Origin of the sequence: Alteromonas sp. Cnat2-8 (assembly GCF_022348355.1) — a bacterium.
GTDB lineage: Bacteria > Pseudomonadota > Gammaproteobacteria > Enterobacterales > Alteromonadaceae > Alteromonas > Alteromonas macleodii.
In genome coordinates, this window is record NZ_JAKREX010000005.1 from 461,371 (window position 1) to 519,041 (window position 57,671).

A 57,671-nucleotide genomic window follows, 5' to 3' on the forward strand; every position below is an offset into this window, starting at 1 on the left:
GTGGCACCAAAAGCAACGTTGGCAATGCTACCTTCGCAAGAAGCCAAGCTGCCGTTAAACACTATGAAGTCATTGCTTCTAAGTCGTGGCTACAACGAAGCAATCACGTATTCGTTTGTAGACCCTAAAATTCAAAACGCATTATTCCCAGACGTAAAAGGTATGGTGTTACCACACCCAATTTCATCTGATATGTCGGTAATGCGTGTAAGTTTATGGCCGGGTTTGCTAGGTGCTACTGCTTATAATCAGAAGCGTCAGCAGCAACGTGTTCGCATGTTTGAAACCGGATTACGCTTTATTCCTCAACAAGATGCGCCAAATGGTGTATTGCAACAGCAAGTAATTGGTGGTGTAGTAGCAGGGCGTCGTAATGAAGAACATTGGGACTTGGGCGACAACCCGGTTGATTTCTTCGATGCAAAAGCCGACGTTGAGGCGTTATTGGCACTTACAGGCAGAACCGGTGAGTTCCAGTTCGTTACAGGGCAACACAGTGCGTTACACCCTGGCATGACGGCAAAAATTTTGCTTAATGATGAAGAAGTTGGCTATATTGGTGCTATACACCCGCAGTTCACTAAATTGCTTGGTGTTAACGGCCGTGTATTTGTGTTCGAACTAGTGGTAGATGCCATTACTGATCGCAAGTTACCGTCAGCCGTACCAGTATCGCGCTTCCCATCGAATCGCCGTGATATTGCTATTACGGTTAAAGATGAAGTGCGTGTAGGGAATGTTCTTTCTTACATAGAAAATATTGGCGTAAATCAACTAGTTGCTCTAAACTTGTTCGATGAGTACAAAGGCAAGGGAATTGAGCCTGGCTATAAGAGCCTTGCTTTGTCACTTCATTTACAAGATCCGGATAAAACCTTGGAAGAAGCTGAGATTCAGCAAGCTGTAGATACTGTGGTTAAAGGTCTGGAATCTGAGTTTGGGGCCGCGTTAAGAGAGTAAACTATGGCATTGACCAAAGCCGAGATGGCTGAACACCTATTCGAGAAACTAGGCATTAACAAGCGTGATGCGAAGGATCTGGTAGAGCTTTTTTTCGAAGAGATTAAAGGCGCTCTGGAATCTGGTGAGCAAGTGAAACTGTCAGGTTTTGGCAACTTTGACCTGCGTGATAAAAATGAACGTCCTGGCCGCAATCCAAAAACCGGTGAAGACATTCCAATTAAAGCACGTCGTGTGGTTACATTCCGCCCGGGTCAAAAATTGAAAAGCCGAGTTGAAAACTCTGCACCTGTCGACCAATAATCTTTAGGTCGTTACAATACTGAAAAAGAGCGGGGTCTCTCGCTCTTTTTGTATTGCTTCTTTTATACAGTGCCGTCGCACTGGTTTTCATATGCAATTTCTTTGGAGGAAAGTGTGAAGAAAGCACTTGTCGTTCTTGCTATTATTATTGCTGCTACGTTTTCATGGTTTGCTTATCTGTCGCTGGATGCAGACAAACGAGACCAAGACGCAGCGCAAGTTCCGCTAATCACAGTCATGGAAATTCTTCACGCTAGCGATTTGCAGGAAGGCGTTAAGCAGGCTGTGAAAGATGGGAATATCGAAGTAGTAGATTCTTGGATGATACAAGCCCGTGAAGTAGGGCAGGCTGCCAACCTGTCATCTGAAGATATGGATTATCTTAATTCAGAAACTGCGAAAGACTACGTCGTATTCAATGCTAAGCGCCAGCTGTACAACGAAGCGTTTGAAGCGCGTTATTATACGTTGGAAGAGGTAGAAACGCTTAAAGAGCAGTATCCGGAAGCTAAAGACTTGTTTGCTCGCACTGATGCGTTGATTGAAAAGCGTGACGCTATCATTCAACAAATTGCTGTAGCCATTGCAGGAAGCGAGCAGCCTGATGAAGCCGCGCTTAAAGAAGCACGCAAGCAGTGGTTAGCCCAGGCTAGCAAGTAGCCAAGTAACGCACTCTCTCAATCTTTGTTCAATCTACTGAAATATCTGCAAACTTAGCATTTGTTAGCGTAGCTAGATCAGATGGGGCGAGGGCCACTTCTAAACCTCGTTTTCCGGCGCTTACATGAATAGTTTGCAGATTTTCAGCGCTTTTATGAATAACGCTCGCTAAGCGCTTTTTCTGCCCTAATGGGCTTACACCACCAAGTACGTAGCCTGTTGCAACCATTACTGCATTTGCTTGCGCCATTTCTACCTTTTTAACACCTAACGCTTTAGCCATTTTCTTTTCGCTAAGTTTGGTGTTTACAGGGACCACGGCCACGGCAAGCTTGTTGTTATCTGTACTCACTACCAATGTTTTAAAAACGGTATCCGCATTAAGGTTTAGCTTTTCAACCGCCTCTAGCCCGTATGACGCCGCATTTGCGTCGTGTTCATATTTTAAAATGCTGTGAGCGATACGCTTTTTAGTAAGCAAAGTGATTGCAGGTGTCATTCAACCTCTTTTTTGTAAAATGTTCGGCTGTGTATCGGCTGGCTGGGCAGCAGAGGAGTAGCTGCGTGTGTTGCGTAGTCGTTAAAGCCAGTTGTAAAAAATTTTGACAGTGGGTGGCCGGATTGTCCGCCAGGTAGTGTTAGAATGGCATCCTCTAAATGGCCAGGGCTGACAAATAGTCGCTCAGAGGCACCAAAACTAGGTGCTTGTACAGCAGGCATGTATGTATCACCAAAACCTTCTACTTGTTGCATGTTTAACATATCACCAACTAGAGGAATTTGATCAGCAAATGGATGTTTAACAGAAAGTGCGTTCACCTTGCCCCAGGCTAATGTTTCCATATTAGCTTCTACTGGTGAATACTTGTCTAACAGCTTGTGTTTGGCGCGCCTGTAAGCGTCTACAAGTAGCTCGTCGAAGCTTTCAGTATCGTTAGGTAGCCAAGAGTCAGGCTGACTATGAATAAGTTGCCACACAGCAGGTTCAATGCCACGTAAGAGTGTACGGCTGTTTACACCTTGTTGGTCTAACGTTGAAAGTACGCCTCCAAAAAGGGTTTGTACCACTTCCTGCCTAAAGTGCTTAACTAACGTGTAGCCAACCGAATCTTCACATGCGCATTCGTCCCATGTGTTTAGGTAAGCGAGGTCGGGTTTAAATTCAATGTCTTGCATATTGAGCAGCCCATACAAAAGGTGCTGCCAAGGAATAAGAAAGCGGGCATGATTATCTAACTGAATGGCGTAAAAGTCAGTCTCAGTAAAGGTGTCTTTTTCAAATAAACGGTCTCTTATTTGTTGTCCGCGAGCACCTAGCGCGTAACCACCGTCGCCCCAGACTTTGAAGTCATCAGCCGAAATTACTCTAGCATTTGCAGTCCATATTCTTCCCATATCGGGGTTTAAAACCATGGGAAGCTTCGATGCGCGCTTTGGTGGTGTGTTTACTGCTTCTTGTTCTTTTATAGCAGTGAATGAAGCCTGCTGCCTTTCCATAACTGCGCCGCCAGGAAGCCAAGCCGCATTGCCGCTTTCATCAACAATCACGAGGTTTTGCGTGGGAATAGCAATGCGTTGGCCCATCTTTATCGCTGCTTGGACATTTTTTGCATTGCCGAAGTTTATTATTCCCAAGTTTGCAGCAAACGGATGATGCGCTACCCAATTAAGTGCATAGCGCTTGCCATTGAGTTCTTTCACTGGCCCATACGAGCTTACTTCAAACTCAAATGTGTGCTCACCATCAGGTAAAGGAATACGCTCTGTTACCGTACTTGTGGCCGTCGATTCGCCTAGTTCAATCCAATCTACATTGTCTAAATTTGCATTGGTAAAACCCCAAGCGATATGGCCGTTGGTGCCTACAACTATGCCAGGAATGCCCGGCAGGGAAACCCCGGTTACTTGCACATCGCTGCCTGATTCTTGATAGTTTAGCTGGGCGCGATACCAGATGATGGGAACCCGCAATCCTAAATGCATGTCGTTCGCTAAAAGGCCTGCGCTTGTCGTGGTGTGACTCCCGGTCACCGCCCAGTTATTGCTACCAATATCAGGAAGCTCAGTACCGTTATATTGTGCACGGGCAATAGCAGTATTATCGCTATCGTTTGAGTACTGAGTAGTCGCGTCTTCAGGCTCTTGCTTAATGCTCTCGCCATTACTATCTTCTGGTGAGTGAGTAATTGGGCGTAGCGATGCAGGGTACTCTGGAATAGGAGACTCAAGCAGTGGTATCTCGCTGGCATCAAGCGCTGCCTGATAATTACTCGGCTGAGTAATGAAGCTGTATAAATCATTCCCAAATGTTGAAAGCAGTGCCTCTCTTGCTAAATCAAGCTCTACTTGGCTACCTTGTAAATCCAAATACATACTGTAAATCACAAGAATACTGTCGGTGGGGCGCCATTGTTTTATATCAACGCCTGCAGCTAGGTATTCAAAAGGTGGCAACGTATACTCAGACAATGCGTCATTTACGCCATGGGCGTAACGTACGAGTAGTTCTTGTTGTTTCGAGGGCAGGTTATCGAATACGGCTTTTGCTCGTTTCTCAAATTGATGAAAGCGGGCTTTCTTATCGATATCTAGGGCAATGTCGCCCACCCATTGTGACAAACTACCCGATGCGGCGCGGCGCTGTAAATCCATTTGAAAAAAACGATCTTGAGCATGCGCAAAACCCAGTGCATAGGCTGCGTCGAAAATATCGTTGGCTTTAATAACAGCTTGGCCTAGTTCGTCACGGCTTAGCTCAGTAGGTGCGTTTACGTGATAGGTGGCGCTATTTCCGTCAAGTGCGGGCAAACTCATACGAAGCGAGATGTACAATCCCAGTACCGTTAAAAAAAGCAGTGCTAAAACACTTAAAACCAACCACTTGAACCAATTTATCACGTGTAAAACTCCCTATTTTTCTCTATCCTAACCACAGAACTTGCAAAATTGAAGTGATGTTTTATGACACATACTAAGGCGGTGCCGTGGGGCCATTAATGTTGGATTGTCAGGCCGAAGAACTTCTGCCTGAAGAAAAGGAAAAGTTAACACATCCAGTAGTGGGTGGCGTTATTTTATTTAGCCGCAACTATCACGACAAGCGTCAGCTCTCTGCGCTGGTTCAAGATATAAGACGCTTTGCAAAGCGTCCAGTACTGATCGCCGTCGATCATGAAGGAGGCCGCGTTCAGCGTTTTCGTGAAGGCTTTACTGCCATACCTGCAATGGGCGATATTTTAAGGCAGTCAGAGCATCAAGATGAAAGTGCTGCATACGCAAAAGCGTGTGGATTAGTATTGGCTTATGAACTTAAAACCTTAGATATCGATTTTAGCTTTGCACCGGTGCTTGATATAAATGGTGTATCGCAAGTTATTGGTGACAGAGCATTTTCAGACAGTGCAGACGACGTTATTCGTCTTGCCGCTCATCTAATCCAAGGTCTAAAAGCCGTAAATATGCCAGCTATTGGAAAGCACTTTCCTGGGCATGGCAGTGTAGCGCCAGACTCTCACGTAGCGTTACCCGTCGATGAACGCGAATTTGATGAGATACGCAGTACCGATATGGTGGTCTTTGAACGCTTAATTGAGCGTGCGTTGCTTGATGGCGTTATGCCTGCCCATGTTATTTATAGTCAGGTGTGCGATAAGCCTGCGGGTTTCTCAACTAAATGGCTGCAGGATATCCTTAAACAGGATCTAGGCTTTGGCGGCGCAGTATTTTCTGATGACTTGTCTATGCACGGCGCAAGTGTTGCGGGAAGTTACGTTGAGCGTGCTGAGGCAGCGCTGGAAGCAGGTTGCGACATGGTACTTGCGTGCAACAATCCGAAAGGGGCTGAGACTATCCTTGATGGATTGGAAATGCGCTTTGCTAATCCGTCTAACAACGATTTACAAAAGCGAGAGCGCGTTATGGCGCTTTATGACCGTGTCATGCCTGCGGGGCTCAATGATAAATACGACAGTGCGGTTGAGCTGGTGAAGCGTTTAAGCGAACGGTAGTTTTTATAACTACCGTTTTTCATTTTCTGTTTTTAATGCCGTTTGCTTATACTGGTACTTCTTCTACGCCAGCTTCTACATTCATAAATCGCGCAAAAGTGAAGAGAAAATCGCTTAAGCGATTTAAATAAGCATGTACCACTTCTGGCACGTCATAATGTTTAGATAGGCTAATGACAGCACGTTCAGCTCGGCGGCATACTGCGCGACAAACATGAGCCTGGGCAGCAGCCTTACATCCGCCAGGCAGCACGAACGACGTATTAGGCGGCATTTGACGGGTAATATTGTCTATAAGGCTTTCTAGGTTCTCAATATCAGTTTTTGTCAGCGTTGAGCTTGCTGAAATAGCAAAGCCAGCTTGAAACAGGTTGCGCTGAATGTCCTGGAGCATTGGCTTATGTTTGTCAGTAACATGCGCTGCGAGTAGCCCGATATGGCTATTGAGTTCGTCCATATCGCCGTAGCTTTGTACTACTAAATCATCCTTATCTACACGAACGGCTTTGTCAGCGTAAATTTGCGTGCTGCCCTTATCACCAGTGCGAGTGTAAATCTTCATAAAAACCTATATCTCTCTATCAATCGCAAATGTTGTCTTTTGTATTTAAAACCAAAGCACTTACACTAAGCGTTTACTTAAATCACTCACTAACGTCAGGGCGATTGTAGCGACGAATTTGTACTACAAAACCAAACAGCGGGTGGTCGAAATAATGCAGTTGCGTACTGATTACACGTCTTTGCTCAGCTAACGGAACCGAAACCAGTTTGTACGCTGTTGATGTCGCTTGACGGGGCTTAGCAGCATTACCAGAGCTGTCATCTTCACTGCTGAAGTAGCTCATTGGCACCGGCTGGCGATAAAACATCTCGCCATCTACATGAAGGTAAGGTACGCGGTTAATATACTTAAGAAATACTTTGATAGTGCCGTCAATTTCCCAAATGGGGGTTCTTAACGAAGCGTCGGTAGTGTCATCTTCACCTTGCTCTACAATAATCGGCGTATCAAGCGCTTTAAATGCGCCATACTCTATAGCCTGTGGGTTTGACAAACGGCGGTCCAAATCGGCAAAAATATCTGAAACAGCAAGAAATTGATCAGTGCCTTGCGCTGCAGTTTTATCAGCTTCAAAAGCAGTACTTACATCACTTAGGCTGTTTTCATCTGTGCTCGATGTATTTCTATAGTCACCATTATCAGTAAGAGCGGAGGTAGAGCCGTAACCAAACTCTGGAGCGGAATCGTCAGTTTCACTGTTTACATTATCAACGTGTTTTGAAGCTCGCATATCACCGTTCAAGTCAAACTGCTGCGCGTAGTTTTGCCCACCATAAAGACGCACGTTGAAAGCTTTGTTTTTACCAAACATAACTGGCTGACGCCAGGTTGCGTGAAACAAGCGTTCTAGCTCGCGATTAGAGCGTATTTGGCGAGAAATTGAAGACAGTGCTTGCTGATTACTGGTAAGCAGATGCGCTTTTGACGCAAGCGGCCAGTCGTGCCCTTCAATGATAATAGGTAAACTTGCTGGAGCGGGTAGCCTATTATCCGGCTGATTCACCTTCCATACGATTACAGGTTGAAGCGCGCTGCTTCTAGACTTGCTCTCGCTTGTCGAAACGCCTGAGATTAGTTCGTTGTCGCTTGGAACAATAACGTTAAGTGCATTGGTTACCTCAGCGCTAAGCCATGGCTTCGCTTCTTCACAGTATTTAAATACAGGCACCGTGACAGGTGAGGAATCTTTTACGCCGAAGAAAGACGTCCAATAGCTGGCGATGGTTGCAGCATCAGGAGCGGGTGTGACGTCGTCAGTGATGAACCCCTCATTTGAGTAGTCAAGGCTATCGCTATAGTCGGATTCTGTTGAAGAATAAGTAGCGCCATACTCATCGCCATTAATGGTTTCGCTTTGTGCCTGACTCGCTACGTCTGGTGTAGGAGATGGCTCATTGGCTGTTAAGCCGGATGTTTCATTATATCCATAGCCCGCGTCTTCAGAGTAAGAGTTAGGAGACATGTCACCGTACTGCGAACTGTTATCTTTAGACAGCGACAAGAAATCTACATCTTTTGCGGGCACGCTCAAAAGTCCGTTGCTAGGCCACTTAATTGATGTATCAGCGCCGCAAACGGCTAACCCTTGTTTTAGATAGCTTATATCAGGCGAAATGATATCGCTAATGATGTCTGCCTGAGCGCGAGGGGCTGACAAGTTGTCAGCCAAAGAAAACTGCTCTTCTAACTCAGTTAGTGCCACGTTGCGCTTAAACGCAATAACTTCCACATCGAACCACCAGTTGTCATTGGCGTTAGCTGTAGTTGAAATTGTCGTTAAGAAAACGGCGCTTATTGATGCAACTAACGGGCACCAGCGAGATAACTTCATGTTACCGCGACTCCTTTGCAAAATCGGCAATAATATCGCTAATAAACGCGATGCGCTCTTTAGCTGTTTCGGTCTTTTTCACCAAACGCAGTTTTTGGCTTCCTTCAAACTTAAAGGTGTTTGGTTTGGTTTGCACCAAACTAATAATATAGCCTGGGTTAACCTTAGTGGTTTCTTTAAACTCTATGGTACCGCCTTGGGCCGACAAGTCTACTTTTAGAATGCCTAACGCCTGGGCTTTTAGTTTAATTTCAGCCACTTCTATCAAGTTTTTAGCTGGCTCTGGCAATAGACCAAAGCGGTCAATACATTCTACCTGGAATTCATCAATGTCGTCTTGCGACGTACAGCTGGCCAGACGTTTATATAGCGATAGGCGAGTGTTAACGTCGGCAATATAGTCTTCAGGCAATAGGGCTGGAATACGCAATTCAACTTCGGTATGGCCCGAGGTCGCGTCGTCTAATGAAGGCTCTCGACCTTCTTTAAGGGCGTTAACGGCTTTATCGAGCATATCCATATACAAACTGAAACCGATACTCGCTATTTGCCCCGATTGGTCGTCGCCTAACAGCTCACCGGCACCACGAATTTCTAAATCGTGGGTAGCAAGCGCAAAACCTGCACCTAAATCTTCAAGCTGTGATATTGCTTCTAATCGTTTCACTGCATCTTTGGTCATGCGCTTTGGGTGAGGCGTTAATAAGTAGGCGTACGCTTGGTGATGCGAGCGACCCACACGACCACGAAGCTGGTGCAGCTGCGCTAAACCTAAATGGTCGGCTCTATCCATAATAATGGTATTCGCACTTGGTACGTCGATACCTGTTTCAATGATGGTAGTACACACAAGTACGTTGTAGCGCTGGTGGTAGAAGTCGCTCATTACGCCTTCAAGTTCACGCTCGCGCATTTGCCCGTGACCCACTGCAATACGGGCTTCAGGAACGATTTCAGCGATTTCTTCGGCCGTTCGCGCAATGCTATCCACTTCGTTGTGAAGGAAGTAAACCTGACCACCGCGCAGTATCTCACGCATAATGGCTTCGCGAATAACGGCTTTATTACGCTGCTGCACAAAGGTCTTAATTGATAAACGACGGGCCGGGGCTGTGGCAATAATCGATAAGTCGCGCATGCCTGATAACGCCATGTTAAGCGTACGAGGAATAGGCGTAGCGGTTAACGTTAAGATATCTACATCGGCACGTAAGGACTTAAGTTTCTCTTTTTGACGCACGCCAAAGCGATGTTCTTCGTCGATGATCACAAGGCCTAAGTCTTTATATTTAATATCTCTAGACAGCAGTTTATGTGTGCCAACTACGATATCTACTTTGCCTTCGCCGATCCGCTCAACCACAGATTTTTGCGCTTTACCGCTTACAAAACGGCTCATCACTTCAATTTCAAACGGCCATGCCGCGAAACGGTCTTTAAAGTTCTCGTAATGCTGCTGAGCCAGTAGGGTAGTGGGCACCAAAATAGCAACCTGTTTACCAGCATTAGCTGCAAGGAAGGCCGCGCGCATGGCAACTTCGGTTTTACCGAAACCTACGTCACCGCACACGAGGCGATCCATAGCCGATGGGCTGCCCATGTCGTGCATAACCGCAGCGATAGCTTGGGCTTGGTCGGGTGTTTCTTCAAAGGGGAAGCTGTCTGAGAAGGCTTGGTAGTCGTCCCAGTTAATTTTATACGCAAAACCTGGCTTAGCTGCGCGGCGGGCATACACATCTAATAGCTCGGCGGCCACGTCACGAACTTTTTCGGCGGCTTTTTGCTTGGCCTTTGTCCATGCGTCAGAACCTAGGGCGCTAACTGGCGCGCTGTCGGCATCGCCACCAGTGTAGCGTGAAATCAAGTGAAGCGACGCCACAGGCACGTAAAGCTTAGATTGCTTGGCATACTCGATGCACAAATATTCGGTTGCTACGCCGCCCGCGTCCAACGTTTGAAGGCCCAAATAACGGCCAACACCATGATCGAGGTGCACCACAGGCTGACCAATAGAAAGTTCGGCCAGGTTGCGGATAATGGCGCTCTCGTCGGTGGCAGTGCGTTTATCGCGAAGACGGCGCTGACTTACTTTCTGGCCTAATAGTTCGGTTTCCGTAATAAATAACAGTTCGCCTTCCTGGGTTTGCCAGCGGAAGCTGTTATCAACCATACCCACGGTAATGCCAAGGTTGTCGTGGCTTGCGATAAAATCGCTAAAGCTATCAACAATCTTTGGTTTGATGCCCGCTTTGGCAAGTACCGTAAGTAAACCCTCTCGGCGACCTTGGGTCTCAGCACAAAACAGTACCTTAGCCCCGTTGTCAGTGGCTTGATTTACCGTTTTAATGAGTCTTTCAGCAGGTACTTTTTTCTGCGAGTTAATCGCGATGTCGTCAAGCTTTTCACACTGTAGGTTGCTAGTACCTGATTTTTCTTCAAGTACCTTGCTGGAAAGAGATGCACGAGGCCACTGTTTTATGGCACCAAATAGCTCATTTATAGGTAAAAATAGCTCGTCTGGTGCAAGCAGTGGACGTGCTAAGTTATAACGATACTGCTCGTAACGTTCTTGTACGTCGGCCCAGAAAAATTCGCTGGCGTCTTGCACATCACCGTGAAGTAATAGCAGGCTTTTAGGGTGAAGATAGTCAAAAAGCGTAGCGGTTTTTTCAAAAAAGAGGGGAAGATAATATTCCACACCGCTCGGCATGGTGCCCTTGCTTACCTGAGAAAATACGCTTTCAGATGCATTGTTTGCGTCGAACTTTTCTAAAAACTGCTGGCGGAAAAGCGTGATTGCCTCTTTGTCTGTAGGAAATTCTCGTGCTGGTAGCAAGCGAATTTCGTTAACAGCCTCGCCAGAGCGTTGGGTTTCGGTATCGAAATAGCGGATGGAGTCGATTTCGTCATCAAACAAGTCTATTCGAAATGGCTGGTCGCTTCCCATCGGAAAAAGGTCGATGATGCTGCCGCGCACCGAGAATTCGCTGTGGCTCATTACCTGACTAACATGCAGGTAGCCGGCTTGCTCGAGATTGCGTCTGAACTGATCTCTATCTAAGGTGTCGCCCTTGTTTAGCATAAGCAAATACTTTGCTAAATAATCGGTAGGGGCTAAACGCTGCATTAACGTGTTAACAGGCACTATGAATATGCCTTCGCCTTGCTGTGTAAAGCGGAATAGGGTTTCTAATCGCTGAGAAACAATGTCTTGATGGGGCGAAAACGAATCGTAGGGCAGTGTTTCCCAATCTGGAAACAGAGTAATAGGTGTATGCTTTGTATTATCGCTTAAGAAGAAGGCTATTTCTTTTTCGAGCTTCATTGCCGACGGTGTATCGGCGGTAATCAGTACAATAGGGCCTTTGTATTGGCTGAGTGCTTGGCTGATACATAGTGCGGCACTGCTGCCTTGAAGTTGGCCCCAGTGTTTGTGATCTTGTGATGAGGCTTCTTTTTTAGGCGCAGGTAATGGAAGCGATAATAAAGTGGCTGTCATGACGTCCTGTTTTTTAAGTGCAAGATGAGTTTTACGGCTTATATACTTATGTTAGGGTCTATTCAGATCCCGCTTTTTTTTCTTTTGCCCGTTTTCTTAGCTGTTGCGTTTGAATATGCAAGCTAGCGCGAACTAAAAGCTCCTGGTCTTGCTCTCGAATGGTGTTAAAAATAAAGGCGATATGGTAACGGTCTTCTACTTGCTCGCAAGTAATTACTTCGCCAAAACAAAATATTGCTGCAGCTTCGGCATCCAAGAAAAGTTTAAGTTCCGCTTTGGCGCCCACATCCAATGCTTCTTTTGACTCAATAATGACACCGCCACCACCCAGTTTGACTGTTTTGAAGCGAAACTCTGGCTCGTCTTGCTGGTGCAAAACGAACGACATCATCAAGTCAATTTTTCGAGACTGATGGTTTAAGTAGTCAGCCAGCGACTCAGCATGATCACTTAGGTTGCGAAGCGGACGAATTGCCTGTGCTTCAATAGCGGCCATTTCGCTGGCAATGCGAAATGCATACGGCATCGACTCCTCTAAGTTTTCTTCATCAGGCACTACTTCGTCTTCACCTAACGGGCGCATATTGGCGTTTATGCGATGTGCGATAGAAAAATATTCATCGAATTGGGCTTTTTTTTGTTCTAGGCTAAGTTCGCTCACATCATTCCTCTGCCACTAATTCTTGTGCAGTTAGTAACTTATAAGTAGTATACCGATCACACGTAGTATACCCACTTTACTATTTTGGGGTTAACCCGTCATCTCGTCTTTGGGCTACTTATCTGAATTTCTCATTCATTAAGCATAGCTAAACATAAGGCAGATTACCGTATTACTGAAAAGCAAGGCGCTATGTTTTATCCTCTTTCTGCATTCATTGCTTATCGTTATGCCAAGTCTAACAAAGCAAGCCAAACCAGTTTTGTTTCATTCATTAATCGATTTTCAGTGGCGGGTATTGCACTGGGATTGATGGCGCTCATTATCGTTGTGTCTGTTATGAACGGCCTAGAAGGTCAACTAAAACAGCGCATCTTAGGCATTGTCCCCCATATTGAAATTACAAAGACACCCATCATAAGCGAGAACCCTAGCAGGACATCCAACGAAAACGCAATTACAGAGACACCCACGCAAACTGCAGAAAAAACGCAGGCAGTGACTTTAAAAGAAATTAGCGAGACACCCATCGAAGGCGTTGTTGCCACTATGGCTTACAGGGAAGCTGAAGCAGTAGTGCAGTCTCGCTCGGACTTGCGTGGTGTTCAGGTTCACGGTGTTCAACCTGAAGTAATGATTGAGCACACTTTGGTAGCAAGCCACATGGAACAGGGGCGATTTAGCGATTTAACTGAGGGGAGTTTTGCTGCCATTATTGGGCGCTCACTTGCCATTAAACTTGAAGCGCGGGTTGGAGACCGATTGCGGGTTATGGTGGCAGGCGCAAGTGTGTATACACCTTTTGGAAGAATGCCAAGTCAACGGCTTGTAACCGTGGTGGGTGTCTTCGATATGGGCTCGCAGATGGATGACAAAGTGATGTATATGAATCTTAAGGATGTGAACCGCTTAATGCGAGATCCTAAAGGCAGCGAACAATCCCTCCGGCTATTTTTAAATGACGCTTTTAACTATCAAGCAGTTGTTAGCGCGCTCACCGATAGGGTGGGTGTCTCTGTAAATAATATGAAGACTTGGCGTGAGCGTCAGGGGCCGCTATTTGATGCCGTCAAGATGGAGAAGAACATGATGACACTCATGTTGCTGCTTATTATCGCGGTAGCGGCATTTAATATCGTTTCGGCACTGGTAATGGTGGTAACGGAAAAACAAGGCGATATCGCAGTACTCCAAACTCAAGGTATGTTACCCAGTTCAGTAATGTGGATTTTTGTGTTAAACGGTTTGTTTAACGGCATTAAAGGCGCTGGCATTGGTCTAGTATTAGGCGTAGTGATTACGCTCCAATTAAATAACATTTTGGACCTTATCGGGTCGCCGTTAGCCTTAGCGGCAGACGGTAGAGGGCTGCCAATTGAAATGGACGTTGTACAAATTGCAGGCATTGCTTTGCTGTCTTTGCTACTGTGTGTTTTAGCCAGCGTTTATCCAGCGCGCAAAGCGATGAAAATTGCACCATCGCAAGCGCTCCAAAACGAATAAATCGCTGAATTTACCGTGCAAGTTAGTGCAAAATTCACTATACTCGCGGTCTTTTAAATTTTGCCCAGTGAGACGTCATGAACAAGAATTTTATCACCTCGCAATCGCTTCTACAGGATTCCTTTCGCCTAGCGGCAAAGGTGTATGAAGACGGCTTTCGCCCTGACTTTATTATTGGTATCTGGCGTGGTGGTGCTCCCATTGGTATCGCGGTTCAAGAATTCTTTGAATTTAAGAATACGTCAACCGACCATATCGCAGTACGTACATCGTCTTACTACGGAATAAACAAACAATCGAAAGAGATCCGTGTGCACGGATTACACTACTTGGTAGAAAACGCGAATGCTGATGACAAGTTGTTGATTGTTGATGATGTTTTCGATTCAGGCCGCAGCGTAGATGCACTTATTAAGCAAATTAATAAACTAATGCGTTTGAACATGCCTAAAGATATTCGCATTGCATGTCCGTGGTACAAGCCGCAAAACAACACAACAGACATCGTGCCAGATTATTACGTTAACGAAAGTGATGAATGGCTAGTTTTCCCTCATGAAATTGCGGGTTTGTCGGAAGAAGAAATTCGTGAAGGCAAAGGCGAGCTGGCTGACGTTATGGACATTTTGTTCAAAAAGTAGTGAGTAATTGCTTGATATAAGCGACTAGGAGTTGCTGTCAAACGTATCTAAACCGCACGCTTGTGCGGTTTTTTTATCTTCCAACTTTGTTGGAAAAGATAGGGTAAATGTGGTGCCCACGTTTACTTCACTTTCTACGCTAATGGTTCCCCCCATCGCTTCAACGATGGAGAACGAGATATAAAGTCCTAACCCAGTGCCTTTGCCGGTTGGTTTGGTGGTGTAAAACGGTTCAAAGAGCTTTTGAAGGGCATGTTTTTCTATACCGCAGCCCGTATCTTTTACCGTTATGACGGTGTGATCTTTTTCTTCAAACGAAGAAATAGTTAATTTATCCCCATCTTCCATCGCTTGCGCAGCATTTACGAATAAATTGACTAATACTTGGTTTAATTTTCCTGTTTTTCCCTTAATTAAAGGCACATCGCTTAGGTGCTGTTGAATCTTTATGCGGTGCTTCAATTCACTGTTTACTAATCGCAAGGCGTGAGCTATGCAGTCGTTCACGTTTACGGTTTCATCATCGGGAATATCTGCATCGTGGGAAAAAGAGCGAAGACTGGTGATAATGTCTGTAACTCTATTTAGGCCTTCCTCTGATTCGCTGCAAATATCTGCAATTTCGTCGCTTAATGAATCAATCTTATTTTCAACCTTCCACTGTTTCGCAGCTTCAGCTACCTTCAGCCTCTCATCGTCGGTTGCGCTAGCTGCCAATTGTAAGACGATGTCTTGCATTTGCGATAGCGCAGGCAGCACGTTCCGTAAAAAGTGAATGTTGCTATTAATGAAAGCAACAGGGTTATTAATTTCATGGGCAACACCAGCGGCAAGTAAACCTAGCGATGCCATTTTTTCTGAATCGATAAGGCTTTTTTCTACAATGGCTTTTTCTTCTTTCAACCTCACCGTTTCAAGCGCCATTAACTTAGCCTGCATCCCCATGGCCATTTGCTCGGTAAAGGTACGGTATCTGTTAGCCATATCCACAAATTCTTGGGTGTAATAACCCAGTGCTTGATGGCAAAACACAATAACTGCGTGTTGCTGATGTACTTTAAATGGACAATAAAGTACGGAGGTGACGGGCGTGTCGAACAAAGATAGGTGGCGTTGCCACGTCGCTTGCTGCTTAATGTTGAATAATGCTATAGGCTCACTTTTAACCGCACGGGAGAGTGTGTCATCGATTTGCCATACGGTGTTAAGTAGCGGTGGATGGGTGCTGTTAATGCACCTCATTTTGCCAGCGCTTTCATTCTCAAGAACAAAGCAAACTTGATAATTATACAGTCCTTTGAACACACTAAACATTTTTTTATAAAGGTCTTGTTCGTCCTCTGCGGTAAGTAATACGCGAGTGCCTTCTAGCAAAGCATCGCTTTCTTTCTTATGTGCCTCAGCCTGCTGTTTAAGGCGGTAAACAAGCGCTAGATCTTCTAAAACATTTTCGTAATCTTTATTCATTGAGAGAACACTACCGCTGATATCATAAGGTTGCCGTGTCTGTTCTTGCCATCTAAAAAGCGCCCTTGCTCGCCAAAAGTAAACGGGCCGCAAATAGGTAATGCTGGAAATTTTTCTTGCAGCGAATTCAGCATGAAATTAATTTCGTCTCCAACCATCAAGCGACATCCTGCGCAGTAAATCATTAGTACGCCAACAGGCTTTCTGTTTTCGGGCAGCAACATAACCGCATTGTTTATCACACGCTCTGCACGAGACGTAAGGCTAGAAATGCTACCTTCCATCAACACCAACTCTTCACCTTCTTCTACTTCTGAAAAAACATGTAGTGCACCACTTTCATCGACAGAATCGGGGTGGCACAGAAGGTAATTCACCGCACCGTTGTCTAATTCTACTGGTCTGCCTAGCGGTGCTGACGATGTTAGTCCTAAAATTTGACCGCCGTATAGCTGTTGAGCGATAAGGTTATTGGTCGCTTTGTTATAAACGGTGCTTGCACCGCTATTGTTAAGCTGTTGTAGTTGGCGTCCTTTCGCTTTCGTTGCTTTAAATAGGGTATCGGTTGGCTTGTACCCTGAGCTATAACTCACCCCTAATGGAGTAGAGGGATACATAACTGCAACTACCACAGTGTGTGGTCCACACGCATCCTTTGTAACGGTTGTCCAGTCGCCTGAAACCGTGTTGTCTGCCATTGAACCACCAAAAATAGGAACTTGAGTCCCTACAATGCTGGCGAAACCTTCAAGTATTCTTTCTTCTTCTCCTGGCGGCAACGCACACCAAATTAACGCTGGGCTTTCATAAGGTCTTCCCGCATTGTTTAGCGCATTTTGTAACGCGATGGCGCCAGTTTCAAAGGCGCTGTAGCAGGAGGCGTCTGCACTTCCAACGCCGTAGGCTCCACCATCGTCATTCACACAAAAAAGCGCTAACTGGCACCCCGCGTCAACGGTACTGCCGTCGCAAAGTAGCGCTCCTAAACAAGAGCTGGAAATGAAATAAGGCGCGGTAAACGCGCTAAGGCCATGTTGAAGCTCGTTAAAAGGTAAGTCTGCATTGCCGTAGCCAATAACGAGTGAAGGTGTATTTTCACTAAATAACCTATCTATTTCGGACGCCATACTAGGTGCGTCGTTACACTCCAACGAAAATGTTTGTATATACATTCGGCCTTTACCACTCAACCATACTCTTTAATAATAGATTGAAATTAGGAAAAGCTTATTAAACATTAGTTGAAGAGTTACACGAGTTACAGTAACTGTGTTGAAGAGAACTTAATTATCGAGGTAAAACTTGTCGTGAAAGGTATAAACCCACGTTGGCTGGTAGATCACTAAAAGCGTTATCGCCATACCGTTTAACAGAGCTTCAGGAAAGACCAAAAGTGGTATAAGCAAAACGTAGTTGTCAAAAATGATGTCCCAAGTATATGTACCTTCAATGTAATAAAATGCGCCGAGCGTTAGCGTCTTTAATGCAATAGAAAGAGCGGCAGGGAAAAAGGCACAAACAAAAATGTACACGAAAAGTTGTCGAGGGATACGGTGAAAAGAAAGCATATAAAATAGATAGGTTATGCCAATAGGTACAACGGTGCCGAGTAGCCCGTTAACGCCAAAGTTTTCCCAACTTCCGTAGCCGACTGCGTTTGCGCCTAATAGCGCGATAAACGATGCAATAATAGCGTTTCTAAAGCCGAGCATTAATGTCAAAACTGAAAGGCCTAGAAAATGAACATCTAGGCCCTCGAAGATGCCTGCTTTAAACAACCAGAGAACGAAAAGCGAAGCAGCAGTACCAAAAATAAGGTGTTGCTGCTGCTTGTTACTCGCAAAATGAGTAAAGTCCACATGCCTGACCGCACCGAGTAATAATACACCGTAAATCAGCAATGCTAGCAGTTGTAGTGAACTCACTTTTACTCCTTAGTTAATGGCGGGGAGCAGTATTTAGTACTGTTTACCCTTTATACTCGGCCCAAATAGGCGCGTGATCAGACGGCTTTTCGATGCCTCTCAGCTCATAATCAATACCGGCGTCATGTAACTTTGCATGAAGAGGTTTTGTTGCCAAAATCAAATCTATGCGAAGGCCACGATTATCGTTGAATCCTTTTGAGCGGTAATCGAACCATGAAAACCTGTCGTTTGTCTCTGGGTTGAGTGTTCGAAAACTATCTTCAAAGCCCCAGTCAATTACTGTGTTCAACCACTCACGCTCTTCCGGCAAGAAGCTGCATTTTCCAGTTTTCAGCCAACGTTTGCGGTTGTCTTCACCAATGCCAATGTCCAAGTCTGTATGAGAGATGTTGACATCGCCCATAACAATCACGTTGTCATCTGGTGTGTGGTTATCATCTAAATAAGTCATTAAGTCTTTGTAGAACTTACGCTTAGCTGGGTACTTGGTTTCATGCTTTTCGTTTTCGCCCTGAGGGAAGTAACCATTTAGAACGGTAACGGGCTCGCCAGCATCATCGGTGGTTTTTAAAATAATCATGCGACGTTGGGCGTCTTCGTCATCTGTTGGGAAACCCATCGACACAGAAAGCGGCTCTTTCTTCGCCAAAAAAGCAACGCCGTAATGGCTCTTTTGTCCGTGGAAATAAACGTGATAGCCCATGGCCTCAACGGCTTCTACCGGAAACTGTTCGTTGTGAACTTTAATTTCCTGTAAGCCAATAATATCGGGTTGGTGTGCGTCGATAACCGCCTGAAGTTGATGTAGACGAGCGCGAATACCGTTTATATTAAATGAGATTACTTTCATGCTTTTTTAGTGGTTGCTTCGAATTTGGCTAGAGTTTACCAGAAACTGCGCGGCCGCTTAACGACGTTTTGCCACTATATTAATGCATTCAGTCGATTGGCTAGATTAAGTTTATTTATAGCTAATGGTGAAATCGCTGTGTATTAGAATCTCGTCATTAGCATAAATTTAGTCATCCATTAATCACACGCTTGCCTCATGGTAGGGAGTGGCATTTGGTGCCGTGCGCTTGCCGAGTGAAATCAAAAACTCAAACCAAGCATTTGCGTCTTGCACAGCGTTCTTAACAAAGCTTTCATTATCTAGGCCGAGCTCGGGTAAGAGTATTTCTACTTCTTGTTTGAAAGACACCCATGCTTTGGCACATCCCGCCATCGCTTGATAATACTCGGTAGGAATATCTAACGTCATGGCTTGTAACCGCCTAACAATAATGTTGGCGCCCATTGATGAGCCCAACCATACATAGATGGCTGCGATGGCATGGCTGGTGGTTGAATTGGAGCAAGGAGTTAACTGTGCGATAGCCTGGGCGTTTAAGACTGGCTCATCTTTGTTTTTTATTCTTGTAGTAGGTTCGAGCTTGGCATGGGTGTCATTGTAACGTTGTTGAGCAGACAGTGTTGCGGACGACAACGCGTGGGTGTCATTGTTAAGCGCTAGTAGAACAGCTTCGCTATTGAGCATTGAGGCGATGCGGCTAAGGGAAGGGGTCTGGAGTGCAGCCTGTTTTACGGTTGCTGCTGTTGTTTGGTGAAACACCCTCATGATGTTAAGGATGGCAAGATAGGCCTCATGGTTAAAGTCACTATCTTTGTGGTACATAGAGAAGGGAAAGGTATTTTCCAAGATAGCGTGGTTGGCATGGGTGTCTTGCTTAAGAGCAGTAAATAGATTGCGCATGAGGTAAAGGTCTTTGCGTTTAAGCTTTCACAGCGTTGAATGATTTGCTCTAACTTTATCATGGGTGTCTTCGTAACGGGCGAAAAATGTCAATGTTAATAATGTAATGGCTGATCGAGTTACAACCGGGAGTGATTCCCGTAATTTCAGGGGTAAACTTGGGCGTCTTCTTAATAATGTTTTTGATGATGAAGAAGAGCTATGGATGGGTGTCTTTGTAAGTGTGTTAGCCGAGGGGGCTTTTTTAACGTTTATTGCATTGCGCCTATTACTGGGGCAGGTATACTTGCCGCAAAATTTGAGATAGGTGAAATAACGTGTTTCCAGAAACAGTTGCAGACAAATTAAGTGATGCGGTTATCGAGCAAGCGATGAAGCTAAGTGCAGAAGACCGACAAGAGCTTGTAGTGAGCTATATTGCAAAAGCAAATGAAATTTGGATGGTGCAAGGTAGTGAAGGTTTTGTGATGTTTGAAGGTGGTGAAAGCGTTCAGCTACCAGTATTCCCGCATCACGATTTAGCTCAAAAGTTTGTAGATATAAACGAAATTGAAGGCCAATGCGTGAATATTACACTCGATGAGTTTATGCAAACTTGGTTGCCAGGCCTTGATAAGAATGGCGTTGAGCTAGTAATGTTCCCCACCACGAGTGATGTTGAAAACCTAGTTATGACTGCAGATGACTTAGCCTCAGAGCTTAGCGGAAATTAAGCAAGGTATAGAGATCATGAGTTCTCTCGAAACTTTGCTTCCTCTGGCTTCATCTTTGGCTAACGCGAAAGGGTGGGACGATTTTACTCGTACACTGATGCTTGCGGGTAAATCGCTTGTCCCGCTTCCAGCGGAAAAACGTTTGGCTGAAACAGAAGTAGAAGGGTGTGAAAGCCCGGTATGGCTCGCCACTTCTGACGAACAAGGCAGTTTGATGGCTTACTCGCCTAGCAAAGTGATTCGCGGCGTGCTTGCAGTATTGTTAGAAAAAGCAAACGAGTTAACCCCGCAGCAGCGCAGTGAATTCGACTTTGAGAGATATTTGTCTCGCTGTCAGCTGGAACGCTACTTAAGTCAGTCCCGTGGAAACGGGATTAAATCTGTAATAGCTAAATTAAAGGGCATCTAGCCGCTAAACTAGTGGCTGCCGTTATTTGTTTTTTGCTTCAATCCACTGGCTCATGTACTTGCTCGCTGTCAGTGTTTGATGCCACAACAAGCTTTGCATAAATAAACCGTTTCTATGCGTGTTAAGCGACTGTTTTAAACCTATGATTCTTTCAATTAACGGCACTTCTGGCTGTTCGCTTTCAAATGAGCTAAGTATTGTCGCCGTTAAGTTACTAGCGCTATCCCACGTAGACTTATCATTGTGAAGTGCCACAGCTTGTCTGACGTAGTCTTGAATAACCGCTGCGTCAGTTGTATTCGCGCTACAAAGCGCACCAGGCCATTGCGCTAGCTGCTTTGGAGCATCGATTTCCTGTATATTGCTATTAGCAATGATTGAACTGGTTGAGGTGATACCTTCTGCACCTACCCACGTGGTGATACTAGGAGTAGCGCAGCGCATCGCATCAATTAGTTTGCCTTTAATGCCTGCGCCAAATCGTAAAGGAGCAATCAGCACCTTTGCGCTCAACATTATAGATTCCACATTTTCGGCCCAACCTTTTACCAAAAAGCCTTGTTTTTCGTTGTGCAGTTGGGTGGCCTTTTTAGGCGGGTAAGCGCCGTATATGTGCAATTCTGCTTTAGGTAGGGCTTTTCTTATCTCAGGCCATATGCTTTGCTTTAGTTGCAGGACCGCGTCCCAATTAGGCGCATGGCGAAAGTTTCCAATATGAACAAAGTGCGCTCTTTCCTCAAAAGGAAGCGTGACGAGGGGGGTTTTTCCTACGACAAGAGGGTGGTATTGGAGCTGCGCTCTAGGTACACCGTAATGTTCCGTCAAAAGCGCCATTTCTCGTTTTGAAATTACTAATGTAAGGTCGCTTCTTAGTATTGCTGCAACTTCTCTTTGCGCCAATTCACTATTTAACTGAGCAAGGCGAGCATCATTGTCCTGTTTTACCGCTTCGTGCCTAGCCTGACGCAGGCTGTGCAAATCTTCAGTGTTTAAAACTCGAAGTGCATCTGGGCACGCTTCTTTTACTCGCCAAGAAAATTGCTCTTCTGTCATGTAGCGGTCGAATATAACAACGTCAGGCTTTATATGCGCTATTTGGCTATTAAAAGAACTACAATTCAATGCCACAGAATGCACATCAACGCCTAATGCTGTAAGGTCTTCTTTATGGTCGCTATCGGTGGCAGCGGTCAGAAATGTCACATTGAAATCGGCAGATAAGCAACGCTTAATAATAGCTAACATATTTTGGCCCGCGGCCGAAGAATTTGGCTCAGGCCACACATAACCGATAACAACGACATTTAACATGGATGGATTACAACTTTTGCTTTAAGAATTATGCCATCAAGGGCATAGTGAATAGTATGCAAATACTACCATAAATTTGAATTGGTCATTACAAAAGCAAGTGTTCCTTAGAAAATCTAATTCTTATAGGTAATTACCCTAAGTTTTTCTGTGTATTAGAATTATTTGTATGTAAAAAGGGGCAAAAAGCTATAATACAGGCCTTCCAGAGATGCGCTGAATACACGAGTGTAGTGCGTATCAGCGGCGTTGCGTGGATTGTTGATGTTCAGCGTAAAGCAAGATTTTCAAATTGAAAATGAGCCCCGCGGTATCAAGGCTTCAGGTTAACTTAATGATTAGTAAAGAAATCATACTTTTTTACTAGTTGATACTTATTGACCAACTACATTTTTGTGCCTATACCTTAATGGACACAAGGCGAATGGAGGTGCCTTCAACGCTATATTGACAAAGGCGGCATGAAAGAGAGTGCACGAATGAATTTAGATGAATTAGTTTCGAAAGCGGAAAACCTCTTTGTTTTACCTGATTCGGTAACTCGACTTAAAGCTTGTATGGATGATGAAGCTTCAAGCATTGACGACATCGGCGATATTATTGCTTTCGATCCGTCATTGGCAACGCAATTGCTAAGAGTAGCAAACTCAGCGCTCTATCGTTTTCCTAATAAAATAGACACCGTCACAAGAGCCATCCAGGTAGTGGGGACTCGCTCCACTTACGACTTGGCACTGGCTTATGGCGTAAGCCAAGCATTCAGTGATGTAGACGGTCAACGTATCGATCTCGACAAGTTTTGGGAGCAAAGTGTATCGTGCGGTCTTCTGGCAAAGTACTTTGCCGATATGCGCAATATTCGTGAGCCTGAGCGACTCTTTGTTTCGGGGCTGCTTCACAACATAGGCGAGCTGGTAACCGTTTCGGTTTTGCCTGAGTCGGCAACCCGTTGTCAGGCATTCAACACCAGAGTAAGTCCTGCTGAACTTCAATTTGGAGTGCTAGGGTTCACGTATGCGGAATTATCGGCAAGATTAATTGAAAAGTGGGATATTCCAAGCTCTATTTATACGCCAATTGCCAGTATCCACAAAGAAGAGGAGGAGTCTGCTTCTACAGATGAGAAGATTCTACAACTCTCTTATGTGTTGGCACTCGATAACGTTAACCCTGAGATCTACCCGAGTTATCACAACTTAAAGCCAGAATTGCATGAGGCATTGTCGCTTAATCGCGAAGATTTAGAAGACGCGCTAGATATAACCAACCTGCAGTGTATTTCGGTAATTTCCCTGTTTAACCCTAACGCGTTTATGCTGTATTAAAGTAACGTTTTTAACGTGCTTTTCGAAATGCCGTAGCGATCAGTCGAAAATCGCTACGGTTTGTCTACTGATGGCAATCACTTCATTATCCTTATCCCAAATCGTCGCTTCAGTATGGCCATAACCATCTGCAGCTTGTCTTGTGTGAGCTTTATAAGCAAACCAGTCTGTCGGGCTTACCGGCTTGTGAGGATGGATAAATTCTAAGTTCCAACTTACTGTACTGGCTGGTGCCGGAAGCTTCATCATTTGTAAAAGTGTAGGTGGCCATGCGTCGATCATAGTAATGATATGTGCATCAGTGATGGTTTCGGGGGGCTGCTTGAAGCGCATAAAGCCGTGATAATGGCTGGTTTTTCTGCGCGTAAATGGAATGCCGCCATCTTCAATTGCCAAATCAAAATAGCGTAAGAATTTAGGTGTAACTTTAGGTATTTGCGGGATGAACTTTGCTTTATTCGGCTGAGGCATGTCGTGTGTATCTGTATTCTCAACTTGAATACCTGACTGACGCGCAACACCAAAACAGGCTTGCGAAAAAACACAGCTTTTGCCGTCTTGAATAGCATGAGCGGTGAACTGAGAGACGTTTTTCCCTGTTCTAAGTAGCGTTACTTCTATAGAAAAAGGCGTTTCAAGAGATAGGGGACCAACAAAGTTAGTGGTAAAAGAGCGCAGCACGCGGTTATCAGTGACTTGCTGCTTTACTGCGGTGTAAAGCATACCGGCAGAAATTCCTCCAAACGCAGTTCGTCCCTGTCCCCACGTTTTAGGGATAACTAGTCCATCAACTTTCCATGTGTTTTCCGAAGTTTGAGATAATTGAGGAATATTGAGCAATTCATCTACTGTCATATTTGCTTGTCTGGTCTGATGAGTTAAGTGTTTGTCATCGTACCTTAAGCGCTATAGAACGAAAAGCCTCAGTTAGAAATTTTCGTTATGTTAACAAATAAGTAACAATTAGTTGTTTATTTTTTTGCCTAATGCATAGACTGGGCTATTGTCACTCAAAAGGACTGTTATGGCCCATACTCACGTTGAAGGTATTCCCGCTGCAGAAGCAGGAGCATCTAGAAGTTACCGGAATTACGTTCTATTCATATTAACCTTGGTGTATGCCTTTAACTTTATAGACAGGCAAATCATTGGGATTCTATCTCCTTTTATCAAAGCCGATTTGGGGTTAGATGATGCCCAACTTGGGTGGCTTAAAGGCATCTACTTTGCGCTACTTTATACCGTGATGGGGATCCCAATTGCATGGCTTGCCGACAGGTACAGCCGCGTTAATATCATTGCGATCTCTCTAACGCTTTGGAGTGGATTTACCGCTGCATCTGGGTTAGCTGCCAATTACATGCAGCTTGCCATAGCACGTATTGGTGTCGGCATTGGTGAAGCGGGTGGTAGTCCACCGTCCCACAGTATTATTTCTGACTTATTCCCTAAAGAAAAACGCGCGGGCGCGCTCGCAATATACTCTTTAGGTATTCCTTTTGGCGTCATGCTTGCGTTTTTTGCATCAGCGTTCTTTTTACAGGGCGGTTCTGCCGACTGGCGAACGGTAATGTACAGCGTGGGTATTCCAGGGGTGTTACTGGCTATTTTGCTTAAGCTCACGGTCAAGGAACCTGCCAGAACGGTCTCTTTACCAAGCGCAGATGATGCGAATAAGCCGAGTGTAAAGTCGTCCCTCAAGATGCTATTGAAAATTCCGACGTGGTGGGGAATGGCACTGGGTATTTCCTTTGGATCATTCGGTAACTATGCCATATCGACATGGGTAATTGATTACTACGTTCGTGCCTTTGCGGGTTTAGATATTACACAGTTGCTAATCGTTTTTGGCATTATCAATGGCACCGCCTATGCGCTCGGTGTATGGCTAGGAGGCTATATTGCTGATAGATGGGGTAAGCACAATAAAAAAGCTTATGCGTTATTGCCCGCTATCGCACTTATTATTGGTGTGCCGGCATTTTATGCATCGTTACAAGTGCAAGATTTGTGGTTATCAGTAGGGCTCATGGCGCTGTTGTTATTCACCAGTGGTTCATACCTAGGCCCAAGTTTTGCGATGGCACAGACACTAGCTCCAATAAACGTAAGAGCCATGTCGACAGCGTTGTTCTTCTTTGTATTGAACATCATTGCTCTGGGCGGTGGCCCAACGCTGACTGGTATTATTAGCCAAGCATTGGTGCCATCTTTAGGCGAGACTGAGGCATTGAGACAGTCACTCATCTACCTAGTAGTTCCTTACGCGCTTTCTATTACCGTGTTCTTGTGGACGAGCACGAAGATTGTCAAAGATTGGGAAATGGCAGAAGCCAGAGGCTTATAGTATTATCGAACTTTCATGCTAAGGGGCTGATTTAAAGCCCCTTTGTTGTTTGAGTATAAAGGAGTGTATTGGTGACATCGTCAGAGTTGAGTTTTCATTTTGCCCATGCAAATGGATTTCCGGCAGGTAGTTATAATGCGATGTTTTCAGCGTTACCTGATCACTTTCACCGTCTTCATGTTGAGCGCTTCGGACACGATCCTCAGCTTCCTGTGAATGGTAACTGGCGCAATCAAGTTCAAGAACTTATCAACCATATAAAAAAAGAGAACAAGGATCCGCGAGGCGTGTATGGTATTGGGCATTCATTTGGTGCTGTAATTACCTACATGGCGGCTTGCGAAGCGCCAGAGCTGTTCAGAGGCATCATTTTATTCGATCCGCCACTTGTTGTCGGCCCGTTAAGTTACTTTTTTAAATTCGCGAAACACACGCCGTTAATTAACAAGCTTACGCCAGCGAAACTTGCGCAAACACGCAATACTAGTTGGCCAAGCAATACCGATATGGTGGCGTACTTTCACAGCAAAGCATTGTTTAGGGATATGGATAAACGATGCGTGCGCGATTATGTAAAATCTGTAACCGCCTTGAAGGGGGACAATATTTCGCTCACATTTCGTGCAGAAGTAGAAGCTGATTTGTTTCGCAATGTTCCGCACAATTTGGGTAAATATAAAGGAAAGCTTAAGTGTCCGGCCGTATTGGCGACAGGAAGCAAAAGTAACGTGTGTAAGCCAGAAATGTACTCGCGGCTTCTGAAGCATAACGCTATTGAGCATAGCGTGCTCGATGGTGGCCATATGTTTCCACTAGAACACCCTGAGCAGGTAGCGAGCTTTATTGAGCGTACATTAACGCAGTGGAGTAATGAGGCGAATTAAATATTACAGAGATTGATTTAAGCGCTTTAACGCCAAAATCAATCTCGCCATAACATTAGGATAAATGAGTTAGTCGTGCTTTCTAGGCTTGCTTAGTCCACCCACGGGTTGACCTAACATTTCTCGCGTCACCAGTACCACGCCTTTTTCAGATACGCGGAACCCACGTGCCTTGTCTTGCTCGTGATCGTAACCGATTGTACTTCCTTCAGGAATGACACAACCTCGATCGATAATCACCTTTTTCAGCTTGCAATGGCGTTTAATTTCCACATCAGGAAGAATTACGGCGTCTTCAATAAGGCCATAGGAATGTACGCGTACATTGGAAAAGCAAATAGATGAACGAAGTGTAGAGCCTGAAATTATACAGCCCCCAGAAACTACGGAGTTAATCGCTTCACCACGTCTGTCGTGGTCTTCCCAAACAAATTTTGCTGGTGGCAGTTGCTCTTGGTATGTCCATATAGGCCATTTTCTATCGTAGAGGTTCAATTGAGGTACAGGAGCAACCATTTCCATATTGGCTTCCCAAAATGAATCGATAGTACCTACATCGCGCCAATAGGCGTTGTCTCCGCCACTTTTCTCAAAAGGATAAGCGTATACAGGGTGGTCGGCGATGATTGATGGAATGATGTCTTTACCGAAGTCTCGCTGCGAGCCCATATTTTCAGCATCAACACGTAATTGTTCGAATAAAAACTCTGTATCAAACACGTAATTGCCCATAGATGCTAAGCAGCGCGTTGGGTCATTAGGAAGTGGAGTAGGGTTAGCTGGCTTCTCTTCAAATCCGTTAATACGATAGTTTTCATCAACCGACATAACGCCAAACGCACCTGCAGCTTCTTCCAAGGGCACCGACATACATGAAACCGTCATTTTGGCACCAGACTCTTTGTGCTTGGCCAACATATCACCGTAGTCCATGCGGTAGATGTGGTCGCCTGAAAGGATCATGACATATTTTGGAAGCTCATCACGAATGATATCTATGTTTTGGAAGACCGCGTCTGCGGTTCCTTCATACCAACTGTCGGAGAAACGTTGAGAAGCGGGTAGGATTTCTACAGATTCGCCAAGTTCTTTTTTGAAATGACCCCAACCGCGAACCAAGTGACGAATAAGAGAATGCGACTTGTATTGGGTAACCACGCCTATTCGACGGATACCTGAATTAACACAATTTGATAGCGGGAAATCGATAATTCTAAATTTACCGCCGAAATAAAGTGCCGGTTTGGCTCGCCAATTAGTGAGCTCGTGTAGTCTAGAACCTTTACCACCCGCGAGGATGAGCGCATATGTATCGCGAGTAAGGTTACTGATGTAACGAGAACTTTGATCTGCCATTTCCTATAAACTCCTGTAATAAAGCGACAACTGTGTATCGATAGAAATATAAAAAGAAAACGAAGTGTTGCGATTGACTGCGCTATGCATGATAGGCCTGATTGAACAGGCATTCTTGATAACCTAAATCCATATTACACAAGATAATTTAGAATGACAGCGCGATTTTCATGCTTTGTGATGAAATGGTAAATGTTTTTAAAAAATTGTAGGTTGGGGGGCTCTCGCCCTTACAGAGACACCCACCCTAATTCCCTTAATCTCATCCAATGGCATTCAACTGTTGCTCTTACAAAGACACCCACCCTTATCTCTTATTATTAAGCTGGAATAGGCTTCTAGAATTAAAGTATTAGCATGACACCCATCGCTACTATGAGTTAGTTACTTAGTAAATTTGACGATAAAAAAGTTAGCGAGACACACAACTCAATTTCATCATGCGCGTCCAGAAAAGCCCTTCGATCAAAGCAAGTCATTGTGTAGACACCCATTTTTAAACTGTAGAAAGTTAGTCTACACTTTGCTCGATAAACGAAGTGGTTACTTCATGCATCATAAGGTTTTATTGCTGAGTGTCCTTTCTCGGTAACGCGAAAGAGAAGGCTCAATAATAGTTATGTTGAGTATAAATTTGCTTTCAACTGCGTTAAACATGACGGGATGGGTGTCTATCTAACAGTAAAATGAGCAAGAAAGATCTTTAAGTGACAAATGTTAATTAAATGTTATATTTGAAGAGTCAATTCTTTTATGGAGTCTCAGATGGGAGCGTTAAAAAAACTCTTAATGGTCGTAGGTGTTGTTATCGTATTATTTGTCGCAACAAGCTTTTTTATTCCTAAAGATTACAGCGTTGAAAGAACAATTAATATTGATGCTCAGCCATCAGAAATATATCCCTATGTCGTTGATTTGAAAGAGTGGAAGAAATGGGGCGTATGGTTCAAGCGTGATCCCGATATGAAACTTGATTATTCAGGGCCTGATAGGGCTATTGGGATGCGTTCCGAGTGGTTAAGTGAAACCGAGGGAAATGGAGAAATGGAGATTACTCAACTAGAGCATAACAGACGTGTGATGTACCGATTATATTTTCCCGATTTTGACATGGGTTCATCGGGCGTCGTAGAAATTGAGCCCACAGAAAATGGTTCTCTTGTAACCTGGAGAGATGAAGGCTCGGTAGACAATAACCCTATAAACAAATATTTTGCTTTGATGATAGACAGCATGATTGGTCCGGATTTCGAAATGGGCCTAGAAAATCTTAAAATACTCGCTGAAAACGCTGGGTAGGGCATATAACTTTCTGATCTGACTGGATAAGTGCACCGTATATGTTCAATCGAATTGCGGTGCATGCTTACCTTCCATGAAACAAAAAAAATTACTTATTACAGGCCTTTCGCTTAATAAACTAGCCGACCTACTGATCTCTGCTAAAACAACCTTGACCGCACTTCTTATTAGCATCGGCGCACCAGTTTGGATGATAGGCTGGCTGGTTCCAATTAGAGAGTCGGGCGCGCTTCTGCCTCAAGTACTTATTAGCATTTATCTTCGAAAACATACTCAGCGGCACTTGGTTTGGCGTGTCGGTATGCTCACACAAACGCTTTCAGTTTTCTGTATGCTGCTCGCGGTCATTTTATTTTCAGGGGGCTTGGCGGGTACCTTGATACTTATTTCCCTTGTCTTCTTGAGCCTGGGTCGCTCTGCCTGTTCTCTTACCGTGAAAGATATGGAGGCTGACGTAGCTAAGAAAGGTGAGCGGGGTAATCTAATCGGAATTGCATCTACCGTTTCAGGCATGGTCACCCTTGTTATCGCTATACCTTTGGCAATTTATGACGGCTCTCTTTCTTCGAACGTACTGCTGATAGTCTTGTGCGGGAGTCTTTTATCATTTGTTTTGACCCTTATATGTGTATGGCCTGTTAAAACGACGGTAGATGTGGGTGATAAAGAGGAGAAAGCGTTTAGTATTGACTTCGACGCCACGGTTTACAAATTCATTTTGGTAAGAGGGCTTTTCGTTCACTCAGCCTTGGTGGCGCCTTATTTCATGATAGAAAAAAATGGAGACGTAAAAGAGTTGCTTCCTATTTATATTGGAGCCGAAGCAACTGCTGCTCTTCTATCATCAATAATTTGGGGAAAGATTGCAGACAAAAGCGCAAAGTTAACCCTTCAAATTTCAGGGTTACTCGCAATAATTTCATGTATTGGTTTACTTACGTTGCAAGCGACGACGGTTGTAACCTCTGCACTGTTGTTTTTCTTGTTATCGGTATCCCATGCTGGCGTAAGAACCGGACGGAAGACATATAGTTTAGATGTTAAAGAAGGCCATGAAAGAACAGAGCTGGTTGGCTTCTCAAACACGGCTATAGGTATGATTTTATTAGCATTCGGTGCACTTTACGCTGCATTAACCTCTGTTTTAACCTTTTCAGTGGTTTATATTATGGCTGGTATGCTGTTACTGGCAATTATCACTACTGTTATCTTACCTGACGAGAAGTAGAATGGTTTAGTCAAAGCATATCGCTGCCGAAGATATTTTGGCCATTCGTTTTCTTTTAGTATTTGCTTGGAACTTCCGCATAGATGAACCGTCTCCTGCCGCGACTGAAAACACGTTTTCGAAATCACTGATAATGTGATGCCAATGATGTTGGCATACACCAAGAGGTTTTACTTGTTGAATGGGGCTCGTTTGAGCGGCTGTCGAATCGGTGTCGCGCAACAGTTCGATTGACTGGTTGAGAAGATCGCAGTAGTCATTCAACGTTAAATCTAAGCCGCGAGTGTTTCTACATCGTTGGTGGCTCTTTAATGGCATTAACCCTTTTATTGTCTTGTTTTGTGAAATACTCGTGTTCAATCTTTTATTAATGCTTGTGTGATATGAGTCTTGTAAGCCCGTTGCGACCTTTGCGCGTATAGGGTTTAAGTCAACATATGCCATACATGACAGTAGAGCTTTTTCTGTTAGCAATGCTTGTGAACGGAAGCGACCTTCCCAAAATCTACCAGTACAATCGTCCTCTTCGTTTGCTTTTCTCGCAATATACTCGTTTAAATTTCTCATGAACCAGCTTATGTCGTAGAGCCTTTTTCTATACACATCAGCAGTACTTTTAACTGTCTCATACTCACTTTCGCTCAAGATCTCGCCCTTCATAAACTTTTGAGTAAGTACGGTTCCTTTGTGCATTTTATGCCATTGATGTAACACAGTTTGTAATGACCATGAGAGCGCTGCCTCTTTATTCACGCATAAAACGATATGGACATGGTTGCTCATAACAGCGTATGCACAAATATCTATCGCGAATACCCGGCTCAAAAATAACAGCCGTTGTTCTACCCACGATTTTCGATGCTCGTAACTAATTCTATTGTTTCGGTCGTACCCGCATAAGTAGCTACGGCGCACGCAGCGAGATATACAATGATAGTAGGGTGTATCTTTTAAACTAATGAGGGATTTTCTGCTTTGAGCCATGTTAGATAAATGCAAGGTAATTAGTCATTGTGTGACCTTAGCATTGTGAATATTCAGTTGTGACCTGACCGATGGACTTGTTTTGTTTTAGAAGAGACACCCAACGTAAGACTTTTCGCTGAAAAGCAATGAATATTTGAAGAGACATCCATTGCAAAGTTAACTTGCTGAGCGTGAAAGAATGTATTTTTGAGTTTGTGCCTATAAACTTATAAAGACACCCATTACATAAACGGTGATTTAAAGTGAGACTTCACAATTAGGGTGGGTGTCTTTCTTAGAGGGGGCGTATTACCGCATCCCCCCATCAGTTTTTTATTTTGCTAGAAGCGCATTAGCTGCTTTCGACACGGGAGAGCGGCCTAAAAGTTCTGAAATGTAAGAAGACGCTTTTAACAACTTCGTCATGTCTATACCTGTTGATATACCCATACCGTTCAACATATATAGGACGTCTTCCGTTGCAACATTCCCACTTGCGCCTTTGGCATACGGGCAGCCTCCAAGTCCTGCAACAGCTGAATCAATGGAAGAGATGCCATATCCAAGGGCAGTGTATAAATTCACTAGCGCTTGTCCATAAGTATCATGGAAATGGGCGGCAACTTTGCTGACATCAACCTCATTTAAGACGTCATCTAATAGAAGTTTTGTAGACATTGGTGTACCTACGCCGATAGTATCGCCAAGGGATACTTCGTAACACCCCATGTCAATAAGTTCCTTACTCACCTGTGTAACGGCACTAGGTGAAATTTTACCTTCATAAGGACACCCCATTACGCACGAAACGTAGCCCCTCACTTTGATTTTGTTTTCGCTTGCCAGGTCAAACACAGCCTCGAAACGCTTTAAGCTCTCGCTTATAGAGCAGTTAATGTTCTTTTGTGAAAAGGATTCAGAGGCAGCACCGAATACTGCAACCTCTTTCGCACCCGCTTCAATGGCTGCTTCCAAGCCCTTAAGGTTGGGTGTCAATGCAGAATAATGAATCTCGTCTTCGGGGCTAAGCGCCTTAAAAACCGCATCCGAGTTTGCCATTTGGGGCACCCATTTGGGTGATACAAAGCTTCCTGCTTCGATACGGTTAAGGCCAGTTTTAGAAAGAAGTTGAATAAGTTCAATCTTTTGTTCGGCGCTTAAGGCCTGCTTTTCATTCTGAAGGCCATCTCGAGGACCTACTTCAACAATACTCACTTCTTTAGGAAACATCACATCAAACCTCGGCAGCTTCTTTAGTGGAGAACGCCAACAGTGTTGCGCCACCGTCAACTAGTTCACCGGGATTGAAAAAGAATTCTTCCACTGCACCATCGTGCGGGGCAATGATGCTGTGCTCCATTTTCATCGCTTCCATAACTAGTATAGGCTCCCCTTTTTTGACCAATACACCCTTTTCGACCAAATGCGCCACTATGGTTCCGTTCATCGGGGCACTGAAATTAGCGTCGCCATTATCATCGTTATCATCACCAAGAGATGCTGAGATTAGGCTGAACTTAGCATGGGTGTCTTTGTTGAAGAGTGTAAACACGCCATCATTATCTGAATACGTAAATGTTGATTTGTACCCATTAATTGTTGCATGCAAAGCACTATCTACCAGCTTGCCTGTAACGTCATAGGAATTGTCTCCAACAGTTAGCTCCCAAGCATCTTCAGTTCCGTGCCGCTGGTGTTTGACTCCAACATGCACTTCTTCTTGGTTGCAAAGCAAGGTGAGAGTTTCTGTGTGATTTGCGTTAGCGCGCCACGCACCGGCGGTTGACCACACAGATGGGGGTTTATCGCTTCTAGAAACTTTTCTATTTAAAAGTGAAAGCAATGCCATCACAGGAATGTTTACTTGGGTGTCATCGCTAGCTGCATCCTCACTTGTCGCGCTAAACAACGAATCATGGTGTTTCTCCACAAACGTAGTTGTAAGCTCAGCGGCAACGAACGCAGGGTGTGTAGCGACACGCTTTAAGAAGTCGATGTTTGTGCTTACACCGTCAATATAGTAGTCACCCAATGCACTAATTAGGCGTTTGAGCGCTATCTCACGGTTCTCTCCCCAAACCACAAGCTTGGCAATCATTGGGTCGTAAAAAACGCTTACCTCATCACCTTCAACGACACCTGTGTCAACGCGAACTACGTCATTTTCTTTTGGTGTGCGTAACAGGCGCAGCGTGCCGGTAGAAGGTAGAAACTCGTTGTTTGGATCTTCAGCATAAATGCGCGCTTCGAATGCGTGTCCTGTTAAGGTGAGTTCATTTTGTTGTTTAGGAAGGGGCTTTCCTTCGGCAATAGTTAATTGCCAGTGAACCAAATCCTCACGGGTGATCATTTCTGTCACAGGATGCTCTACTTGCAAGCGTGTATTCATTTCCATGAAGTAAAATGAATCGTCTTCATCAAGTAAAAACTCAACCGTTCCCGCACCTACGTAGTTAATGGCTTTCGCCGCGAGTATCGCCGCTTCACCCATTTTTTCTCTCACTGACTGAGACATGTTGGGAGCAGGGGCTTCTTCAATAATCTTTTGGTGTCGGCGTTGAACTGAACAATCACGTTCAAAAAGGTATACGCCGTTGCCATGGGTGTCACAGAAAACTTGAATTTCAACATGGCGAGGGCGCGTCAGGTACTTTTCAACCAGCATGTGGTCGTCACCAAAGCTCGCCATAGATTCACGTTTGGCTGCGTTTAATGCTTGAGAAAACTCTTTTTCACTCCAAACTTGGCGCATGCCTTTACCGCCACCGCCAGCAGCGGCTTTTAATAGGACTGGGTAGCCCATATCATCGGCAGCGCCTTTTAATACTGCTTCACTTTGATCGTCGCCATGATAACCCGGTACCAAAGGAACACCTGCTTTTTCCATAATGTGTTTAGCGGCAGACTTAGATCCCATCGCTTCAATTGCAGATGCTGGTGGGCCTACAAAGATAATATTGTTTTTGGCGCATAGATTCGCAAACTCAGCATTTTCCGAGAGAAAGCCGTAGCCTGGGTGGATAGCGTCTACACCAAGCTCCTTTGCTTTTTCAATGATCAACTCGCCTCGTAAATAACTTTCCTTCGACGGAGATGGCCCTAGATAAACAGCTTCATCAGCCATTTGTACATGAAGGGCATTTTTGTCGGCGTCAGAGTAAACGGCTACAGTCTTTATACCTTGAACGTTGGCTGTCTTTATAACGCGACATGCAATTTCACCACGGTTTGCAATTAGTAATTTATTTATCATTCTTAACCTCCACCCATGAAGCACTGCGCTTTTCTAAAAAGGCTGACAGACCTTCTTGACCTTCTTCAGATGTCCTAACTTGTGCGATAAGTTTGCTCGTCTGTGTGAGAAGGGCATCGTTAATCTCTTGCGTAGACACCCATTGCACTAAGTCTTTTGCTTTCGCCACTGCTTGGGGGCCGTTTTTCAGTATGTTTGATAAAATATTGTCGATAGTGCTATCGAGTTCGTCTTCTGTTACTGATTCGCTCAAAAGTCCAAGTCGTCTCGCTCTGCGCGCAGAAAATACTTCAGCGGTCTGGAAGTAGCGTCGGCATACTCGTGCGCCCATTGCTTCAACAACGTAAGGGCTGATAGTTGCTGGAATAAGGCCAATTTTAACTTCACTTAAGCAAAATTTACTGAGCTTGCTTCCAATAGCAATATCGCAACATGCAATTAAACCAACAGCACCGCCAAAAGCTGCACCTTGTACTCTTGCTATCGTGGGCTTCGGCATTTTATAAAGCGTCTGCAGCATGGTTGCTAATGCAAGTGCATCACTTTCATTTTGTGCTTCGGTATAACTGGCCATTTTTTTCATCCAGTTAAGATCGGCCCCGGCACTGAAACTTTTGCCTTCAGCTCTTAGGATTAGTGCCCTAACGCTTTTATCTTCACCCGCTTTTTTAAAAACGCGAGTAAGCTCGTTTATCATTTCGTCGTCAAAGGCATTGTGTTTTTCAGCTCTGTTTAAAGTAACAGTGGCAATGTTTCTTTCATCTACGCTGTAAATAACTGATTGTTCCATTACCAGCACTCCTACATTCTAAATATGCCAAATTGGGTGTCTTCGATAGGCTTGTTAAGTGTCGCTGAAAGCGATAAGCCAAGCACTAATCGAGTATCCGCAGGGTCAATAACACCATCATCCCATAGCCTCGCAGACGCATAGTATGGATGTCCTTGTTTTTCGTACGTATCGATAACAGGTTGCTTAAACGCCTTTTCTTCCTCAGCGGTCCAGGACTCGCCTGAGCGCTCTTTTTGGTCGCGCTTAACCTGAGCGAGAACGCCGGCAGCTTGTTCACCACCCATTACAGAGATTCGAGCGTTTGGCCACATGAAAAGGAAGCGTGGGTCATAGGCTCTGCCGCACATGCCGTAGTTGCCTGCTCCGAAACTGCCGCCGATAAGGACAGTGAGCTTTGGTACATTCGCACATGCTACAGCGGTTACCATTTTTGCACCGTGTTTTGCGATACCGCCGTGCTCGTATTGTTTACCGACCATAAAGCCTGTGATGTTTTGCAAAAATACGAGAGGGATTTTTCGCATGGCGCATAGTTCGACAAAATGCGCACCTTTAAGCGCGCTTTCACCGAAAAGTATGCCGTTGTTAGCCACAATGCCTACAGGGAAACCGAAAATGCGCGCAAAACCACAAACTAAGGTTGTGCCGTAAAGCGGTTTGAATTCATCAAAATCTGAATCATCCACAATACGCGCAATGATTTCTCTTACATCGTATGTCTGACGACTATCAGCAGGCACAATGCCGTATATTTCTTTGGTGTCGTAGCGTGGAGGTTTTACCTCGGCTACATCCAGGCATTCTGGCTTCTTTCTGTTTAGTCTGGAGACAGCATTGCGCGCTAGTGAGAGTGCGTGGTGGTCGTTGTTAGCGAGATGGTCGGCAACGCCCGAAATTCGAGTATGAACGTCACCGCCGCCAAGCTCTTCTGCGGTAACCACTTCACCTGTTGCAGCTTTAACAAGCGGTGGGCCGCCTAGAAAAATAGTCGCTTGTTCTTTAACGATAATGCTTTCATCAGCCATGGCGGGAACATAAGCACCACCGGCTGTACAGGAACCCATTACTACCGCAATTTGAGGAATATTCTTAGCAGACATATTCGCTTGATTAAAAAAGATACGACCAAAGTGCTCTCTATCTGGGAATACATCATCTTGGCGAGGTAAGTTAGCGCCACCTGAATCTACTAAGTAAATACAAGGAAGGTTATTTTGCTCTGCGATAGTCTGAGCGCGAAGGTGCTTTTTCACAGTAAGAGGGTAGTAAGTCCCGCCTTTTACAGTAGCATCGTTAGCTACAATCATACACTCTATACCAGCAACGATGCCTATACCGGCAACGACTCCGGCACAAGGTACATAGTCTTCGTAGACTTCCCATGCTGCCAGTTGGCCTATTTCCAGAAAGGGCGTGTCTGGGTCAATCAGTGCGTTGATTCGGTCGCGAGGTAGAAGTTTCCCTCGAGACACGTGGCGCTCCGCCGCTTTTTCACCGCCACCTTGGCAAATTTGTTCGATTTTTTCGAAGAGATCATTTACCTGAGCCTGCATGTGTTCAGCATTTGCGATAAATGTTTCAGATTTCGTATTTATACTTGAGCGAAGAACGGGCATAACCCCTCCTTGTGTTGGGCCTAGGCGACGGCTGTCGCGTTAGCCACTAGTTAGCAAGATGATTAGCAAGACACCCATGCTAAGCGCTTTCGCTGCGATGGGTGTCTTTGCAATTCATTAGCCTATTAATAAAGTTCAGCGTTTCTAAATCTACTTTAAATAGAGTAGGGTGGGTGTCTTCCTAATTTCTATGACACAGGGAATACCTAAGCTTCCCTGTTTCAAACGAAGTTTGTTTCCACCCAGAACTCCGTATTACTTCGATTCGTTAAATAGCTCGCGGCCTATAAGCATTCGGCGAATTTCAGACGTTCCTGCGCCAATTTCATAAAGCTTGGCATCACGTAATAAGCGTCCAGTCGGGTATTCGTTGATGTAGCCATTACCACCAAGTAGCTGAATGGCATCTAATGCCATTTTGGTTGCCAGTTCCGCTGAATAAAGGATAGCGCCTGCAGCATCTTTTCGCGTTGTTTCACCGCGATCGCATGACTGTGCAACGGTGTAGACATACGCGCGTGCGGCATTCATTTGCGTGTACATGTCAGCTACTTTGCCTTGTACTAGCTGGAATTGACCAATTGATTGACCAAACTGCTGACGGTCGTGAATGTAAGGTACTACGATATCCATGCACGACTGCATAATACCTAGCGGGCCACCTGATAAAACAAGGCGCTCGTAATCTAGGCCACTCATAAGTACGCGAACACCTTCGCCTTCTTTGCCAAGAATGTTCTCAGCTGGTACTTCGCAATCTTCGAAAACTAATTCACAGGTATTAGAAGAGCGCATACCTAGTTTGTCGAGTTTCTGTGCGCGGCTAAAGCCAGGGAAATCGCGCTCTACGATAAACGCTGTGATCCCTCTTGGCCCTGCGTTAGGGTCGGTTTTCGCGTAGATAACAAATGTATGTGCATCAGGACCGTTTGTGATCCACATCTTGTTGCCGTTAAGAATGTATTTGTCGCCGCGTTTTTCAGCCTTCAATTTCATGCTAACAACGTCCGAACCTGCATTAGGTTCACTCATTGCCAGTGCACCAATATGCTCACCGCTTACTAACTTAGGTAGGTACTTTTCACGCTGGGCATCATTACCGTTTTTAAAGATCTGGTTAACACAAAGATTCGAATGTGCGCCATAGCTCAAACCGATACCACCTGACGCGCGGCTAACTTCTTCCATTGCGATAGTATGCGCAAGGTAGCCCATATCAGAGCCACCATATTGCTCTGAAACAGTAACGCCCAATAGGCCCATATCGCCAAGTTTTGTCCACAATTGGTTTGGGAATTGGTTGTCTGCGTCTGCTTGTTCAGCAAGAGGAGCAATCTCATTTTGTGCAAATTGATAGACCTGATCACGTAACATCTCGATGTCTTCGCCAAGTCCAAAATTTAAAGTAGGGTAGGAGGTGTTCATGCGATATTTCCTCGTTTGAGTTCTGCTAGTTCTTCACGGCAACGTGCTTCAACATCATCCAGTTCAGTCATTAACATCTGGATGTCTTCTAGCTGCTGTTTAAGCACCGCTCTTTTCTGTTCAGTCATTTCGAGCATGGCTTCTAACTGAATAGCCGAATTGGGGTTGGTGTCGTACATGTCGAACAGTGTTTTGACTTCAGCAAGGGAAAATCCTAGTCGTTTTCCTCGCAAGATCAGCTTTAAGCGCACTCTATCTTTGTTCAGATAAACGCGATTTTGTCCCGTTCTTGACGGTGACATTAGGCCTTGTTCTTCGTAAAAACGAATTGAACGAGGAGTAATGTCAAACTCTCGAGCGAGTTCGCCTATTGCATATGTTGTTTCGTCGTCGTACTTGCTCATTACACGTACCTTGTATTTCAGCGCTGTTTAACACCCTTGTTTTGACGTGGGTGTCTTTGTAATTAAATTCTCTGTAGTAGGTTGGGTGTCATTGCAATAGCACTATCGTTTTAAGGTAGATGGTTTTATATACCGCTATATTAAAACGTAGTGTTTGGTTGACACATACTTAGTACAGGTTTACGTTAACGTTAATTACATTTTACGTTAAGGTAAAGTAACATTTTGCTAACGTCAATTTTTCATGGTGAAGGCAAGACGTTGTAGCTGTTAGGGGTGTTTACTTTTGTATACATCTACGTAGCTTTCTTCACTTAACTCTATAATTTTAATGAATTTTAAGGGCACGGTTATGAGTAACGAATCAGTAGTTATTGTCGCGGCTAAGCGCACACCAATGGGTGGTTTCAACGGTAATTTGTCTTCGCTTGCTGCGACCAAACTTGGAGAAGTTGCGATTAAAGCAGCCTGTGAAGAGATGGATGTCTCTGTAATTGATGAAGTCATCATGGGGTGTGTATTACCTGCTGGTCTTGGTCAATCTCCGGCGAGACAAGCGTCACTGGGGGCGGGGCTTCCGCTAAGTGCAGGTGTGACAACTATCAACAAAGTATGCGGGTCGGGCTTAAAAGCGGTAATGATGGCCCACGACTTAATTAAAGCAGGCAGTGCGACAGCAGTCGTGGCAGGCGGGATGGAAAGCATGAGTAATGCGCCATATATGTTGCCTAAAGCTAGAACGGGATATCGTATGGGTCATGGTCAAGTACTTGATCATATGATGTTAGACGGTCTGGAAAATGCCTATGACGGCAAAGCAATGGGCTGCTTCGCACAGGATACTGCTGATGAAGAAAATATTTCTCGCGGTGAAATGGATGAGTTTGCTCTAAGCTCGCTTTCCAAGGCACATGAAGCAATAAACAGCGGAACTTTCGTCGATGAAATAGTACCCGTGACAGTCTCTTCTCGTAAGGGCGATACCGTTGTTGATACCGATGAAGGCCCAGGTTCCGCTCGCCCAGAAAAAATTCCAACACTAAGACCGGCTTTCAAAAAAGACGGTACAGTCACGGCTGCTAACTCAAGCTCAATCTCTGATGGTGCAGCGGCACTGGTTGTAATGAGCGAAAGCAAAGCAAATGAACTTGGTCTAGCACCGCTTGCGCGCGTGGTTGCTCACGCTACAAATTCTATTGAACCTGAAAACTTCACCGTTGCGCCTGTTGGCGCTATGGAAAAAGTGCTGGATAAAGCAGGTTGGACGAAAGAAGAAGTCGATCTTTTCGAAATTAACGAAGCCTTCGCCATGGTAACCATGTTGGCTGTCAAGAAGCTTGGACTAGATGAAAGTAAAGTAAACGTAAAAGGCGGCGCTTGTGCATTGGGTCACCCAATTGGAGCCTCTGGTGCACGCATTTTGGTAACACTACTTCACGCGCTAAAGCAACGCGGTGGTCGCAAAGGTATCGCATCTTTATGTATTGGTGGTGGTGAGGGTGTAGCGCTTGCCGTTGAAATGCTCTAAGCCACTATAGATAGCTAATATGTAAAATATTTAATCACGGAGCCTAATCACATTGATTTCGCTCTGTGGTTCAATATAAAGAAAGATACAAAAGCATGAAGACAGTGACTTACGTTATCAATTCTATAACCCTTGCGGTTGCGCTATCCACTTTAACGCTTGTTGCGAAAGTCCAAGCTGACTCATCGTTTTCAGTAAACTCGACTTACGCAGACACCCACGGTAACAATGGCACTCACTACGAGGAATCACGTTCTTTATCGAGTAATGAAGACACCCACGATGACTTAACTCTGTCTGCGCTTCACGAAGCTCAATCAACCGTTGATGGTTCTGACGACGCTGTTTCGGAAGACACCCACACTAACGAAGAAAAAAAGACTTCGGATGACACCCATGCCAACAGTGAATCGTCAGCTATCTACCCCAAGAAAATAAGCCAGGTACCTTATTCAGCGTTGGGTGTCTTGCCAACAAGCGAAGCTGATGAACAATTCAGCTACGGCGATGACCTACTACAAACTATTTATACTTGGCATGGACGTTCGTCTACGAACGAAATGTACGCTGATAAAGCGTTAATATTTATTCACGGTGGGTGTTGGCTTAATGCCTACGGTTACGAACATGCGAAAGGGATGTATCATGCTTTAGCAGAGCTTGGGATGGGGGTCTACATAACAGAGTATCGGCGCGTAGGTGATGAAGGCGGTGGCTGGCCCGGTAGTTTAGACGACGTGACACAAGCAATAAGCACAGCCTTAAAACGAATAGAGAACGAAGGGCGCTACACTAACATTTACATTGCGGGGCATTCTGCTGGTGGGCACTTAGCTCTGCTTGCTGCGCAACGTCTTTCTTCATCATCCTTGAACTTGTCGCGCGCAAACATAAAACGGATTATCGGGTTAGCGGCAATTACGGACATCCAGTCCTATGCCATGGGCCACAACAGTTGCCAGTCGGCTACAGCGAAATTCATGAATGGAACGCCTGAAGATGTTCCAACCGCGTATCAAAGGGCGACACCAAGCCCAACCCATGGCAGTTTGCCAATTACACTACTCCAAGGCGATGCTGATAGTATTGTGCCAGCGCGCCACGCTGTATTATCTGGAACCAACCAAAAAATAATTAAAAATGGTGGCCATTTCGATTGGCTTCACCCTGAATCAACATCCTTTGATGCTTTACTTGAGGTTATTAGTGAACATGATGAATAAGGTTTTTTCAGCTGAACAACTTGATATTAAAGATCCACTCCGTGACAAGGCGCAGGCGTTTTCGCTTCCCGCTAATACGGTCTATTTAGACGGCAATTCGCTAGGGCCTCTGCCTAAGGCAGCCAAACAGCGAGCTGACGAAGTTGTCAATGAACAGTGGGGAAAGGGGCTCATTACAAGCTGGAACAAGCATCAGTGGATCCATCTACCTCAAATAGTGGGTGATAAGATTGGCGGCCTGATTGGCGCTAAAAGTGGCCAAGTTATTTGTTGTGACTCCATTTCTATTAATCTGTTTAAAGTATTAAGTGCGGCGTTGAAAATGCACCCAAGTCGCAAGGTAATAGCGACTACCCGCGATAATTTTCCTACCGACATATACATGGTGCAAGGCCTGCTTGACTTACTCGGCAGCGATTACAGTATTCGCTATGTTGACGAAGCATGTATTGGATCACAGCTAACTGATGATATTGCCGTACTGATGCTGACACAGGTAAATTTCAGAAGTGGCAACAAACTCGATATGCAAACCATTACCGAGCAAGCCCATCAAAAAGGCATTTTAACTTTGTGGGATTTAGCGCACAGTGCTGGAGCATTTCCTGTCAGCCTAGACGCATGTAATGTGGATTTTGCAGTCGGCTGTACCTACAAATATCTAAATGGTGGCCCTGGCGCGCCAGCGTTTATCTATGTCGCTAAACGACATCAAGCACAGTATCAACAACCTTTGTCCGGTTGGATGGGGCACAGCTCGCCTTTCTCATTTTTTCCTGATTACGCTGGCGACAATTCCGTGAAGCAAAACTTGTGCGGAACGCCAGGAATTATTGGAATGAGCATTTTAGATGCGGCATTAGACGTATTTGAAGATGTATCACTTAAAGCTATTGATGAAAAATCCAAAAAGCTACAGGCATTTTTCATCGCTGAAGCCAAGCGCGCAGGCCTTCTGGACAAATTTTCCATTGTAAGCCCCAATATTGATAATCGAGGTAGTCAGCTAGCTTTCGCTCACGACCACGCTTACACCATTTGCCAAGCTTGGATCGCTGAGGGGGTGATTGCAGATTTCCGTGCACCAAATATTCTGCGAATAGGTTTTGCGCCACTGTATTTAAGCTTCGTCGATATTGAAAAAGCGGTGGCAAGCCTTACCGAAATTATGAATGAAAAGCGCTATGAAAACGATGAGTTTCAGCAAAGACAGAGCGTTACCTAGCTGAAAAGCGAGATTATCAGCTAAATAATTGCAATTTTTGAATTTACGCTTAATACTTCGCGGTTGTCATCGATATCTTCACATGTTTTGGGTGTGCAGTTGAAAAAAATAAGAAAATATCTGCTTTGTACCATGTTGTTTGTAGGAGCGAGTTGTTTTAGCGCGCTCCTACAAGCAGAAGCTGGTCAAAAGGCGGCATCTGAACAATCTAATAATGTAACGTACTGTATAGATCCTAACTGGGCGCCTTACGAAGCAATCAGAAACGGTATCCATGTGGGGATTTCTGCCCAATATATGCAGCTTATTGCTGAAATATCTGAGTTAACGTTTACCCTAGTGCCCACTGAGAGCTGGCAACAGAGCCTAGAGTATGTTCAGCAGGGGAAGTGCCAAGTTATCCCCATGCTAAATACTTCCGACTATCGAAAGCAGTTCCTCGACTTTAGTGTGCCGTATTTTGAAGCGCCCAATGTGCTGGTGGCTAAGTCTGGAATGCCAATGATACAAGGCTATGCTGGAGTGGGAAATCGAGTAGTAGGGATTGTTCAGGGTTATCGCCAAGTTGAATATATTTCACGTCACTATCCGGGGTTACGTTTAAAGCTTATTCCGTCTGAAGAAGAAGGGCTAAAGCAGCTGGCGAATGATGAGTTTGATGTAATGGTGGGCTCATTAATGAGCGTGAATATGCACATCAATAATTTGAAACTGAAAGACCTCAATATTGTTGGTTACGCCGAGCCCTTCGACTCATTAGCTTTTGGTGTGAACAAAACCTATGGCCACCTGGTGGACAAGCTTAACTTTGCCATTGAGCGTATTCCAGAAACGCGAAAGGTAGAAATTTATAAGCAGTGGAATAATGTCCAAGTTCGCTATAGTCGTAACTATGTCGTTATGGTTTTGAGCACCGCAATTGTCATTTTAGTTTTCTTGCTTTTTACTTTTAGAAATAGAAACGTTAGCGGCTACAAGCGTATTATTAACCAGAAAAACGAGGAAATAGGTGCGTTACAAGCAACCTTGTTAGAAAAGAACAAGACCCTTGCTTTTTTGTCTGCTCACGACACGGTAACGGGGCTATATAACCGCAATCATATGATCCAGCGTGCGGAAGAAGAAATCTCACGTTTCCATCGATTTCACACTACGGCTTCGTTAATTGTTATCGAACTAACCCCTGTAAGCGATGACAGAGATTCAATTGAGCCCTCGGCTAAAGAAGAGGCGCTAAAAGCCGTGGCAACGAATTGTCTAAATACCGTTCGAGAAGTCGATGTTGTTTCGCGTTTTAGCGGTGAACAGTTCATTATCTTGTGCCCTCAAACCGAGTTAAACGCAGCTAAAAACCTTGCAGACAGATTGTTAGACTGCATTTCTACCCATCACTCGCTTGTCGAGAGCTTTAAAACGGCCATGGGTTTATCTGAGCTCAGGGAGTCTGAGGAATTCACAGAGTGGTTTGAACGCACCATGAAGGCACTGTACCAGTCAAAGCGCCAAGGGTATGGCAACGTAACTGTGGCACAGTAACTTCAGTGAACTAGTTAGGTCAAATTAAAGGGTCGTAGTGCCATTGGTGCGAATCGTAACGAATTTGCGCCCTGTCGTATTCTCGCTCAGAACGCCAGTTACGGTTATTAAGCTTCGCCGAGACCCCGGGATAAAGACGTTTGTTTGCGATAAGTTTTATATCAGACTGGTAGTTTTCTTTTGCCGCTTTGACGTCGTTGGCTTTGTTTTCAAGCCACTCCAGCAATGCGCTCTCATTGTTAAAAAGCTCTAACGCTTCAGCTACTTTACGTTGAAGCTCTTTAGGTACTTTCTTACCTTGAATAAGGTTAATCTTTTCTTTGTGTTTAAGATTGTTTTCGCGAATTTGCTTCAACAATTCATCTAAAGAGTCTTTGCGCTCTAACAATTGGTTAAAGCCCGGGCTAAAATCAACTTTCAACGTACTGCCAGATACAGCGCCTAAAGTGCCAGCTTCAACGCGATCTTGGCTGATAATGTCACAAGCAAATAGGTTTCCCATGGGCTTATCAATTTGTCCAACTATGACTGCGCCGCCGCAACGCAGGCGGCTATACGCCAACTGACGACCAACAGTAATATTACCGCTACATTGAATATCAATTCCTTGACCGTGTTGAACGTGGATACTGCCGGCTGCGACTAGTTGGCATTGGAATTCACCTTGGGTATCGTTAACTTTACCCATCGCGCCTTCGGTAATGATGATGTCGCCGCCAGACTCGATATACGCCGACTCCACAAAGCCGTTAATGGTTACATCACCAGCGGCCTTGATTTGCATTTTCTCTGTAACATCGCCGTTTACCAATACTGCACCTTCGTAATTCACGTGCCCAGAGCCAACGTTCACGCCGCTACAAATGAAGGTATCGTCAATGTTCATTATCTGGTCTCGGTATTTCGGCATACCAGAAATTGCAGACATTAATAAATTGGCGTCGCTGTCGGACACCACGGTGCCGCTGCCCATTTTAAAGTTAACCCATTCGCCCGCAACGGCTGGAATTTTATTCCCTTTGATATCGAAGCCAGAACGGCCCTGAGTTGGCTCGGTTCTTCTCAGCACAGGCGTGTTCACTTTAACGCAAATTACTTCGCCTAAATTACGCATGTCCACGCGCTCGCCATCACCCGTCTGGGGTTTTAACACCCTTTCAAGTGCGTTTGGTACCAGGGGAATAAATTTTGAGTTTTTGCCATTTCTAGCTGGTAGGCCTTTCGCGACAATTTGCTCTAGTACTGTGCCTGGAGGAGACTGCCTTGCTTGGGTAAGCATAGATTCAATGGTTTTGGTGCTTAAGCCACGAATGATTCTGTTTTTTACTGCTAGAGATTTAACGGTACTTAATGAGGGAAGTTTACCGCCATAGGGTGTGGTCAGCACAAGGTTCGCCTGCATCCCATCCTCGGGAATGCGAAATTCAATTTCAGCATTTTTGCGCTCGCCAATGCGTTCCTGAACAACAGTGCTATCACCCGTCTTAAAATAATGATTAGCCGTATCACAGGCCGACTTTAACGCTTTTTCAGAAACATACAGCCGCCTAGTTTCTCCGCTCTCTAGTTGCTTTCTTATTTCCCTACTATCAACTTCTGACGTGAAATCAGAAGGATTTAACTGTAAGTTAATGTAGGTTCTTGATTTATCGAAGCTTATTGTTACGCCATTCATAACTTCTTTATTCCCTTGCGCACGTGTATTCTTTTTATCGGCGGCATCTATCGATTACTTGACGTTGACTTGTTCTCGGCCTGTCTATTTTTTTCATCTACTAATTTAAGGCGTTCTAAAACGCCCGTCAAAGGTTTTCGGCATATTGGTAAAGTGCGCGTAAAATGGCCTGCTTCTCAGGATTGTCGCTGTGTTCATGCGCCAGTGATTCCAACCGCATCATATAGTTTTCTAATGTGATTGAGCCGTGAAAAGCTGAATCAGTCAGGCGAGCTTGGCGATGATGCTGCCACCTGGTCATTTCATCTGCGGTCAGCGTATTAGGATAATTTCTAGCGCGGTATCGAAATAGCTGCTTTCTGAGCCCTTCGTGCTGTGTTTTTTCACTCAGAGTGGCTAAATCATCGGGCTGTGCTTCAATTACACGCTCACACCACCTTCTGTCTTCGTCATTAAGAAACCCACCACTATATAGCGCGTGATCTATATCCAGTTCACCACTTTGAATGTCGTCATCATAGACATCTACGATTTTAGTGGCCAGTTCGGGCATACTGGCAAGTACTTTGTAATTGTCTAAGCAGCGCTCGCGATCCAGTCCTAGTCGTGCTGCATTGTCTTCTGTCATTGCTTTAGCTGTGGTAATAAACGGCGAGCGGTTGACGTGAATGAGCTTAAGCCCTGGTCTTTCTAACGGATCGTCAAATGTATCTGACGGAGCATAAAGCGCCTGTCTAATCTCTTCTGGTGTGTCATTCACTAAACTGTCAATGTCATGCGATAAATCAATAGCGATAAATGCATTGCTGTTGGTTGGGTGCTTCGCCACAGGCATAACCCAAGTGCAACAGCCTTGAGAGGCAGGGAGTTTAGACGAGATATGAAGCAATACCGATGGTTTAGTGAGATCGATTTGCTGCATCACCGTGTGTTTACTGCGTAACGACAACGCATAATCGAAAAGGCGAGGCTGCTTTTCTTTTATCAGTTTAGCAAGGGCTATTGTGGCGTAGACGTCACTCAAAGCATCGTGAGCGTTTTCGTGGCCAATATTATTAGCTGCAGTTAACGCCTCAAGTTTAAAGCTTGGTGCACCATCTTCTCGGCGTGGCCAATTAATACCATCGGGTCTCAGTGCATAGCACGCTCGCGCTAAATCGATTATATCCCAACGGCTATTGCCATTTCGCCATTCACGTGAATATGGGTCGTAAAAGTTTCTATAAAACAGGTAGCGGGAGACTTCATCGTCGAATCGGATACTATTAAAGCCCACACTACAGGTATTTGGCGTCGACATTTCCTGATAAATTCGCGCGGCGAAGTCAGCTTCGTTAGAACCGTCGCGAATGGTTTGCTGCGGTGTTATGCCGGTCACCAAACACGCTTCTGGATGTGGTAAATAATCATTCGCAATGGCGCTCATGATATTTATGGGTTTACCAATCACATTTAAATCCATATCAGTTCTTACTGCAGCGAATTGGCAGGGGAGATCTTTTTGTGGGCTGGTGCCAAAGGTTTCAAAATCGTGCCACAAAAATGTAGGTGCGTGCATAACCACTATTGCGATGTTAGAGAAATATTGATGGCAGTGTACACCGCGAGAAATTGAATACCAAATGCTGGCGTTAATATGAACAGTGATTTACTTGTTCGCCATCGGCAAGACCTAAAAAAACGCGTTAATCATTGTCTTTTTTTGAGTATTTTCCGTTTTGATGTATCACGCGAAACTTGCGCATTAACAAAATGATGACTAGCTTTAAGTTATCAAAATTTATACGGATATTGCCTGTTTGTCGTTCCTTAAATCCAGTTCATCCATCAGTGAAGCTAAGAGTACTTTAGGCTTAGCGTTAGTACTTGCAACAGTGCTTGTTGTACTTGTTGTTGGTTTGTTCGAAAGTAATATCAAAGCGACGGCTGAATCTCAAACTTTCACGGCATTAGAAGAGAGTGCCGCCAGTGCTGAAAATGCTGCAAACTCTCAGGTGAGAAAGTATATCAATGCGCTTAACTTTCTACATCAGACACCACCTATAAGCGGCATCGTCCGCGCGACTGAAAATGAAAATCTAGACCCCAAAGACGGTACGACGTTGGAACAGTGGAAGCAGCGACTAGAAACGATTTTCGTTGCTTTTATCGAAAATAACGAAGAAGTGGATCAATTAAGGATCATTCAAGCCAATGAGGATGGAAATGAGTTTATTCGGGTGGAAAGAAACGGGGGAAGTGTTTTAGTAGTTAAGGACAACGATTTACAACCTAAAGCAGCGAGAAGTTACTTCATAGAGAGTGTTAAGCGCAATAAGGGCGAGTTTTATATTTCAGAAATCAATTTGAATCGTGAATATGGGAAGCTCGAGTTTCCTTATAAAAGCGTTATTCGCCTTTCTCTTCCAATCTTCAGCAGCTCTGGTGAGCGTTATGGTTTTATAATCATGAATGTAAACGCCCAGTTTCTACTGTCGCAAATGGAACAAACGCTTGTCGGCAATCAATTGCTATTTGTTACCGACAGTGAAGGCTTTTTTGTCAGTCATCCAGACAGTGATAAGTCCTTCTCCAGAGATTTAAATCCTATGGTGAATTGGGCGAGCGAGTTCGAAAGCCCTTCGAAAATAGGCAGGGCTAAAATTAAACAGACCGCACAGACAAACTCATCTTTGTATACGGTCACTCGTGCTTTTACGATAAACGGAAATCAGCAAACCGCCCCGTTTTTTCTTCATACGGCATTGTCTCAGTCAGAAGTGGCAGCCCTTATCAATGAGAAGAGGATTAGCGTTTACAGTGTAATTGGGGTAGTTACGCTAATTTTTGTAAGCGTTTTACTCTTCGTACACCGAAGTAACAGTAAAAACATTGAGCTGGCTAAGGTGCGCGGTGAGTCCGTTGCTATTATCGCTATATCTAAAGATGCGATTTTTAGCGTAGATTCTGCTGGCGTGGTGAAAAGTTGGAATATGGCAGCCGAGTCACTTTTTGGGATCCCAAGCCAGCTTATTTTAAATCATCACTATTCGTCATTTGAGGAGCTTTCTCTATTAGGGCTTGAATCGGTTCTCACCAAAGGCGGAAAGCAAAGTACCTTTACAACCCCTTACACCGATGACGAAAAAGAAGAGCACACGCTACTTATAACCGCATCTACCATTTGGGGTGAACAGTCACAGTTTTCAGGCGTTGCTGTTGTAATTAGAGATGTGACCGACGAACGCAAGGCAAAAGACGCGATAGAAAGGGTAAACCTGAAGCTTGAAGAAAAAGTGGTAAGCAGGACGAAAGAACTTGTTGAAGCGACGCAAGAGGCGCGAAAAGCGAGCAGTGTTAAAAGCTCTTTCATTTCCAATATTAGCCATGAAATGAGAACACCGTTAAACGGGGTAGTTGGCTCCTTGGCGCTACTTAAGCGTCAGCCCCTTAATGAGAAAGCTGAACAGCTTGTTTCCATGATGGAAATTAGCTGCAACAATCTCAGTGTGCTGATTAACGACGTTCTCGACTTGTCTAAAATTGAAGCGGGCAAGCTTGATATTAATAATCAATATTTTGACCCGCTTGCACTTATCGAGTCTATCGCCAAGGTCTTTACCGTTAAGGCAGCTTCTAAAGGACTACAGCTTCTTGTTGACACAACAGGTCTTCCCCCCGTGGAAATAAACTCAGATCCACACAGAATCAACCAAATTCTTAGTAATTTATTGAACAATGCTATTAAATTCACTGAAAAAGGGCATATAAAGCTACAAGCATCGTTAAGTGATGTAGATGCGGGGACACAACAGCTTCATTTCAGCGTATGTGACACGGGCGTAGGGATAGCACAAGAAAATCAGCCCAAATTGTTTACCGCGTTTACACAGGCTGATGCATCTGTTGCTACCCAATACGGAGGTACCGGACTTGGCTTGTCTATCTGCAAGCAATTGAGCCAGCTTATGGGAGGAGACATTACGTTCAACTCTGAAGTGGACATAGGCAGCACCTTCTCATTTTTCGTTACTCTTCCTGAAACAACGTACGACAGCGCGTTCGAGCATAAAATGGCGGTGGAAAACGAAAGTATGCTTCTTAACGGGATCACAATCGGTGTTTCTGCAAGTTATCCACCTTTAGAGGAAAACATTTGTTGTTTAGCCTTACACGTCGGTGCAGAGCCGCAAGTAATAGGTAAGCATTCTGAATTAGGAACAGTACCTTGGACGCAATTTAATGCCATTATTGTGGATGAGGCCAGTTCACTCATTCGTGAGCTAGATGATATATGGCAGGCACAAGCTGCCACTAAAGACGCTGGTTCGTTACCTGTGGTTTATATTCTTCAAAAACTAGAAGGGACACCTTTCCACTTCAATCACCTTGTGCCGCTTTACTTGCCAAAGCCATTATTCAGGTCGAGTTTCGCAATTGTCCAACAAGGGTTAGACGCTGCTCTGTCGGGATATACATTAAACCAATCAGATATCTCATCGGGTAAAGGGAAAGCTGAGGACATCTCAGACGGTGAAGAGGCAGCAGACGATACTGAGCAGCAATTGTCTATTGAGAATGCCAACTTATTGATAGTTGATGACAATATGATCAATCGCGAGGTGGCGAAGGGAGTGCTGGAAAGTTTACCTGTTAAATTGTTTACCTGCAGCGATGGTGAGGAAGTTGTGGCGTTCTTGACGAAATGTGAAAGCAAAGGCCGCAGAATTCACAGCATATTGATGGATTGTCAGATGCCTAATATGAATGGTTATGACGCTACCCGAGCCATACGAGAAGGTAAGGCAGGAGCGATGCACAAAGATGTACCTATAATTGCCATGACAGCCAATGCCATGCTCGGCGAAAAAGAGAAATGTTTAGAGGCAGGTATGGACGACTTTGCGACAAAGCCTGTCATGGCCGATGTACTTATTCCTAAAGTGAAACAATGGTTAGTGCATCAAATAACGGCGTTAGCAAGTGCAGAGCTTAATGATACAGATACAAGGTCAAGTACCGGAATCACTGCCAGCGAACCTCCACTGGTTGACACTTTGTTGAGTGCCATCTCGAAAGAAATGGACTGCGACACGCTATCGAATTCAAGAACAGAGGCTCAGTCAAGTAAAGAGTCTGAAGTAGAAATAGCCCCCGCGTTACAGAATGCGAAGATAGCTAATGATATTGCCGCTCGCGAGGGCTCGGAGAAGGAGGCTGAAATTGATAACGTCAATCAAACTCAAGCTGATGAAAACAATTCAGAGGGGCTTGATGGATGTTGGGAAAAAGACGATGCCATTGCTCGGATAATGGGCGATAAAGCGCTATTTTCTCGTGTCTGCGACCTGTATTCCAGAAGCGCGCCTGACAAGCTTAAATTACTGCAGCAGGCTGTTGATAGTCGAGACTTCGAAAAGTTTCAGGTGCTTTCATTGAAGCTCAAAGGTATGTCTGCAGATATTGGTGCCGTACAGTTACAACGAGACTTTGAGAGCTTATGGGAGTTGTCAAAGGCGAAAAAGTGGGAAGACGCTGAAGCGTTACTCCCTTCCATCACCGATGATCTTAATACTTTCTTAGAGATCCTTGAGGTAGCCTAGCCTACCTAAGCTAATTGTGTCATCTTACGTCTAAGGTCGCGTAAAAATCGCATCAACAGAGCGCATTGAATTGATTCTAGAAATCTGTACTCAAACCATCTCACAGGTTATGCGCGCACGTAAAACGTAGCTATTAGGAGTAAAGCTTTTGAACCCATCTCGTATTTTTCGCCAGCCGAATAAAGTTCGACATGCACTGTATGCAATAGGCGCGCTTGCTGCATCGTTTGCCATTACGAGTGTTCCCGCATTAGCGGATGATTCCAAACAATTAGGAAAAACACCCGTAGCTATCGCTATTCATGGCGGTGCAGGAACCATTTTAAAATCATCGATGACGCCAGAAAAAGAAGCGGACTATAAAAGCGTATTAACCCAAGCGGTGCAGCATGGCTACGCATTGTTGCAGAAAGGCGAAAAAGGTGAGGTTGCGGTAGTAGAAACCATCAAAATTCTTGAAAGCTCGCCGTTATTTAATGCTGGCATCGGTGCGGTATATACCTTCGACGGTGAGCACGAGCTTGATGCGTCGATAATGCACGGCGGCAGTAAAAATGCAGGTGCTGTTGCGGGGGTGAAAACAATAAGAAGCCCAATAGAGGCTGCGTTATTGGTAATGAATGAATCTCCACACGTTATGCTTTCAGGGAGAGGCGCTGAAGATTACGCAAAAGAAAACGGCCTTGAACAGGTAGACAACACCGTTTTTGATACCGAGTTTCGCAAGCAAGCTTTAGATAAAGCGAAAGCACGTATGCAGCAGGTATCGAGTGGTTACGGTTCGCAGCAAGGCAATGAGCGCTTTGGCACTGTTGGAGCCGTAGTATTGGATCAAGGAGGCAACATTGTCGCGGGAACATCCACTGGCGGAATGACGGCTAAACGGTACGGACGTATTGGAGACTCGCCTGTTATTGGAGCGGGGACCTATGCCGACAATGAAAGCTGCGCGGTATCGGCCACAGGACATGGTGAATATTTTATTCGATACAACGTGGCAGCAGATATTTGTGCGCGAATGAAGTACCAGGGTTTAACGTTAAACGACGCTGCGAACACTGTAGTTAACGACGTACTAGTTAAAGCCGGTGGCGATGGCGGTGTGATTGCTATTGACGCTAAAGGTAACGTCGCTATGCCGTTCAATTCTGCGGGTATGTACCGCGCTAGCGTTGACATAAATGGTAAAGTGAAAGTGGCAATTTACAAAGACTGATCACTGAAAAACTATTTGTTATTTTAATGTTAAATGTGCTGGCTTGTATGCAACGAAACGTCTAATCTTAAAGTGTGGGGGAAAATTGCTTTCACATGTGGTTAAAAATAATTGAAGTGCCGTAACGCCAATTAAGTCGCAGTATCGGTCACATTAGGCGCCACGGCTGGAGAATTGAAAATGGAATCGTTGCAAGTCAGTGATTATATGAATACTCACCCAGTGAAGCTTAATGTCGATATGCCCGTTGCGCAGGCCGTCGAAGTGCTGTTAGCCAGTGGGCAGAGTGGTGGTCCGGTACTCGATAGCAAAGGTAGAGTGGTGGGCTTTTTGTCTGAGCAAGACTGTATCGCTCAAATGATTGCGTCAAGCTACTATCGCGAACAAATTTGTAGAGTAGGGGAAATCATGAAAACCCCTGTGATTTCTATCAAACCTTATATGTCGGTAATAGAGTTAGCCCAATTACTGTTAAAGGAAAAGCCGAGAGTTTACCCCATTGTTGATGATGACGGGGTACTGTTAGGCTCAATTAATCGAACGGCCGTGCTACGGGCTATTGATGTTCAATTGAATGATGGATACCAGCGCGCGGGTTAGACGTTGTTTGGGATAACGCACTTTTATTTAGCTTGGTAGGATTTAGTGCTGCAGGTAGCGTAATGAATGAAGATGCGGCGCTGGGTTAGAACGGCTTGAAGCTAGAGCGGCGCCATGTATTTATCATATACCAGAGAGGAGGCGTTAACTTGCTTAACGCCTCCTTTTTATTTACTTTTCGTATTATTTATTACATGTCTGAGTGGCGTTCACGCTTGGCGTTCGCTAATTTTCTGATCGCATCTTTAAGTGAGGCACCAGCAACTAGCTTAAAGTTTTGGGTCTCGCTAGGCATGACGTTTCTTCCATCTTGTACTACCCAAAGCCCTTCGGTGAACCTTCCTGCCAAGTTAGCGTTGGTTACATCAAGCCCATCTGTTTCCGACACGCTGTCAATTTGCGTGGCTTTATCTGCCGCAATTTGAACAAGCCCCATAAGTTCCAAGACTTCAGGGTTCTCATTGTGTACGTGATAGATAGCATAACTGTTATTACCCTGACTCGATGCGATTAGGTAAGTTTGTGCATCTACATTAAACAGAGCCAAACCTTCTACATCAGCTTCTACCGGAGCTTCTATCTCAGCGATGAACTGAGGCTGATTGCTGTTTGAAGTAATATCCAAGGCCCAAATCCCAGCACCTTCCTCACCTAAGTATGCCGTGCTCGTTTTAGTATCCACAACACATCCTTCTGGCTGTGAAGGCAGTGAAAAGGACTGTGTTAAGTGTCCATCAACAGATTTGTCTGGGGAGATAGACACGCTATACCGTTCGAAGCGGCCACTGGTGTCGTTAGCAAATACATGAGCTACTCCGCCTGACACAAACAGACACATGCCGTATATATCATTGAGTGTAGTGCTTATGTGGCCAAGTTGAGTCATATGGCCGCGTTTATCTATTTCAAATACAGACAAACTGTTATTCGACCGGTTTGATGCTACTGCGATATCGATAAGTGGCGTATCGCTTTGCTGTGCTTTGGTTTCTGCCACAGATACCTTGTATCCCACATCAACGTTATTCACTCTGCCAACAGGAAGGCTTTGCACTAGCTTGCCGGCTAAGTCATAGCTATTCAATGCGCCTTTTTTGTCGGTGCCGATTATGCGGCTTTGTGAAGCGCTGTGCGAGTTGACCCAAATGGCAGGGTCGTCAGCAGCGTCGCCATGATTTTCCACTGGGTCAGTTTCAACATCGGGTTTAACCTTGATAGTGAGGTTTGCATGTTGGGATGCGCTGTTATTTGTATATGCCTTCTCCATGTGATTTTCTTTTGGCGAGGTAGCTTTAAAATCGGTGCCGCATTGTCGATGAAGTAAAGCTGCGCTTAGTTTTGAGGGAAGTTCGGCAGAAAACACGTCGCCTGATTCATCATCATCAACAACAAGAGAAATGTGTGAGCCTTCTTCACTTAACGACAGGTGAACGAATTCAGGCTGAATAGAAGTAGACTTGTCGGTTGCTTTTAATTGGCGATCTGCTGAGTTACTTTCGTTCGCCGTATTTATTAGCGAGACAAATTGCGTAAGACATGGTGCTTTGAGCCATATCCCGCTGGCATCCGGACTCACCCAGGCAGCGATATCCACGCCATCTACCGTTGTTGAAGATAGGGTGGCTACACCTTCAATGGCCACATCTTGATCGTGAAAAATAAGGGTTTTTGCTAGCTCACTTTCAATATCGGTATCTAATTGCCACACACCGGCAAATTCGTCAGCAAGGTATAGCGTTTCGATGTTGGCATTTATCGCGCAACTTTTAATGCCTGGACCTATCGCAAAGTCTCTAAGCGATAAAAAGCGCCCGTTGTAAAATTCATACTGATTCAGTGTGCCGGTCGCATCGATATTAACAATTTGCAGTTCGCCAGCGCTTGATGTTGTAGCACAAATGGCTTCAGAACCTTTGGTCAATTGAGTTTGCGGTTGATCAATCTCAAGAGACGCGGCGTTAATGCGATACACCTCTATGTACTGGGTGTTGTTATTGAACACTACTAAAGACACCCATTGTTTTGAATTAGACTCCACAACTTCAGCATTTGCTAAGGTGTAATGTCCCGCAATGAAGTGTTTTTTTCCTTCAGAGTTACTTAGTGAAATACCCTTATGTTCGTTAACATTAATGTTGATAGCGTGGGTGTCATCGTAAACTTTATGTTTGTGGTTGGCGCGAGCGTCCTTGCTAATGTTGTTAGCATGGGTGTCTTTGTAAGCGTCTTTGTAAGCGCTTTTGGTGTTAGAATGCTCGGCGTGCGTTTGGTAGTGCATAGTCAGGCTTAGACCATTTTTTTGCTTTGTTAGCGGTAATGCGATGTCTTGGCTTTCTGCTTTTACTAACTGGCTTTCGCTGTGCGCTAACTTGATATTCGCACTGGTATCTGCGCTGGTATTAGTATCGTGAGAGGCTGCGCAACCGAACAACGTCAAAAGTGCGCTTGAAAGTGTCGCTGTGGTAAATGTGGTTTTAAAAACTGTTTTGGTGTGACGCTGATTGGTCATTGTTGTTATTGTCCTGAATCTTACTGAGATCAAACCATGCATGGCGCATCGACTAAAGCATGGCTTACAGATTATTAAGAGCAGGTTTGAAGGCCAAACTACCTACGGCCTTCAAACCCGATAATTAACTTTCGATATACCTGCCTAGTTAAGCTGCCAAGTAAAGCCAAGTTCGAACGTGCGGCCGTATTCTTCATACTGCGCGTTTTGGTTGCGCGTATCGAAATAGTTGTAGAAAGGTTCGTCACCTAAGTTGATGCCGTTGAAATACACCTGCATGCTGTCGTTGATGTAGTAGCGCGCCATGAAATCAACCTGTACGTGGTCGTCTTCAAATCTGAGCATGTCACCATCAATCTCTTCGAAATTGTCGCTTTTATAGGTGGTGGCTAGACGTACACTGAAGTCATTCGCTTCGTACCCAATGGTGATATTGCCAATACGGTCTGATTGATTTGGTAACTGGGTTTCAAATTTTTCGCCATCTAAGAAGGTAGTCGCTTCAGAATCGGTAAAAGTAGCATTGGCGGAAATAATAAAGCCATTGTTAAAGGCTTTCACCCAAGAAAGTTCTAAGCCGGTTAAATCGGCAGAGTCGCCGTTAATTGGCTGTATGACTTCTTCAAAACCTTCCCAACCGGTTGTATCTGCAACATCAGCATACACAACGAAGTTATCGATATTCTTGTAGAATAGCCCTGCTGAAATTACACCGATGTCACCTGGATAGTATTCAATCGACAAATCAACGTTTTGTGCTTCGTAAGGTTGAAGGTGAGGGTTGCCAACTTCCGCCTCTCGTTCAGTCACAAATATGCCATCATCTTCTTCTGTTTTGCTCTCGATGATTTGAAATGCCGCTACATCTTCAAACTTTGGTCTTGAAATAGTTTGGGTGTAGGCAGCGCGAAGCTGAAGTCTATCTGAAACAGTGTATCTGGCATTTACACTGGGTAACCAATGATCGTAGTCGCGCTCTGCTTCCCATGGCGTATTTACCACTTCTTCTACGTCAGTTTCTTCGTTTTCTACAAGCTCTACTCGCATACCCGATGTAGAAAAGTCAGTACGTTCATAGCGAACCCCTGCTACCAAATGAAGTTTATTTATATCTACACTGCCCATGATATAAGCGGCAAAAATATCCTCTTCATTCACATAGGTCGCGCCACGAGACTCTACTTCAGAATTTAGGCTGTCTAATTCCAAGCTCTTGCGGTTTTCGTTAAAGTAGTTACGCATTTCACTTCGATTAAGCCCAGGCCCAAAGTCATCAAGAGAGTAGTCTGGACTGGCAGCTCCGAATTGCGAAGCGTCTAGGTCGTCGAATTCTCCATCAAAAATAGCGATGCTGCTGTCGCGGTCTTTTTCTCGGCTTCGGTATTTCGAGCCAATTTTTAACTCACCGATATAGCCACCAAGGTTGATGGGGCGGGCGGCGTCGAATTTAATACTGGTTTCGGTATC

At 44.7% G+C, this 57,671-nt stretch carries 45 protein-coding genes (2 of these 45 only partly in view); 20 read left to right on the plus strand and 25 right to left on the minus strand.

What is annotated here, in order from left to right; genetic code table 11:
* From pheT to MHN00_RS15600, 3 genes are all read left to right on the plus strand, one after another.
* Positions 1-960, plus strand: the 3' portion of a protein-coding gene (pheT, locus tag MHN00_RS15590; protein ID WP_156078229.1) for a phenylalanine--tRNA ligase subunit beta. It extends 1,428 nt beyond the left edge of the window; the window shows 960 of its 2,388 coding nt (coding positions 1,429-2,388); the start codon falls outside the window, past its left edge; its stop codon occupies positions 958-960.
* 3 nt (positions 961-963) lie between these two features.
* Entirely contained in the window at positions 964-1,263 is a 300-nt protein-coding gene (gene ihfA / locus MHN00_RS15595; RefSeq protein ID WP_014949129.1) for an integration host factor subunit alpha, read from the plus strand.
* 114 nt (positions 1,264-1,377) lie between these two features.
* Positions 1,378-1,923, plus strand: coding sequence for a hypothetical protein (locus tag MHN00_RS15600; protein WP_239301703.1), 546 nt, complete (start codon positions 1,378-1,380; stop codon positions 1,921-1,923).
* Between the two features lie 28 nt (positions 1,924-1,951).
* On the opposite strand, the gene ybaK is transcribed toward MHN00_RS15600, so the two are convergent.
* On the minus strand, positions 1,952-2,422 hold the full coding sequence (ybaK, locus tag MHN00_RS15605) for a Cys-tRNA(Pro) deacylase (RefSeq protein WP_239301705.1): 471 nt from the start codon (positions 2,420-2,422) through the stop codon (positions 1,952-1,954).
* Positions 2,419-4,821, minus strand: coding sequence for a penicillin acylase family protein (locus MHN00_RS15610; RefSeq protein ID WP_239301707.1), 2,403 nt, complete (start codon positions 4,819-4,821; stop codon positions 2,419-2,421). Before MHN00_RS15610 ends, ybaK begins: the two co-directional genes overlap by 4 nt.
* A gap of 98 nt (positions 4,822-4,919) precedes the next feature.
* On the opposite strand from MHN00_RS15610, the gene nagZ reads away from it, so the two are divergent.
* Positions 4,920-5,930 (plus strand): beta-N-acetylhexosaminidase, encoded by a 1,011-nt coding sequence (nagZ, locus tag MHN00_RS15615; RefSeq protein WP_239301748.1) that lies wholly within the window; start codon positions 4,920-4,922, stop codon positions 5,928-5,930.
* Positions 5,931-5,976: 46 nt separating this feature from the next.
* On the opposite strand, the gene MHN00_RS15620 is transcribed toward nagZ, so the two are convergent.
* The 4 genes from MHN00_RS15620 to MHN00_RS15635 form a co-directional block, all read right to left on the minus strand.
* Positions 5,977-6,492 (minus strand): cob(I)yrinic acid a,c-diamide adenosyltransferase, encoded by a 516-nt coding sequence (locus MHN00_RS15620; protein WP_131136228.1) that lies wholly within the window; start codon positions 6,490-6,492, stop codon positions 5,977-5,979.
* 82 nt (positions 6,493-6,574) lie between these two features.
* A complete protein-coding gene (locus tag MHN00_RS15625) occupies positions 6,575-8,326 on the minus strand; it encodes a CsiV family protein (protein WP_239301709.1) in 1,752 nt (583 codons plus the stop codon).
* 1 nt (position 8,327) lies between these two features.
* Positions 8,328-11,825 carry a transcription-repair coupling factor gene (mfd, locus tag MHN00_RS15630; RefSeq protein ID WP_239301710.1) on the minus strand — a complete coding sequence of 1,166 codons (3,498 nt, stop codon included), beginning with the start codon at positions 11,823-11,825 and terminating at the stop codon, positions 8,328-8,330.
* A gap of 58 nt (positions 11,826-11,883) precedes the next feature.
* A complete protein-coding gene (locus MHN00_RS15635; protein WP_039227099.1) occupies positions 11,884-12,486 on the minus strand; it encodes a PilZ domain-containing protein in 603 nt (200 codons plus the stop codon).
* Positions 12,487-12,678: 192 nt separating this feature from the next.
* Between MHN00_RS15635 and MHN00_RS15640 the strand changes: the two genes are divergently transcribed.
* Positions 12,679-13,989, plus strand: coding sequence for a lipoprotein-releasing ABC transporter permease subunit (locus tag MHN00_RS15640; RefSeq protein ID WP_239301711.1), 1,311 nt, complete (start codon positions 12,679-12,681; stop codon positions 13,987-13,989).
* Between the two features lie 77 nt (positions 13,990-14,066).
* Entirely contained in the window at positions 14,067-14,630 is a 564-nt protein-coding gene (locus tag MHN00_RS15645) for a phosphoribosyltransferase family protein (protein ID WP_014949139.1), read from the plus strand.
* A gap of 24 nt (positions 14,631-14,654) precedes the next feature.
* Here the strand turns inward: MHN00_RS15645 and MHN00_RS15650 are convergent, their stop codons facing one another.
* From MHN00_RS15650 to MHN00_RS15670, 5 genes are all read right to left on the minus strand, one after another.
* On the minus strand, positions 14,655-16,097 hold the full coding sequence (locus MHN00_RS15650) for an ATP-binding protein (protein WP_014979053.1): 1,443 nt from the start codon (positions 16,095-16,097) through the stop codon (positions 14,655-14,657).
* Complete coding sequence (locus MHN00_RS15655) at positions 16,094-17,269, minus strand: FIST C-terminal domain-containing protein (protein ID WP_343213223.1); 1,176 nt, start codon at positions 17,267-17,269, stop codon at positions 16,094-16,096. Before MHN00_RS15655 ends, MHN00_RS15650 begins: the two co-directional genes overlap by 4 nt.
* 111 nt (positions 17,270-17,380) lie before the next feature.
* The gene (locus tag MHN00_RS15660; RefSeq protein ID WP_014949142.1) at positions 17,381-18,022 is read right to left on the minus strand and encodes an energy-coupling factor ABC transporter permease; all 642 of its coding nucleotides are present in this window, start codon (positions 18,020-18,022) and stop codon (positions 17,381-17,383) included.
* Between the two features lie 43 nt (positions 18,023-18,065).
* A complete protein-coding gene (gene xthA, locus MHN00_RS15665) occupies positions 18,066-18,875 on the minus strand; it encodes an exodeoxyribonuclease III (RefSeq protein ID WP_187446438.1) in 810 nt (269 codons plus the stop codon).
* A gap of 183 nt (positions 18,876-19,058) precedes the next feature.
* A complete protein-coding gene (locus MHN00_RS15670) occupies positions 19,059-19,778 on the minus strand; it encodes a hypothetical protein (RefSeq protein WP_239301713.1) in 720 nt (239 codons plus the stop codon).
* Positions 19,779-20,095: 317 nt separating this feature from the next.
* Here MHN00_RS15670 and MHN00_RS15675 point away from each other — a divergent pair, with 317 nt between their 5' ends.
* Entirely contained in the window at positions 20,096-20,491 is a 396-nt protein-coding gene (locus MHN00_RS15675; RefSeq protein WP_039227089.1) for a DUF2750 domain-containing protein, read from the plus strand.
* Positions 20,492-20,507: 16 nt separating this feature from the next.
* The gene (locus MHN00_RS15680) at positions 20,508-20,900 is read left to right on the plus strand and encodes a SufE family protein (RefSeq protein ID WP_110287960.1); all 393 of its coding nucleotides are present in this window, start codon (positions 20,508-20,510) and stop codon (positions 20,898-20,900) included.
* Positions 20,901-20,921: 21 nt separating this feature from the next.
* On the opposite strand, the gene MHN00_RS15685 is transcribed toward MHN00_RS15680, so the two are convergent.
* Complete coding sequence (locus MHN00_RS15685; RefSeq protein ID WP_239301714.1) at positions 20,922-22,211, minus strand: glycosyltransferase; 1,290 nt, start codon at positions 22,209-22,211, stop codon at positions 20,922-20,924.
* A gap of 479 nt (positions 22,212-22,690) precedes the next feature.
* Between MHN00_RS15685 and MHN00_RS15690 the strand changes: the two genes are divergently transcribed.
* Positions 22,691-23,536 carry an HDOD domain-containing protein gene (locus MHN00_RS15690; RefSeq protein ID WP_014976262.1) on the plus strand — a complete coding sequence of 282 codons (846 nt, stop codon included), beginning with the start codon at positions 22,691-22,693 and terminating at the stop codon, positions 23,534-23,536.
* Positions 23,537-23,575: 39 nt separating this feature from the next.
* Here the strand turns inward: MHN00_RS15690 and MHN00_RS15695 are convergent, their stop codons facing one another.
* Positions 23,576-24,391 (minus strand): thioesterase family protein, encoded by an 816-nt coding sequence (locus tag MHN00_RS15695; protein WP_239301715.1) that lies wholly within the window; start codon positions 24,389-24,391, stop codon positions 23,576-23,578.
* A 169-nt stretch (positions 24,392-24,560) separates the two neighbouring features.
* Here MHN00_RS15695 and MHN00_RS15700 point away from each other — a divergent pair, with 169 nt between their 5' ends.
* Together MHN00_RS15700 and MHN00_RS15705 are read left to right on the plus strand one after the other, a co-directional pair.
* On the plus strand, positions 24,561-25,883 hold the full coding sequence (locus MHN00_RS15700) for an MFS transporter (protein WP_239301716.1): 1,323 nt from the start codon (positions 24,561-24,563) through the stop codon (positions 25,881-25,883).
* A 71-nt stretch (positions 25,884-25,954) separates the two neighbouring features.
* Positions 25,955-26,767: an alpha/beta hydrolase gene (locus MHN00_RS15705; RefSeq protein WP_239301717.1), complete on the plus strand. Its 813-nt coding sequence runs from the start codon at positions 25,955-25,957 to the stop codon at positions 26,765-26,767.
* A 69-nt stretch (positions 26,768-26,836) separates the two neighbouring features.
* Here MHN00_RS15705 and glgC read toward each other — a convergent pair whose 3' ends face one another.
* A complete protein-coding gene (glgC, locus tag MHN00_RS15710; protein ID WP_239301718.1) occupies positions 26,837-28,123 on the minus strand; it encodes a glucose-1-phosphate adenylyltransferase in 1,287 nt (428 codons plus the stop codon).
* 765 nt (positions 28,124-28,888) lie between these two features.
* Between glgC and MHN00_RS15715 the strand changes: the two genes are divergently transcribed.
* Both MHN00_RS15715 and MHN00_RS15720 read left to right on the plus strand, forming a co-directional pair.
* Positions 28,889-29,422 (plus strand): SRPBCC family protein, encoded by a 534-nt coding sequence (locus tag MHN00_RS15715; protein WP_239301720.1) that lies wholly within the window; start codon positions 28,889-28,891, stop codon positions 29,420-29,422.
* Positions 29,423-29,498: 76 nt separating this feature from the next.
* Positions 29,499-30,653 (plus strand): MFS transporter, encoded by a 1,155-nt coding sequence (locus MHN00_RS15720; protein ID WP_239301721.1) that lies wholly within the window; start codon positions 29,499-29,501, stop codon positions 30,651-30,653.
* 6 nt (positions 30,654-30,659) lie between these two features.
* Here MHN00_RS15720 and MHN00_RS15725 read toward each other — a convergent pair whose 3' ends face one another.
* The 7 genes from MHN00_RS15725 to MHN00_RS15755 all read right to left on the minus strand — a co-directional run bounded on the left by MHN00_RS15725 (position 30,660) and on the right by MHN00_RS15755 (position 39,110).
* Entirely contained in the window at positions 30,660-31,346 is a 687-nt protein-coding gene (locus MHN00_RS15725; RefSeq protein WP_239301722.1) for a hypothetical protein, read from the minus strand.
* Between the two features lie 606 nt (positions 31,347-31,952).
* A complete protein-coding gene (locus MHN00_RS15730; protein ID WP_275444368.1) occupies positions 31,953-32,849 on the minus strand; it encodes a hydroxymethylglutaryl-CoA lyase in 897 nt (298 codons plus the stop codon).
* A gap of 4 nt (positions 32,850-32,853) precedes the next feature.
* Positions 32,854-34,872 carry an acetyl/propionyl/methylcrotonyl-CoA carboxylase subunit alpha gene (locus tag MHN00_RS15735; protein WP_239301724.1) on the minus strand — a complete coding sequence of 673 codons (2,019 nt, stop codon included), beginning with the start codon at positions 34,870-34,872 and terminating at the stop codon, positions 32,854-32,856.
* Positions 34,862-35,662: an enoyl-CoA hydratase/isomerase family protein gene (locus tag MHN00_RS15740; RefSeq protein ID WP_039227072.1), complete on the minus strand. Its 801-nt coding sequence runs from the start codon at positions 35,660-35,662 to the stop codon at positions 34,862-34,864. Before MHN00_RS15740 ends, MHN00_RS15735 begins: the two co-directional genes overlap by 11 nt.
* A gap of 11 nt (positions 35,663-35,673) precedes the next feature.
* A complete protein-coding gene (locus MHN00_RS15745) occupies positions 35,674-37,281 on the minus strand; it encodes a carboxyl transferase domain-containing protein (protein ID WP_239301725.1) in 1,608 nt (535 codons plus the stop codon).
* A 255-nt stretch (positions 37,282-37,536) separates the two neighbouring features.
* A complete protein-coding gene (locus MHN00_RS15750) occupies positions 37,537-38,706 on the minus strand; it encodes an isovaleryl-CoA dehydrogenase (RefSeq protein ID WP_014949160.1) in 1,170 nt (389 codons plus the stop codon).
* Positions 38,703-39,110 carry a MerR family DNA-binding transcriptional regulator gene (locus tag MHN00_RS15755; RefSeq protein WP_014949161.1) on the minus strand — a complete coding sequence of 136 codons (408 nt, stop codon included), beginning with the start codon at positions 39,108-39,110 and terminating at the stop codon, positions 38,703-38,705. The genes MHN00_RS15750 and MHN00_RS15755 overlap by 4 nt, the downstream gene beginning before the upstream one ends.
* 352 nt (positions 39,111-39,462) lie before the next feature.
* Between MHN00_RS15755 and MHN00_RS15760 the strand changes: the two genes are divergently transcribed.
* The 4 genes from MHN00_RS15760 (at position 39,463) to MHN00_RS15775 (ending at position 44,622) form a co-directional block, all read left to right on the plus strand.
* Complete coding sequence (locus MHN00_RS15760) at positions 39,463-40,638, plus strand: acetyl-CoA C-acyltransferase (RefSeq protein WP_014949162.1); 1,176 nt, start codon at positions 39,463-39,465, stop codon at positions 40,636-40,638.
* Positions 40,639-40,733: 95 nt separating this feature from the next.
* Positions 40,734-41,861: an alpha/beta hydrolase gene (locus MHN00_RS15765; protein ID WP_239301726.1), complete on the plus strand. Its 1,128-nt coding sequence runs from the start codon at positions 40,734-40,736 to the stop codon at positions 41,859-41,861.
* Positions 41,851-43,086: a kynureninase gene (gene kynU, locus MHN00_RS15770; RefSeq protein ID WP_239301727.1), complete on the plus strand. Its 1,236-nt coding sequence runs from the start codon at positions 41,851-41,853 to the stop codon at positions 43,084-43,086. The genes MHN00_RS15765 and kynU overlap by 11 nt, the downstream gene beginning before the upstream one ends.
* A 132-nt stretch (positions 43,087-43,218) precedes the next feature.
* Positions 43,219-44,622 carry a transporter substrate-binding domain-containing protein gene (locus MHN00_RS15775; RefSeq protein WP_039227064.1) on the plus strand — a complete coding sequence of 468 codons (1,404 nt, stop codon included), beginning with the start codon at positions 43,219-43,221 and terminating at the stop codon, positions 44,620-44,622.
* Between the two features lie 19 nt (positions 44,623-44,641).
* Here the strand turns inward: MHN00_RS15775 and MHN00_RS15780 are convergent, their stop codons facing one another.
* Positions 44,642-46,297 (minus strand): FapA family protein, encoded by a 1,656-nt coding sequence (locus tag MHN00_RS15780; protein WP_239301728.1) that lies wholly within the window; start codon positions 46,295-46,297, stop codon positions 44,642-44,644.
* A gap of 127 nt (positions 46,298-46,424) precedes the next feature.
* Positions 46,425-47,855, minus strand: a complete 1,431-nt coding sequence (gene sbcB / locus MHN00_RS15785; RefSeq protein ID WP_061094820.1) for an exodeoxyribonuclease I — start codon at positions 47,853-47,855, stop codon at positions 46,425-46,427.
* Positions 47,856-48,096: 241 nt separating this feature from the next.
* Here sbcB and MHN00_RS15790 point away from each other — a divergent pair, with 241 nt between their 5' ends.
* From MHN00_RS15790 to MHN00_RS15800, 3 genes are all read left to right on the plus strand, one after another.
* Positions 48,097-51,879, plus strand: coding sequence for an ATP-binding protein (locus MHN00_RS15790; RefSeq protein ID WP_239301729.1), 3,783 nt, complete (start codon positions 48,097-48,099; stop codon positions 51,877-51,879).
* A 148-nt stretch (positions 51,880-52,027) separates the two neighbouring features.
* On the plus strand, positions 52,028-53,095 hold the full coding sequence (locus tag MHN00_RS15795; RefSeq protein WP_239239895.1) for an isoaspartyl peptidase/L-asparaginase: 1,068 nt from the start codon (positions 52,028-52,030) through the stop codon (positions 53,093-53,095).
* A gap of 180 nt (positions 53,096-53,275) precedes the next feature.
* Positions 53,276-53,695 carry a CBS domain-containing protein gene (locus tag MHN00_RS15800; protein ID WP_014949170.1) on the plus strand — a complete coding sequence of 140 codons (420 nt, stop codon included), beginning with the start codon at positions 53,276-53,278 and terminating at the stop codon, positions 53,693-53,695.
* A gap of 190 nt (positions 53,696-53,885) precedes the next feature.
* Here the strand turns inward: MHN00_RS15800 and MHN00_RS15805 are convergent, their stop codons facing one another.
* Both MHN00_RS15805 and MHN00_RS15810 read right to left on the minus strand, forming a co-directional pair.
* A complete protein-coding gene (locus MHN00_RS15805; protein ID WP_239301730.1) occupies positions 53,886-56,204 on the minus strand; it encodes a phytase in 2,319 nt (772 codons plus the stop codon).
* A 144-nt stretch (positions 56,205-56,348) separates the two neighbouring features.
* Positions 56,349-57,671: the final stretch of a TonB-dependent receptor gene (locus MHN00_RS15810; RefSeq protein WP_239301732.1), read on the minus strand. Its footprint extends 1,383 nt past the window's final position; only the last 1,323 of its 2,706 coding nucleotides appear in the window; its start codon lies beyond the right edge, outside the window; it ends in the stop codon at positions 56,349-56,351.

Coding starts and splice junctions, on each gene's coding strand:
- ihfA (WP_014949129.1), top strand. CDS start 964: ATGGCATTGACCAAAGCCGAGATGGCTGAACACCTATTCGAGAAACTA.
- ybaK (WP_239301705.1), bottom strand. CDS start 2,422: ATGACACCTGCAATCACTTTGCTTACTAAAAAGCGTATCGCTCACAGC.
- nagZ (WP_239301748.1), top strand. CDS start 4,920: ATGTTGGATTGTCAGGCCGAAGAACTTCTGCCTGAAGAAAAGGAAAAG.
- MHN00_RS15620 (WP_131136228.1), bottom strand. CDS start 6,492: ATGAAGATTTACACTCGCACTGGTGATAAGGGCAGCACGCAAATTTAC.
- MHN00_RS15625 (WP_239301709.1), bottom strand. CDS start 8,326: ATGAAGTTATCTCGCTGGTGCCCGTTAGTTGCATCAATAAGCGCCGTT.
- mfd (WP_239301710.1), bottom strand. CDS start 11,825: ATGACAGCCACTTTATTATCGCTTCCATTACCTGCGCCTAAAAAAGAA.
- MHN00_RS15640 (WP_239301711.1), top strand. CDS start 12,679: ATGTTTTATCCTCTTTCTGCATTCATTGCTTATCGTTATGCCAAGTCT.
- MHN00_RS15645 (WP_014949139.1), top strand. CDS start 14,067: ATGAACAAGAATTTTATCACCTCGCAATCGCTTCTACAGGATTCCTTT.
- MHN00_RS15650 (WP_014979053.1), bottom strand. CDS start 16,097: ATGAATAAAGATTACGAAAATGTTTTAGAAGATCTAGCGCTTGTTTAC.
- MHN00_RS15655 (WP_343213223.1), bottom strand. CDS start 17,269: ATGTATATACAAACATTTTCGTTGGAGTGTAACGACGCACCTAGTATG.
- xthA (WP_187446438.1), bottom strand. CDS start 18,875: ATGAAAGTAATCTCATTTAATATAAACGGTATTCGCGCTCGTCTACAT.
- MHN00_RS15670 (WP_239301713.1), bottom strand. CDS start 19,778: ATGCGCAATCTATTTACTGCTCTTAAGCAAGACACCCATGCCAACCAC.
- MHN00_RS15680 (WP_110287960.1), top strand. CDS start 20,508: ATGAGTTCTCTCGAAACTTTGCTTCCTCTGGCTTCATCTTTGGCTAAC.
- MHN00_RS15685 (WP_239301714.1), bottom strand. CDS start 22,211: ATGTTAAATGTCGTTGTTATCGGTTATGTGTGGCCTGAGCCAAATTCT.
- MHN00_RS15690 (WP_014976262.1), top strand. CDS start 22,691: ATGAATTTAGATGAATTAGTTTCGAAAGCGGAAAACCTCTTTGTTTTA.
- MHN00_RS15695 (WP_239301715.1), bottom strand. CDS start 24,391: ATGACAGTAGATGAATTGCTCAATATTCCTCAATTATCTCAAACTTCG.
- MHN00_RS15700 (WP_239301716.1), top strand. CDS start 24,561: ATGGCCCATACTCACGTTGAAGGTATTCCCGCTGCAGAAGCAGGAGCA.
- glgC (WP_239301718.1), bottom strand. CDS start 28,123: ATGGCAGATCAAAGTTCTCGTTACATCAGTAACCTTACTCGCGATACA.
- MHN00_RS15715 (WP_239301720.1), top strand. CDS start 28,889: ATGGGAGCGTTAAAAAAACTCTTAATGGTCGTAGGTGTTGTTATCGTA.
- MHN00_RS15720 (WP_239301721.1), top strand. CDS start 29,499: ATGAAACAAAAAAAATTACTTATTACAGGCCTTTCGCTTAATAAACTA.
- MHN00_RS15725 (WP_239301722.1), bottom strand. CDS start 31,346: ATGCACAAAGGAACCGTACTTACTCAAAAGTTTATGAAGGGCGAGATC.
- MHN00_RS15730 (WP_275444368.1), bottom strand. CDS start 32,849: ATGTTTCCTAAAGAAGTGAGTATTGTTGAAGTAGGTCCTCGAGATGGC.
- MHN00_RS15735 (WP_239301724.1), bottom strand. CDS start 34,872: ATGATAAATAAATTACTAATTGCAAACCGTGGTGAAATTGCATGTCGC.
- MHN00_RS15740 (WP_039227072.1), bottom strand. CDS start 35,662: ATGGAACAATCAGTTATTTACAGCGTAGATGAAAGAAACATTGCCACT.
- MHN00_RS15745 (WP_239301725.1), bottom strand. CDS start 37,281: ATGCCCGTTCTTCGCTCAAGTATAAATACGAAATCTGAAACATTTATC.
- MHN00_RS15750 (WP_014949160.1), bottom strand. CDS start 38,706: ATGAACACCTCCTACCCTACTTTAAATTTTGGACTTGGCGAAGACATC.
- MHN00_RS15755 (WP_014949161.1), bottom strand. CDS start 39,110: ATGAGCAAGTACGACGACGAAACAACATATGCAATAGGCGAACTCGCT.
- MHN00_RS15760 (WP_014949162.1), top strand. CDS start 39,463: ATGAGTAACGAATCAGTAGTTATTGTCGCGGCTAAGCGCACACCAATG.
- MHN00_RS15765 (WP_239301726.1), top strand. CDS start 40,734: ATGAAGACAGTGACTTACGTTATCAATTCTATAACCCTTGCGGTTGCG.
- kynU (WP_239301727.1), top strand. CDS start 41,851: ATGATGAATAAGGTTTTTTCAGCTGAACAACTTGATATTAAAGATCCA.
- MHN00_RS15775 (WP_039227064.1), top strand. CDS start 43,219: ATGTTGTTTGTAGGAGCGAGTTGTTTTAGCGCGCTCCTACAAGCAGAA.
- MHN00_RS15780 (WP_239301728.1), bottom strand. CDS start 46,297: ATGAATGGCGTAACAATAAGCTTCGATAAATCAAGAACCTACATTAAC.
- sbcB (WP_061094820.1), bottom strand. CDS start 47,855: ATGCACGCACCTACATTTTTGTGGCACGATTTTGAAACCTTTGGCACC.
- MHN00_RS15800 (WP_014949170.1), top strand. CDS start 53,276: ATGGAATCGTTGCAAGTCAGTGATTATATGAATACTCACCCAGTGAAG.
- MHN00_RS15805 (WP_239301730.1), bottom strand. CDS start 56,204: ATGACCAATCAGCGTCACACCAAAACAGTTTTTAAAACCACATTTACC.